This is a genomic window from Lacticaseibacillus jixiensis, assembly GCF_042847315.1.
Classification (GTDB): domain Bacteria; phylum Bacillota; class Bacilli; order Lactobacillales; family Lactobacillaceae; genus Lacticaseibacillus; species Lacticaseibacillus jixiensis.
This window is the reverse complement of sequence record NZ_BAAFPR010000008.1, coordinates 1-57671: the sequence shown is the minus strand read 5'-3', so window position 1 is coordinate 57671 and position 57671 is coordinate 1. Positions and strand designations below refer to the sequence as shown.

The window sequence follows — 57671 nt, the reverse complement described above, 5'->3', positions numbered from 1 at the left end:
CAGCATTTGGCCGATTTGCGTGTCGTAGTCGGAGAAGCGTTGAATATACAAACGCAGCAATTCGCCTTGGCCCACAGCAGCAATGGCTTGTTGTTCGGCAATGGCTGCCGGACGCTTGGTCAAATGCAGCTTGTCTAACCCCACCCCAATGGCACCGCTGGAAACCAGCACTACTTCTAAGCCTTGGTTGTTCAACGCCGCTAAAGTGTAAGCCAAGCGGTCGATCGTTTGTAAATTCACCTTGCCGTTATGGTGGATCAAGCTGCTGGTGCCGATTTTCACCACCACTCGGCGGCATTGTTGTAAGTTGCGAATCATCCGTATCCTCCTGCGCCACGCCTTAAACCAAAAGGCGCGGCATCGAATCGAGGCACCCATCGCTGGGCGGTACCATCCTCGTTCGAAGCCGCGCTTCACACTTTGACTATTGCTTATTCAACTCTGCTGCCCCGGTTAGGCTTCGTGCACGCTGGTGGGCTTTCAGTATTTGCCAACCTTCCTGTGAGGCACTACTTGGACCGGGTGATCTTGCCATCATTATGTTAGCTTCAAAGCGTTTTGTCAAGCACCGTATGCCAGCTTGTTGACCTGCTGGGCAATGGCTTTGATCTTGCTAAAATCTAACGTGTCTTGGTTGTGGCCATGGGTCATGATCACCAATATGTAACGATAACCGGCCTTGGTGGTAACAATGGCCGCGTCGTTGTTCACATCATCTAAGAAGCCGACTTTATCTTGCACGGTGGCTGAATCGCCTAATGCTTGCGGGATACCGTCGCGATACACTTGCTTGGCCATATCCGCTAACAGCCACGCGCGATTATCGGCGTTGGTGAAACTGCCAGTGCCTGCTGCCAAATGTGTCAACAAGTCCGCTAAGTGGTTGCTGGAAGTGGCGGCAACCTGGTTGTATTGAAACACATTATTCCACCCTTGAGCCGTCAGATACGCGTCAATAGCGCTATCGCCATATTCACTAAGCACATCTTCGCCAAAGTCATTGGCAGAATTGACGATCATATCATCGAAGCTGGCGCGCTCACTATTGGTGAAAACATGGTGCTTGCCAAATAAATATGCGGCAATAAACAACTTATAGGTGCTGGCTGAGGTGTTGATTTGCGCGCCATTCACGCTGGCTTGCAAACTGCCTTGGCTGTACACGGCATCGGCGGCGGCTTTGGTGCCTGCAGTCGGCGTCAGGTTCTTGTAGGTCACACTGACGGTACCGTCTTGGCCGACTTGCTGCAAATACGCTTGCAGGCGCTGTTGGATGCTGCTGCGCTTGGCAGCGATTTGCGCAGCAGATTGCTTGCTGGAAGCACTGATTGGTTGGCTGCTGCTGGTGCTAGCTGCAGTGCTGGCAGTTGCCGCAGCAGTTGGGGTTGGTGTTGGTGGTTGGGATTGCCACCAGCCGATGCCCACGCCAACGATCACCACCACAATGCCCACAAACAGCAGGCGATGATGGCGCGTTTTATGATGTCTCATCACGATTCCTCCGTCTCATGAATATATTAACTTTCTAATATTTAGAAATACAGCCTTGGGTGTAACGAATTCGTTACGAAAAGATGACGAATTCACGCCTTGTCAGAATTGGCGATAGTCACAAACTATTGCCAAGCCGTCAAGCAGCGTTGACAAACCGCCGCTAAACACCAAGAATAAGGGCAAACAAGCAGTGCCCAACTTAATCGTTCACCGCTATTGTTGGATCCAGTAAGGAGGAATCGTGATGGCAAATACATGCGCTTGGCAACCCGGCTCATCTCAACCAGTTAAGTCGCCGGTGACCATTGATCGGCGTTTTACCACCGGTGAACTGCCAGTGGCTGCTGATCGTTACACGTTGATTTGGGGCCGCTTTTGTCCTTGGGCCAGTCAATCGGCGATTATTATCGACCTACTGCACCTGCCGATCGCCAAAAGCGCGATCTATCCGTATCGCCGCGGGACATTAGACGATGATTGGGTGTTTGGCCCTACTGATGATCAAGTTGACCCAATCTTACAAATTGCTCGCGTGTCTCAAGCTTATCGCCAAGCGCTGCCGGATCTTACCGGTCGGCCCACGGTACCGGCATTGGTGGATCGCACCACTGGCGCCGTGGTCAACAATGATGCCAATGTATTGGTCAATGAACTCACCAGTCAATGGGGCGACACCACCCTTAGCCCTGCCGGTGTGCTTGAATTCAGCGCGTATTTGCTGAACCACATCAATCGCGCGCCTGGTGCGATTTTGGATGCCAAAAGCCAAGCGGATTACGACGCCAAAGCCCAGGCCTTCTTCGCTGACTTGGCCAAATTGGATCAACGCTTAAGCGATCACGCCTATATTTTCGGCGACCGCTTGTCTCAAGCGGATGTGCGCTTGTTCGTCACCTTAGTGCGCTTTGATCTGGTTTATTCACAACAAAACAAACTTAACTATCGCCGCTTACAAGATTACCCGCACCTGTGGGCCTACGCCAAGCGGTTGTATCAAATCCCAGCGTTTCATGACAACACGGATTTTGCCGCGATTTATGCCCACTTCTATCAAGTGTCGGATCTGCCAGTGACGACTTTTGAGCGGATGACGCCTTACAACGATCGTGCCGCGGCTTGGCAAGGCTGAAAAAATTTCTGCGAGAATAGTTGACAACTTGTCGGCTTTCGATTAAAGTATGATTAAATTAAGATGAGTAAAGCAATGACACGCAGGAGTAACCAATGGCTTTGGTATAGCGAGTCCCGAGTCGATGTAAACGGGATGCAGGGCCTTTGGTGAAGGTAGGCGTTGTCGCTATCGGTGTGTTGAGCATCGATTGGCTGCCACCATTAACAGGCCAACGGATAAGCTTTGCGCTGTCCGCAAAGGCTAAGCATTGCTTGGTAAAGACAAGGTGGTACCGCGCTATTGCGCCCTTCGGATCGATTCGAAGGGCGCTTTTTTTAGGCGTTGCGTCATTCTCATAATTTACTCATAAATTCCATTCTCACAGGAGGTCTCTCATGCAATCATTCCCATTATTCCCCGCATTCTCATCAGGTCAAACCTTGAACTTGTTGCACAACCATTCAGCAGGCGGTTTCTTCTTGAGCGGCAGTCTCACTGCAGAGACCTTAGTCGGCATTCGCGACGCCGGACTGTTATCCGCCAGCGAATACGCCAATCACCTGCGCCGGATGAAGATGATCACCGATACGCCATTGATCGCGGATCTGCAATCAGGCTTCGGCAATCCGATGAATACTTATTACGCCGCGCAAGAATTCGAACGCTCCGGTGCCGATTGCTTGTTGATCTCGGATCAAAAGTCCCCTGCCCACACCCAAGACGCCCCTGCCATCACCAATGATGAAGACTTCTTAGGCAAGGTGCACGCCGCATTAGACGCGCGCGAAGACGAACTGACTCAGGTATGGGCCTTAATGGAAGGCCTGCCCACTGAAGGCATCGAGAAAGTGCTGCGCAAATATGCATGGCTTGAGCGCTTGCCGCTGGGGGCCATCGTGGTGGCGCATTGGACCTTGCCGCAGCTGCAAGCGTTGGCGCTGACGCCGCATCGCCTGCCGCTGATCGCCACTTGGGACCCTGATGTTGCGGCGATTCCTGGAATCAACGGCTGGCTGGATACGGGCTATTTAGAGAATGCCGAAAGCGGCCTTGCCCGTGAATTGATCGCCGACTTGCCAACGCTGCTCACCCCAAGTGATAAGGAGGCAATGTAAAATGCTTAAATCTGCTCGAATGCGCGCCGCTTTTAATCAAATGGCCTTCTCAGACCAAATCATTCGCATGCTGGTGGCGCCTGATGCTTTAGCCGCCAAGATTGCCGAACACGCCGGCGCTGATGCGGTGTTTGCTGCCGGTTATGCCACCAGTGCCGCCAACTTGGCGATGCCTGATCGCGGCATCGCCGACTTCGGTGAAATGCTGGAAAAATGCCGCCAAATCGTCAACGCCGTGGACATCCCGGTGTTCGCCGACGCCGACACCGGCTACGGCGACTTGGCTAATGTGCGCCGCACTGTCGCCAATTATGAACAAATCGGCGCTGCTGGATTATTCTTGGAAGATCAAACTTGGCCCAAGCGCTGCGGCCACATGGACAACAAATCCGTCGAACCTACCGAAGTGCTGGAAGCCAAGATCCGCTGCGCCAAAGCCACCCGCAAACATGATGATTTCTTGATCATGTCCCGCACTGATGCCCGGGCGGTTTACGGCTTAGACGAAGCCATCGCCCGCTCCAAGCGCTACCAACAAGCCGGCGCCGACATGGTGTTCATTGAAGCGCCGCAGGACGTCAACGAATTGGCCAAGATCCATGAAGCTTTCCCAGACACGCCGCTGATGGCTAACATGATCGAAGGCGGCAAGACGCCGCTAACGGATTGGCAGCAATTGCACGACTTGGGTTTCCGCATCGTGGTATATCCTACCGCAATGACTTACGCTCAAGCTTATGCCAACGAGCAATTGGTCCAAACCTTGATCCAAGAAGGTACCACCAAGTCTTACGAAGACAAAATGATCACCTTCGACCGCTTCAACCACTTCGTTGGCTTAGACCAAGTCAACGCCCGCGAAGCCTTATATTCGCATGACCGCATGGCTGCGGAATTAGCCAGTCTTTATTCAGCACGCTAGTCATTGTCACAACGACGCCGTTTCTGATTCGAAATGAATCGGAAACGGCGTCGTTTTGGTGGTGTGGGCTGTTTAAAGCGGCTTATTGTCATTGGGAAAACCGCGTTGGACTGCGCTGCCCAACGTGATTGGGTAAGGTGTGGTTTCTTCGTCGAGCTGCGCTACCCAACGCGGCGTGATATAAGTCGTGACGCCGCCAAGGCAAAGAACGCCTTTGCGTCATCCCGCCTTATATCCACCGCTAAAAGCGGGCTGCTTCGCTTGGGGTTGTCGTCGAGCTCCGCAGCCCAACGCGGGTGCAATTAGCTACGTCCCCGCACTCGAGGCAAAGCGCGCCTCAAGCACGAGGACTAGGCTAATTGACCCGCTAAGAGCGGGCTGCTCCGCTTTGGGGTTGTCGTCGAGCTGCGTGGCGCAACGCGGGTGCAGTTAGCTACGCCATGGTGCTCGAGGCAAAGTACGCCTCAAACACCATGGCTAGGCTACCTGACCCGCTAAGTACGCGCCACTGCGCTTTGGGTATAAAAAAATCCCGACCATTGGCCGGGACGGGGCAAAATGAACCGGGGGGAACTTCTTGCCGGTGAACGTGAAACGGAAGATAAGGAAACTCCTGCGTTCACCGCTTCCATTATACAAATTAACCACCAAAAATGCACGTTTAATGTGTATTCGCTGCCAACGCCGGTAACAATGCTTTTAGATAATCGATAAACTGCAGATAATCACTAACGCGTACATTTTCATTGGGGCCATGTGCCGCTGAATTGGCGTTGCTGATGCCTACTGAAAGGATCGGCGCATGATTGATGGCGTAGAAATACGGCATCGGGCCAGAACCTGCTGAGTTGAGCTCAACCGCTACCCCATCAGGATAATGCTTGCGCGCCTGGGTTAACGCCGCTTGCACCAAAGGATGGTCAGGATCGCTGCGAAAGGCTGGTTCGCCTAAGATCCCCGAGATCTCGATGTCGCCAAAGCCATTAGCGGCTAAAGCTTTGCGGACCACTTCGATCGTATGTTCAACAGTTTGGCCAGGCACAATACGGAAATCAAGCTTAGCACTGGCTGTCGCTGGGACGATCATTTTGCCGGTACCAGGGCCTTCGTAACCGCTGCTTAAGCCGTTGATGGTGAAACTTGGTTCATTAACCAACGCCGCTGCCGGTTGATCTGTGATTGCTGGCCGCGTCAAGCCGGCATTCTTAGCAAAAGCTTCGTAGTCAAAGTCCGCTTCGGCCACAATTTGCCGCTGGGTATCCGTCAACGGGATCACACCATCATAGAAGCCTGGAATCGTAATCTGACCTTGGGCATTCTTCAATGACGCCAAGGCTTGAACCAAGTGCCAAGCAGGATTTTCGGTGATCGCACCTAAGCTGGAATGTAAGTCATGCGCAGCGTTCTTGGCGGTCAGCTGAAAAGCCACGCCGCCTTTAACGCCCAAAGTGAACTTCAAGCGGTCGCGTTCATCTTTGCCGCCGGACTCCCAAATGCAAAAGTCTGCCGCCAATAAGTCGCGGTACTTATCCAACAACACTGGCAAATTCGGGCTGCCTTGTTCTTCAGCACCTTCCACCAGAAACTTCAAATTCACCGGCAAAGCGTTGGCCGCGCGCAAATCAGCCACTGCAGCCAAACGAGCTGCCAACTCCCCTTTGTCATCATTGATCCCACGAGCAAACAACATGCCGTCATGTTGGGTCAACGTAAACGGATCGCTGTTCCACAAGTCCAGCGGTTCAGCAGGCTGAACGTCATAGTGGTTGTAGAACAACAGCGTGACGTCGCTTGGAATCTGCGCTGGGATCTCGGCATATACCGCCGGATTAGTGACTTCAGTGGTCAAGATCTGGACATTGGCAGCACCGATTTGGTTAAAATGGTCACGCAGAAATTCCGCCGTCGCTTGGATATCGTTGTCTTCATGCAACGAAACTGATTGTAACTTGAGATATTTGCTCAAAAAGTCTTCTTGTGGGAACATATTTCGCCTTTCTATTGTGGGATAAATCATCTTGATAATATCGAAATCTTAATCAAACGTCGAGCTACTGCCAGAAAATATGCGTGGCATACATCTGACGCTAATCTGCGTAATTTTGTCCGATTGTTTCAATGTGCGCTTGTGCATCCTGATACGAATTCAGTAGGCCAGGTGTTGCGTAGGCGCGCGGCGGCCGCAAGACGGTCAGGCCGTGAAACGTGTGCTGTCTAGGAAGACTCGCGTCGACGCAAGCGCAGCGCAGCTAGATGCGAGGCTTTCTCGACAGCACACGCGGCAACTTTTGAGATTTGCAAGGCGAGCCGCAGGCGAGTGCAAAGCTCAAAAGTTAGGTGGAAAACGCGCGCTCCTCAGCGCGGTTGGAACCGGCCGCACTGCCTGCGCCGTCTTGCGGCCGACGCACGCCGAAGCAGCACCTGACCGGGCTTTACGGACTGTGGTCTTCGTCGAGCTTCGCAAAGCAATGCGATTGCGTGTAAGTTATCCCGATCCAATGGCAAAGCCCGCCATCGGCTCAGGCTGCCTTACACACATCGCTAAATACGCTTTGCTGCGCTTTGGGTTACTTGAAGTATGCATTCTTATAATACGCATCGGCAAACAGCGTGTAATGGATACCGCCGACTTTTGGATTGATCAAACGATCGTTGGCGCTTTGGAACACCGGGATGTAGCCGGCAACGTTAACCACGCGCGCATTAGCCTTTTGTTCCAATGCCATGCGCTGAGCTGGAGTCTGGTTGGTGGTGGTGTCGACTTGTTTCATCAATGCGGTGTATTGGGCATCTTTGAAGCGGGAGAAGTTGGAAATGTTGGTTGCTTCTGCCGTCGCCAAGTAGTCAGATGCATCTTGGATATTGGAGTTCCAGCTCATCAACACCACATCGAAGTCGCCATCCAGTGAACGCTGGATCCGGGTTTGCTTCGGCACTGAAGTCACAGTAACGTGCAGTTGCGGCAATACTTTAGCCAATTGGCCTTGCACATATTCACCCACTTGTTTATCCACTTCGTTATCCGCGGTCAACAGCGTGAAGTTCAACTTGTCTTTGCCAATGGCTGCCAGCGCCTTCTTCAGATACGCTTTGGCCAGCTTTGGCGAATAGCTGATTTTCTGCGTGGCTTCAGCAGTGAAGTCTTTGCCAGTGGCAGGATCGCTGACTAACCCAGCCGGCGCGAAGGCCTTGGCTGGCTGCGAGCCGTCTTGCAGGACGTGCTTGGTTAGCGCTTGGCGATCCAAGGCGTAAGACACGGCGCGACGCAAGTCAACATTGTTCAAGTCAGCCTTTTTGGTGTTGAACTGCAAATAATTCATGTTGGCTGCCGGGGTCATGACCCGCGCTTTGTTGTGCAGGTTCTTGACGATCATTGAGCCGGAAATCGGCGCATCGTCAAGCTTGCCGGCGCCATACAAGTTGTTGGCGGTGCTGGCATCTTTGACGACGCGGACATGGACTTTGGCGATCTTGACGGATTTGGCGTCAAAATAATGCGGGTCTTTGACATAATCCCATTGATCACCGGTGCCATCGTAATCTTTCAGGCGATAGGCCCCATTAGAAACCGTGGTCGCAGCGGTTGTGCCGAAGTTCTTGCCATATTTGGCTACGGCGCGCTTGCTGGTTGGGTAATATTCGGTAAGTTGAGAATTGTAATATGGCACCGGCTGGGACAATTCGATCTTCAAGGTGTATTTATCAGGTGCTGATACACCAAGCTTAGTTGCAGGCATTTTACCAGTTAAGATGGCTTGGTAGTTCTTGATGTTTTCAAACTTGTAGGCAAATTCCGTCTTGGTCTTTGGATCAACGATGCGCTGGATGCTGTAGACGAAATCCTGGGCCGTGACCTTGTCACCATTAGAGAAATAATTATCATGGCGCAGCGGGATCGTGTAAGTCAACCCTCCATCAGTTGGCTTGACGACTTTGGTGGCCATGGCCGGCACGATCTTGCCGGAAGCCGACCGGGTGTAAATCGAGGTCATGATCTGCGACATCATGTTGCTGGACACATTGTCAACAGAATGCGCCGGATCCAAGGAGCTGGGTTCAGTGGATACCGCCACGTTTAACGTGCGATGTTTAGAAGCCGCGCTGGTATGGTTGGCGCAAGCGCCTAGTAAGCTGGCTGTGAGGATCAAGCTGGAAATTACGATCGTTTTTTTCATTGTGAACACCCCTTATTGAAAATATCAAAAAAACCGCCCAAACAAACATGGTTTGTTTAAGGACGGTTTCCCGCGGTGCCACCTTAATTCGATTGGAAACAAAAGCCCAGGCGGATAGATTCCACCTAGGCTCCAGCTTCGCGTCACACTTAGCCAAGAGCCAACACTCTTGCGGCAACTGACGTATGCCATCACGTTCTTTTGTACTCAGGCGCTGCCTTTTCGAAAAGACCCTCGGTGGTCCATTTAACTGCCTGCGTTCGACGACACTCCCAGCACCGGTCGCTCTCTGTGTGCGCACAACAATCTTGATCTCCACCTCATCGGTTTATCTGAACGGTTATTCGATTAACTAAAGCGTACGATAGATTTGCTTTATCGTCAAGGGGGTCGCCGCAAATTATTCTGCGGCTTGCGCTTTGCGGGATAACACCACTTGCAAAACGCCAGCGCCGATCAGCTGCAGCACCGACTTCACGATGATTTGCCCGACGATGGCTGCTGGTACTGCCGCCCAAGGCAATTGCCCAGAACCCAACGGACTCAACCCGATCACCACAAAAATCGCCGAGTCAAAACTGCCGCCGATCACGCCGGAAATCGCCACGCGCCAAGCCATGGATAACGGCAAACGCGAATAAACTTCGGTGTCCATACTTTCAGACACCAGAAAGCTCACTGCCGAAGCCGCCACGATCATCAAGGTGTCGCCTAACGCCGCAGACACCGCCGCCGAAATGATCAACGCCGTGGCAATGGTGTAATAAGTCCGGCGCTTGCCAAGGTGATTCTGCACGAGATCGCGCAACACAAAGGTCAAGCCAACAATAAACGTCCCTGCCGGCACCAAGAAGATGCCAAAAGCAATCGGCATAGTCGAAGCGGTGATCACGTTAGCCGCCACGATCGACACTAAATAAGCAATGACTCTAAGCATGGCGGGCCTCCTTTGCGGCTTCGTATTCCGCTAAGCCGGCAGCGCGCAGCTTGCAAGATGGACACTCGCCGCACCCTGCGCCTGGAATGCCGTTATAGCAAGTCAGCGTCTTTTCTTGAACGTAATCAAAAGCGCCGAGTTCATCGGCCAATTGCCAAGTTTGGGCTTTGGTGAACCACATTAACGGCGTGTCGATCACCAATTGCGTTTCCATCGCCAAGTTTAAGGTGACATTGAGGCTGGCAATGAAGTCATGGCGGCAATCCGGGTAACCGGAGAAATCGGTTTGCCCCACGCCGGTGACAATGTGGCTGGCGCCGATTTGTCGCGCCAAGATCCCAGCGAAACTCAAGAACACCAAGTTGCGCCCAGGTACAAAGGTATTGGGCAGATCGCCATCTTGGCCGGCCGCCACAGTGATGTCTTGGCGCGTCAAGGCACTAGGCGCCAGTTGGTTCAACAATGCCATGTCCAAGATATGATGCGGTACGTTCAAGTCTTTGGCAATGGCCTTGGCGCAATCGATTTCTCGCACATTCTTCTGGCCGTAATCGAAAGTCACCGCGGCCACTTCATCAAATTTCTTTTGCGCCCAGAACAAGCAAGTGGTGCTGTCTTGCCCGCCTGAAAATACAACTAATGCTTTGCTCATCGTCTGCCTCCTAGCGGTTATCGATTTTTTCCGGATACATGTCATGGTTGAGCAAGCGGTGCTCAGCCATTTGCGCATATTTGGTATCCGGGCGGCCATAGTTGACCCAAGGGTCGATGGAAATACCGCCGCGCGGGGTGAACTTGCCCCACACTTCGATATAGCGCGGATCCAGCAGTTTGATCAGATCATCCATGATGATATTCATGCAGTCTTCATGGAAGTCGCCGTGGTTGCGAAACGAGAACAAATACAGCTTCAAGGACTTGCTTTCGACGATTTTCTGGTCGGGGATGTAGGAAATATACACAGTGGCAAAGTCCGGCTGATGTGTCAGCGGGCAAAGACTAGTGAATTCTGGGCAGTTAAACTTAACGAAATAATCGCGCTGGGCATGACGGTTGCTCACCGCCTCCAGCATTTCTGGGGCGTAATCAGTGGGATATTTCACCGCTTGATTGCCTAACAGCGTCAATTGATCAGTGTCGGTACGTGGCATGAAGATTCTCCTTTTGACACAAACCGGCCGCAAAAAAAGGCCGTGCCTATCCAGGCACGACCAATGATTTCTGGGCATGTTTGCATAGTTTTTTTGAGAGGGTTGGTCTATGTGAACCTCTGTGCTTTGATTGTATGCTAGCCATCTTGCGGCGTCAAGGCGTGGTATGATTAAGAAAAACTCAGGAGGTGCGCGATGACTTATGATTTTACCACGGTGTTCAACCGGCGCGACCATGCGTCTTTAAAGTGGTCTGGGCCGCAAAGTGAGCTGCCGATGTGGATTGCTGATATGGATTATCAAACCGCGCCGGAAATTATCGCGGCCATGCAAGCCAAAGTCGCAACCGGCATTTTTGGTTATGAAACTGTGTCAGAAGATTATTATACGGCGGTAATGGACTGGTATCAAAGCCAACACCACGTCAGCTTGGCGCGCGAATGGCTGCTGTTTTCAAACGGCGTGATGCCGGCGTTGACGGCGATCATTCGCGAATTGACTAACGTAGGCGACAATGTCGTCTTGCAAGCGCCAGTGTACAATATGTTCGATGAAACCTTAGCCGCTACCGGCCGCCACGCAGTATCTGCCGACTTGGTATACGACGCTGCCACCCATCGCTATCACATCGACTTTGACACCCTTAAAGCGCAATTGGCTAAGCCTGCCACCACAGCGATGATCTTATGCAACCCGCACAACCCCATCGGCCGCATTTGGACGCGTGATGAACTTATCCAAATCGCCACGCTTTGCCAAGCCGCGCATGTCTTGTTGCTGGCTGACGAGATCCATGGCGACTTGGCGTTAGGCGATCACGCCTATATCAGCACCGCCAGCTTACCAGAGGCCTTACGCGCAAACATCATCACCTTGATTTCGCCTGGCAAAACGTTCAATTTGGCCGCGTTGCATGCCGGTACCGTGATTGTATACAATGCGACCTTGCGCAAGCGCGTGGCTGTTGCCTTGAAGCGTCATCACAGCGCCGAACCTAATTTACTCGCGCAAACCGGCACCATCGCCGCTTACACCAAAGGCGCCGCTTGGGTTGCGGCCTTGCGTGAAGCGTTGACGGCCAACTACCATACCACAGCCGCGGCAGTCGCTGACATCCCCGGCTTAGCCTTGGTGCCTAGTGACGCCACGTATCTGGCGTGGCTGGATGTTTCAGCACTCACCCATGACAGCAGTGCAATGACCGACTGGTTAAGCAATACGGTGCAGCTGCGGCTGAATCCTGGCGCTGAATACCATGGCAATGGCCATGATTTCTTGCGGCTGAACTTTGCCACCCCGCCAAGTTTATTAAACGACGGCTTAGCGCGGCTTAAGCAAGGTTTGGCAATGTATGCGGCAGCGCAGCATTAAACGATAGGTGCCTACAAATTTGCAACGCGGCTTGACAACATTAGAATTCCGTTGTAAATTAATGGCAATCACAAGTTAGGAAGTAATCTTATGCCAAGTCGTTCAACCACAGCTGCACGCCGATTTTTCTCCCGGTATTTCGGATAGTCATCCGAACGCCCGGGAAACTTTGTGGCGCGCGGATGACGAATCAGCATCCGCGTGCTAGGTTGAACCACTCCTCAAGTTATTTGGGGCAGACCCACACACCGGATGCCAGATGGCGATCCGGTGTTTTTGTGCTTCCAAATGAAGAAAGAAGGAACTCTTTTGCCTAATACCAAACCAGGTTTACTCAAAGATCTCAAACATACATACGATGGCCTCGGCGCCAACCCGATTCGGGTGTTTGATGCCGAAGCGTCAAAGATCCCCGGTGTCGTCAAGTTGTCGTTAGGCGAACCGGACTTCAACGTCCCAGAACATATCAAACAAGCAGCAATCGCCTCGATCAACGCCGATCAATCCCACTATGCGCCAACCCCAGGCTGGCCGGCCTTTCGCCAAGCGGTGGTCCACTTCTTAAAGGATCGCTACGAACTGGATTATGATCCAGATACCGAAGTCACCGTCACTGTCGGCGCCACTGAAGCTTTGCATTCATGCTTGGACATTGCCTTAAACCCAGGCGATAAGATCCTCATGCCAAGCCCGACATTCTCGTTGTATGACCAATTGGTGCGCATCAACGGCGCTGAACCAGTCTACATGAACACCGAAGCAACCGGCTTTGTGTTGACGCCGGAACAACTTGAAGCAGCCATTGCCGCCAACCACCCCAAGGCCATCTTGTTGAACTTCCCCTCTAACCCAACTGGTGTCACCTACAGCAAAGCCCAAGTCCAAGCCTTAGCTGCAGTCATTGCCAAAACAGACTTGATCGTGATTTCCGATGAGATCTACTCTGAATTAACTTATGGTGCCACGCATTACAGCTTCGCCAAGGCCTTGCCGGAACAAACCTTGTTGATTAACGGCGTGTCCAAGTCCCATGCCATGACCGGCTGGCGTATCGGCTTTGTTGCCGGTCCAGCGGATTTGATGAAAAAAGTTGTCTTAGCCCATGCGTTCAACGTCACCTGCCCGTCTAACCCGGCGATGGCCGGGGCCATTGAAGCCTTATCCACTGAAGCCGGCCGCGAAGATTCCTTGCAGATGAAAGCCGAATACATCAAGCGCCGCGACTACGTGGTCAAAGAAATGACCGCCATGGGCTTTGGCGTACCTAACCCCAACGGTGCCTTCTATGTCTTCGCCAAGATCCCTGAAGGCTACATTCAAGACGGCAACGAATTCTGTTACGACTTGCTGCGCAAAAACAAGCTTGCCTTGATCGCCGGCAACGGCTTTGGCCCAGGCGGTGAGAAGTATGTCCGCTTGTCATATGCTGCTTCAATGGCTGATTTGCAAGAAGCCATGAAGCGTTTGAAAGCTTATATCGAAGCAAACAAACCTGCCTAAGTGCGCAAAAGCGGCTGTGAAATCGCCAAAATGATTTCACAGCCGCTTTTTGTTTGCCTTGAGCCGTTACAATATCACAACGATTTTGCCGAAATTCGTCTTAGATTCAGCCAGCGCCTGCGCATCTGCAGTGTGTGCCAAATCAAAAATGCGGCTTGGTGCAACGTCGATGTGGTGCTTGGTGATCAATTCCAGCATTGCGTTAAACGCAGCGGCGTTCTTCTCGGCGCCGGATTCGAAATTGGTCAGCGACGCGCCAGACGGCAAGGCAAACGGGTCAAATTCCGGCACCGTCCATTGATCGCCTAAGCCGCCGGTGACACAACAATAGCCATGCGCATTAAGGTGAGTCAATGAGTCTTGCAAGGTACTGGTGCCAACCAGTTCAATGATTGCATCAACCTGCGCATCGGTTTGCAAGACGCCGCCTTGTTCCAATAGCGGCTCATCACAGCCAACCGCTTGCAGTTGGTCAAACTTAGCCGGGTTGCGGGTACTGCCATACACCTTGATGCTCGGCTGCAGCGCCTTGGCCAACTTAATGGCCGCCACTCCGACGCCGCTGGTGGCCCCGCGCACTAACAGCGACTGGGCAGCATCCGCATGCGCGTTCAACAGCGAACCATAGGCCGTGAAATAAGTTTCCGGCACCGCCGCCAATTCCGGCCAAGTAAGCGTTGTGTCGACCGGATAGATCTGATCATTGGGCAGCAAGCAATATTGCGCGTAACTGCCGTCATATGCCCGTCCCATGCCGCCCATGAAGCTGACCACGCGCTGGCCCACAGGCAAAGCAGTTGCATCGCTGGTTTCAGCAACCACGCCGACACATTCGATGCCTAAGATCCGTGGAAACTGTACACTAGGCGATTCGCCTTTTCTGGTGTAGATCTCGGAATGATTGATCCCAAACCCTTTGACTTTCACCAGCGTCCAGCCGGCTTTGACCTTTGGTGTGGGCACAGTTTTGAGCTGCAGGGCTTTGGGCCCGCCAGCATGTTCGATCACGATTGCTTGCATGAATAAGCTTCCCTTCTGATACCTTGATTATACCAAAATGGCGCCGCTGCAATCACTTTGATCGCAACGACGCCATTCCAAGATCAACTGCGGACTAAAGCATCAAAAGCGCTCAACGCCGCAGTTGCGCCACTGCCCATGGCGATGACAATTTGCTTGTAAGCTGAATCGGTACAATCCCCAGCGGCAAACACATTGGCCATGCTGGTGGCACCGCGCTTGTCGACTGCGATTTCGTGATGCGCATTCAACGTTAGCGTATCTTTGAGCCAATCGGTGTTGGGCACCAACCCGATTTGCACAAACACGCCGTCAACATCAAGCTGATGCGTGCTGCCATCGCCGCGGTCTGTATAAGTCAAACCGGTAACGCGCTTGGTACCATTGACTGCCGTGGTTTGGGCATTGGCGATTAAGGTGACATTCGCCAGCGATTGGGCTTTGGCCACTAACACCGCGTCAGCCGAGATTTGAGGCGCAAATTCCAACACCGTCACGTGCTTGGCAATACCGGCTAAGTCGATGGCCGCTTCGATTCCGGAATTTCCGCCGCCGACCACCGCCACGGCTTTGTCTTTGTACAATGGGCCGTCACAATGTGGGCAATAAGCCACGCCTTTGTTGCGCAGCTCTTGTTCGCCAGGCACGCCGAGGTTGCGCCAATGTGCGCCGGTGGCAACGATGACGGTTTTGGCTTGCAACGCCGATTCGCCATCCAAAGCAACCGACACCGGTGTGCCTTCATGCAGCGCGGTAACGGTGTGGCCGCTGATTTGGGTGACTTGGTATTTGGCCAGTTGGGCGGTGATGTTTTGCATCAGCGCTTCGCCTTGAATGTAGTCGGTGCCAGGCAAATTCTCGATCCCCACCGTTTCCAGCGGCTGGCCGCCAAGATGGTCGGCCACAATGGCTGTGGCCAAGCCTTTGCGCGCGGCATAAATCGCCGCAGCCCCGGCGGCTGGTCCGCCGCCAATGATCAACACATCAAAGACTTGTTGTTGCATCTGCTGAGCCACCGGTGCCGGGCCGGTTTGGCCGGCAACTTTGGCCAACAGTTCGTCTAAGCTGGCGCGGCCGTTATGCCATTCTTCACCATTCAAGAACACCGTTGGTACCGCCATAATGTCGCGGGCAACGGCTTCTTCTTGAAACATGCCGCCTTCGATCATGGTGTGTGACACATGCGGATTCAACACACTCATGATGTTTAACGCCTGCACCACATCGGGACAATTGTGGCACGACAAGCTGGCAAAAGTCTCAAACTGCAAATCCGAGTCGATGGCCGCAATGGCCGCTTGCTGCTGAGCAGTTACTTTAGGCGCATGCCCAGACACTTGCAACACCGCCAAGACAAAAGACTCAAACTCATGCCCCAACGGAATCCCGGCAAAAACGATTCCAGAAGCTGCAGCGCCTGCTTGATCCACAGTGAAACTTGGCTGGCGCTTTAAGTGCGCGTCAACAATCGACAACCGTTCATCTAAGCTGGTGATTTCATCCAGAAATTCACGCGTTTTGCGGCCGTTATCTGAAGCGCCTGCATCTAAGCCAAACACCACCGGCTGCTGCAAATACGCGCAATACGCCTTGAATTGTTGCTTGAGCTTAGCGTCTAACATCATAGCTTACCTACAAGATCCAAGCCAGGAGTCAGCGTTGCTTCCCCTTCCTTCCACTTGGCTGGGCAAACTTCACCAGGATGCGCCGCCACATATTGGCCGGCTTTGATCCGGTCGATGTATTCAACGGCATTGCGCCCGATGCCATCGGCGTTGACTTCCATGGACTGAACCACCCCGTCTTTGTCCAAGATGAATGTGCCGCGCTGAGCCAAACCTTGTTCTTCATCCAATACGTCAAACATCCGCGCCAATTGATGCGACGGATCGCCGATCATGGCGTATTCCAGCTTGCCCACATCTTCTGAAGCATCATGCCAAGCCTTGTGGACAAAATGCGTGTCTTCGGAAATGGAATAAACTTCCACGCCGAGCTTCTGCAAGGTCGCATATTGATCTTGCAAGTCTGCTAACTCAGTCGGACAAACAAACGAGAAGTCCGCCGGATAAAACATCAACACACTCCAATGGCCTTTGATGTCTTCATCGGTGATGGTCACAAACTCGCCTTGACGATACGCCTGTGCAGAAAATGGTTCGATTGCTTTGCCAACTAAACTCATATAGATCATCCTCCTTATGTTTTAACACCTTTAGTGTACATTAGAATGATTCTAAAATAAAGCCTTGTATTTCTAAAAATGCGTATTCCAGTTCGTGTACAATTCAATCTTTGTAAGCGGGTTCAACAGCTGTTGCTGCCGGAGCGGGGCTGCTGCGCGGCGTGGGGCAAGCGTCGGCGCAGGCGGTGCGGCCGGCTCCAACCGCGCTGAAGGACGCGCGTTTTACGCCTAACTTTTGAGCTTTGCGCTCGCCTGCGGCTCACCTTGCAAATCTCAAAAGTTGCCGCGATCAGCACAGTAAGCCTTGCACAGCCCGCAAGTCTCACTGTACTGATCGTTTCACGGCCTGACCGACGCTTGCCCCACACCACTCCGCATCCCCGCTCCTCCATTATTCGTATTAGCTGACAAACTGGCAGATGATCCGGTCAAAGTGAATAACTAGCGGCAACGAACCAATCAACCGCACAGTATTTCACCGTTACTCGCCAGACGACCTCATTGCCAGTTCCATGATGATCCAGATTTCCAATGCCATATTTGATTGATACCGCAAGAAAAAGCGACTCATCATATTGACGAATCGCTTACCTAAAACAAACGTTATCCTGATCCACTAAATTTCAGTCCAATAAATGCGTACGAGTTTCCTCTAGCTGCTTGATTGCGCGAGCTCTTAGCTGACACGAATATGGTAGGACAGGTGGTGCGTAGGCGCGTGGTGCGGCAAGCCGGTCAGGCCGTGAAACGAGCAGTATTGTAAGACAAGCGGGCTGTGCTTGGCTTACGATGCTGCTCGCGGCAAGTTTCAAGACCCGCGCTGAGCAATGCGATGCGGGGCTTGAAACTTAGGCGGAAAACGCGCGTTTCTCAGCGCGGTTGCAGCCGGCCGCACCGCCTGCGCCGGCTTGCCGCACCACGCGCCGAAGCAGCACCTGTCCGGCCCCAACACATAACAAAAGGCCGCCACGTATGCTGCGCGGCGGCCTCAACTGTAGTCTTCGTCGAGCTGCGTGGCGCAACGTGGCGAGATATAAGTCGTGACGCCACTTGGGCAAAGATCGCCCAAATGTCATCCCGCCTTATATCCACCGCTAAGTGCGCGCCACTGCGCTCTGGGTTCTTCGTCGAGCTCCGCAAAGCAGCGCGGGTGCAATTAGCTACGCCCCCGCACTCGCGGCATAGTGCGCCGCAAGCACGAGGGCTAGGCTAATTGACCCGCTAAGTGCGCTTTGCTGCGCTCTGGGTTATTTGCGTGGTGTCAACCCTGCACACAAGAACTCCACTGCGTCATGGGTGACTTGTTCAGTATCAACTGGCTGATCGTCCATGATCACATTGGGGATCATGTAACCGATCAACACACTGGTGCAATAGCGCATGATGCGCATGGAATCCCAGCACACTAACTCGCCTTGCTCTTGGTATTTTTTAAAGATCGCATCAAAGGAGTCGTGCAGCGCCGCGGCCAATTGGTCGGTGAGCTGCACTAAGAGTTTAGGATTCTTGCCAATTTCTTGAATGAAGATCTTCATCTCCGGCCGGTTGGCCATCACGAACTTGATGCGATCGCGCACCGCATATTCCAACAAGTCCTTGAAATGCGGATAGCGCTGCATCGCCAGTTGCGTCACGAACTGCCCAGCAGCCACTGGGATCACTTGGTGTAAGAATGGGCCTAAGATCGCCGACAACAAGCCTTCCTTGGTGCGGAAACGCTTGAAGATCGTGCCTTCGGAGACACCGGCTTTTTGCGCGATGTCTGCGGTCGACGTGCCATCATAACCTTGCTCGGCAAATAACGCCAAGCTGGCGTTGAGCACCGCCTGCTGCTTGCGCGAGAAACCTTTATCAGCTTCGATCGATTGGCTCCATACACTTTGCAGTTCCTGTCCCATGTTGTCTCCAGCTTCCTGAATAATTGTTGATATTAGCATAGCACATCTTCTTGGCGGCGGTAGATTTTTAGCGTTTTTTTAACCAAAATCAGACCAGCGCCTCTGCATATTCAGGGGTTTCAGCCAGGTGCTTGTTGGCTGTGGCCAACATCAAGCGAATCCGGTTAAGCTGGTTGACCACAGACGTACCAGGATCGTAGTCGATGGCGGCAATGTTGGCGCCTGGATACTGCCGGCGCAATTCCTTGATCATCCCTTTGCCGACAATATGGTTTGGCAAGCAGCCGAATGGTTGCATGCAGATGATGTTTGGCACACCGGACTTCAACAATTCGATCATTTCACCAGTTAAGAACCAGCCTTCACCGGTTTGGTTGCCTAAGCTCAAGATCTTCGAGGCGTCATCGGCCACTTGGTCGATCGCTTCGATGCCATCAAAGCGCTTGGAGGCAGTCAAAGCCTTTTGCATTGGCTTCTCGCACCAGCGGATCAAGCCCATGGCAAATTCGGCAAAATACTTCGCCGAAGCCTTAGCGCCTAAGTGCTTGTAGCGATACAGCTGGTTGTACAAACTGTAGTTCATAAAGCCCACGATGTCTGGTACCACCGCTTCGGCGCCTTCTTTTTCAAGCAAGCGCACGACATTGTTGTTGGCAATTGGCGAATACTTCACCAAGATCTCGCCAACGACGCCGACTTTAGGCTTGACCACGTTATTTAACGGCACGGTGTCAAAGTCTTTGACGATTTGGGCGACGTTCTTCTTGAACTCGTTAAACGAGCCTTTCTCAACCGATGGGCGAACCAATTCCAGCCATTGTTCATGCATCTTGTCGATTTCACCAGGGGTCTTTTCATAAGGTCTAGTGCGATAAACGACACGTTCGAACAAATCGCCATACAAGAAGGCAATGGCCACGCGCTTTAACAGCGGAATGGTGTACTTAAAGCCTGGCGTTTCTTCAACGCCTTGGTTGCCCAGGCTCAACGAAACCACTGGCACTTGACCAAAGCCTGCGTCTTTCAACGCTTTTCTGATCAGTGGGATATAGTTGGTGGCCCGGCAGCCGCCGCCAGTTTGGGTCATCATCACCGCCGTCTTGTTGACGTCGTATTTGCCAGACTGGAAGGCTTCGACCATTTGGCCAATGGAGATGATGGCCGGGTAGCAAGCGTCGTTGTTGACGTACTTCTGGCCGACATCGATACTCTTGCGGTCGTCCATTGGCAAGTTGACCACGTTGTAGCCGCTGGCGCGCAAGGCCACGTCGACTAAGCCGTGTTGATGGATCGGCGACATCATCGGCAACAACAAGGTGTAGCCTTGTTCCTTCATGTCTTGGGTGTAGTTGACCGGCACTGGATCGGCTGCCAGCTTTTCTGGCATGATCTGGCGCTTGGTGCGTTCTGCCACCGCGGCTTTAAGACTGCGCAAGCGAATGCGGATGGCGCCCATGTTGGTGCCTTCATCGATTTTCAAGCTGGTGTACAAGCGGTTGTATTGGTTCATGATCTCTTCGATTTGATCAGAATCGATGGCATCGATCCCGCAACCAAAAGAGTTCAATTGGACAAATTCCAACTGCGGGGTCTTGGCTGCGATCCGGGCTGCTGCATACAGCCGAGAATGGTAAGTCCACTGGTTGACCACACGCAGGCCTTTGACGTCGCCAAGATGAGCGATGGAGTCTTCAGTCAGCACATGAAAGCCTTCTGCAGTGATCAATTGGGAAATACCATGGTTAACTTCTGGATCCAAATGATACGGGCGGCCGGCTAAGACAATGCCGTGTTCGCCAGTTTGCATCAGCATGCGCAAGGTGTCTTCGCCGCGGTTTCTGATTTGCAGCTTGAAGTGTTCGAGTTCTTTGTAGCCGGCAGCCAAAGCGTCTTCGATTTCTTTCTTGGAGATATCAAGATCTTTGAAGCATTCGTACAAAGACTCAGCGCAAGCTTTCTCATCAGCCAAGTTCAAATAAGGGTCGCGATAGTCGATGGAGCCGTTGGTGATTTCATCAACGTTGTTCTTGATCACAGCAGGATAAGACTGAACGATTGGGCAGTTGAAGTGGTTGGCTTGATCCTTGTCTTCTTCGACTTCATAAACCACCGCTGGGTAGAAAATGCGCTTGTAACCTTTATCGATCAAAGCCTGGATATGGCCATGGACCTGCTTGGCTGGGTAGCAAACCGTGTCAGACGGAATAGTTTCCATGCCTTTTTCGTATTGATCCTTGTTGCCTTTGGGACTAAGTTCGGCGCGGAAGCCTAACTTGGTGAAGAACGTCTGCCACAATGGGTAGTTCTCATACATGTTCAGCACCCGCGGGATGCCGATCACGCCGCGTGTGGCCAGCTTCTTGCGCAATGGGCGATAAGAAAACAGCAGCTTGTATTTTTCTTCAACCAGGTTGGTTTTGCCGTTGTCTTTAGGCATGTGCTGGCGCAAGCCGCGCGCTTCGCCTTTTTCACAGCGGTTGCCGGTGACAAACCGGCGGCCGTCGTTAAACACGGTGATGGTCAAGGCGCAGTTGTTTTCGCAACCGCCACAGTGCATGTATTCTTTGGTGAAGGTCAAGTCGTCCATTTGATCAACCGACAACAGCGTCGTTTGGTCGCCTTCTTGATAGGCGTCTTCAGCGATCAATGCCGCCCCATAAGCGCCCATTAACCCGGCAATGTTAGGCCGGATCACTTCGACGCCGGCGATTTTTTCAAAGGCGCGCAAAACAGCTTCGTTATAGAAAGTCCCGCCTTGGCATACGATATGGTGACCCATGTCTTCCGGCTTGCGCATCTTGATCACCTTAAACAACGCGTTCTTGATGATCGATACAGAAAGTCCCGCGGCGATGTCGCCGATGCTGGCGCCTTCCTTCTGCACTTGTTTGACTTTGGAGTTCATAAACACCGTGCAGCGTGAACCAAGGTCACTCGGGTGCTTGGCCAACAGCGCCGCTTGGGCGAAGTCTTTGATATCGTAGTTCAACCCAGTGGCAAAAGTCTCCAAAAACGACCCGCAACCGCTGGAACAAGCTTCGTTAAGCTTGATGGTAGACAAGGCATCATTGCGAATGGTCATGGCTTTCATGTCTTGGCCGCCAATGTCCAAGATGAAATCAACATCAGGCTGGAAGTAGTGCGCCGCGCGGTAATGCGCCACAGTTTCCACTTCGCCGATATCGACCATCAAGGCATTCTTGATCAAATGCTCACCATAGCCGGTAACCGCCGTTTTGCCGATAGTCACGCCTTCAGGCAGCTTTGAATTCATGTCGCGCAGGATCTGCTTGGTTTTCTCCAAGGGATCGCCATCGTTGGAATCATAATACGTATAAAGCAGCTTGTTGTCATCAGACATCAAAGCCACTTTAGTCGTGGTGGATCCGGCATCGATCCCTAAGAAGGCCACACCTTGATAAGTCGCCAAGTCCCGCGATTCCACCCGCGCTTGGGCGTGACGCTTGCGGAATTCTTGCAGTTCGTTGTCGTCTTTAAACAATGGTGCCAGGCTGTGCGCCGGGTGCATCCCGGAATCGTCACCATGTTCCAACAAGTCCACCAACGCCACTAAAGTCGTCTTAGGCTGATCCACCGCATACAAACATGCGCCTTTAGCCACGAACAATTGCGGGTCTTCTGGGAAGATCACTTGTTCTGGCGTGAGATGCAGCGTGTCGATGAAATGCGCCCGCAATTGATCCATGAAATACAGCGGGCCGCCTAAGAAAGCGACATTGCCGCGGATCTTGTGCCCGGCTGCCAAGCCGGAAATGGTTTGATTAACCACCGCTTGAAAAATGCTGGCGGCGATGTCTTCTTTATGCGCCCCATCGTTGATCAGCGGCTGCACATCGGTTTTGGCAAACACCCCACAGCGACTGGCGATGGGATAAATCGTCTTGGCCCCTTTGGCCAGTTCGTTGAGCCCATCGGCATCGGTGTTCAACAGCGTCGCCATTTGATCAATGAACGCACCGGTCCCACCGGCACAAGAACCGTTCATCCGTTGTTCCAAGCTGGCACCAAAGAAGGTGATCTTGGCATCTTCCCCGCCTAATTCGATGGACACGTCAGTTTGCGGGATCAGTTCTTCAACCGTCTTGGTGCAGGCGATCACTTCTTGCACAAATTTTAATTGTAATAAATTGGCCAAGCCCATCCCGCCTGAACCCGTGATGGTTAAGGCTAAAGGCGTATTTGGCCCCAGTTCCTCAATGGCTTCATCTAGCACGCGTCGGCTTGCAGCTTTGACATCCGAATAGTGCCGCTCGTATCGCGCGAAGCGGGTGTGATGCTGTGCATCCATAACGACTAACTTCACCGTTGTTGAGCCAACATCGATCCCACCATACAGCGTCTCTTCTTGCATACTTTCACCTCAAATTAGATAGTAACCACTTACTTGACGATCAGTATACACGTGATTCATCAAAAAAGCACAAAAAAAGGTCAGATTGTCACAACTTAACAAAATTGTTCGCCGCCATATGTAAGATATTACCAATGATTCATGAATCAGCTGCCGGAAACTGCCAGTATCACGCGCAAGGTGATGCCAAATTGAATGCTGCCATCGACCGTGGCGAGGCTGAAACAAATCATCCAATGTTGAGCGTCATTTTATATAAGTCGTTAATAATGGGTGGCGCGAAGTCAAGCGATGTACTACAATCCGACATCGGTTTGTTAACTCACCAAAACTGCCATACTGAATTTAGATCAATCGGTATCTAGATTGTGCTAGCTTTATTATGGATTGCGCTACACCCTATCCAGATTCAAATATTGTAGGCCAGGGGTTGCGTAGGCGCGCGGGGCCAGCGTCGGTCAGGCCGTGAAACGTGTGACAACAGGAAGACTCGCATCGCAGCAAAGCGCAGCGATGCAAGATGTGAGGCTTCCTGCTGTCACACGCGGCAAGTTTAAAGACCGCGTTGAGCGCAGCGATGCGGGCTTTAAACTTAGGCGTAAAACGCGCACTTTGCGGTTGAAGCCGGCCGCACCGCCTGCGCCGACGCTGGCCCCGCGCGCCGAAGCAACCCCTGGCCGGAGCTTACGCCTGTGGTCTTCGTCGAGCTGCGTGGCGCAACGCGGCGTGATATAAGTCGTGACGTCAATTGGGCAAAGTACGCCCAACCGCCATCCCGCCTTATATCCACCGCTAAGTGCGCGCCACTTCGCTCTGGTTTTCGTCGAGCTGCGTGGCGCAACGCGGGTGCGGTTAGCTACGCCATCGAACTCGAGGCAAAGAACGCCTCAAGTTCGATAGCTAGGCTACCCGACCCGCTAAGTGCGCGCCACTTCGCTCTGGTTTTTCGTCGAGCTGCGCAAAGCAACGCGGGTACAATTTGCTACGCCCTCGTACTCGGGGCAAAGTACGCCCCAAGCACGAGGGCTAGGCTAATTGACCCGCTAAATACGCTTTGCTTCGCTCTGGGGTTTTTTCGTCGACATTTGCCTGTTTGTAGACGTACAATATAGGAAACGCTGTCATTCATTCTGCGGAGGCGCCTATGGAAACTCAAGAAGCTCGCTCACTCATTGACCAAGCCATCGCTGCTATCGACACCGTCGTTCAAGGCAGTCGCCAAACGATTGCCTTAACCGTCGCGTGTTTGTTGGCAGGCGGGCATGTTTTATTCGAAGACGTCCCAGGTGTCGGCAAAACGACTTTGGCGCGAACGTTGGCCAAAGTCTTTGCCGGCCAGTTTGCGCGCATCCAGTTCACCCCGGATCTTTTGCCATCAGATATCACCGGCGTCAACATCTACAACCGTCAAACCAACGCCTTTGAATTCCGGCCTGGGCCGGTGTTCACCAATTTCTTATTAGCCGATGAAATCAATCGCGCCACCCCGCGCACCCAAGCGGCGCTGCTGGAAGCCATGGGTGAAGCGGCGGTCACCACCGATGGCGTCACCCGCCAATTAGGCGACCACTTCTTTGTCATGGCCACGCAGAACCCGCAAGCTTATGCTGGCACCTATCCCCTGCCAGAAGCGCAACTGGACCGCTTCATGATGACTTTAAGCCTCGGCTATCCCAGCGCAGCAGTGGAAGTCAATCTCTTGGCCAACCATCAATTGCCTCAAGTCAGCGAAGCCATCACCCAAACCCAGCTTGAAGCCATGACTGCTTTGGTCCAGCAAGTCCATGTTTCACAACGCTTATTGGAATATGTGGTCGCCTTAGCCAATGCCACCAGAAACGATCCGCGCATTCAACTTGGTATTTCACCGCGCGCCAGTCTCGCTTGGGTCGCCGCAGCCCGTGCTTGGGCGGTAGTGGCCGGGCGAGATTATGTGGTGGTCGACGACTTGCAATACCTTGCCCAAGCGGTGTTGCAGCACCGCTTGGTCTTGCAACCTGCCGGCAGCGAATCTGCCGCCAGCTGCTTGACTGATTTGATTGGCAAACTGCCGGTGCCGCTGTCTGGTGACCACTCATGAACGCCCGCTCCTGGCTGCATAACATCGGCACCTGCATTGTGGCAGTGGTGGCAGTGGGCTATGGGGCCATTTTTAACACAACCACCAGCTGGTTGGTTGCGGACTTGGCGTTGGTGCTGGTTGGCGTCAGCGTCATCTCTTTGTTATGGCCGCTGTCACGCTTGCGAGTCGCGGCGGTCGACCACCGAGTGGCGGCTTACTCGCCGATCACCTTCAAACTCACGCCAGCCGCGCCGGTGTTTGGCTTGGTCATCACCGCAAATGGCCAAACCATTCCCTTAAATCGCAAACGCCGCGGTGTATTTAAAGCCGGCTTGCCGCGCGGCGTTCATGAACAGATCCCGCTGATCGCCCGGGCTTATGCACCGCTTGGCTTGTTCACCAAAGTCCATCAGCTGCGCTTAAAGCAGCCCTTAGTCGTTGGGCCACAGCCGCAACAACGCTTGGCCCATGACATCCAACAAGCCTTAGCCGCGCATCAACAAGCCCAAGCCATGGCCCAAACTGCCAATGGTGACTTCGATCAATTGCGGCCTTATCGCGTTGGTGATCCGCTGAACACGATCAACTGGAAACTCACCGCCGCCCAAGGGACGATGTTGCGGCAAACTTTCCGCGATCCGCTTGATACCACCTGGTGGGGCGCTTGCTATGGTCAAGCTGATCCAGCCTTTGAACGGCGCTTGGGGGTGTTCACCACCTTGCGTCACAGCCAACTGTGGCCGCAAAGTTTCTACTTAGGTGAAACGGTGCAGCCGCATTTGACCTGGGCTGAGCTGGCCGCATATAAGCCAGTCGCGACTCCAGCGGTGCTGCCTTTGCCGCCTGGCGTGGGCCTGATGGTGTTTGCTGGCGCCGCGCCGGACTATCAAAGCTTGCAGGATCAATATCCGCGCCATCCGCTGTTGGTCGTGCGCATTACAAATGATGAGTTCACCTTGGACCTAGGCGGTGATGCGCATGGCTGATTATCGCAAAACATTGGGTTTCACGCTGGTAGGCGGCGGCTTAGCGGCCTTGTTTATTAACGTCTTCTCATTAGTCAATGCCAGCAACGCCACTGTTGCGTTGTATACGATTGTTGTCGCCATGGCGCTGTTAGCCGGCGTGAGCCAACTGTTGGCTTGGCCTTGGCGTTTATTGGCGGGCTTATTGGCAACGCTTGGGGCCTTGTGGTGGGTGGCCCCGCTGCGCCAAGCCCCTGGGCCGATTTGGTTGTATCGCCTGGTATTGCGGTGTTATCAACAAATATTAGGCTTCATCCAAAGCGGTCAAATGGACATGGCCAACACCTTAAGCAATGTGCTGGCAGTGCTGCTTGTGGTTTGCGTGGTGTATATGGTTCACCAGCCGCACTTGCCATTGTTTGCGGCAATGCTTGTCGGCAGTTATTTGGCGGTGGTGCATGTGCTCAATCAAACCACGCTAACCGGCCAATTTTGTTTGTTTGCTGGGCTGGTATTGTTTGCCCAGCTGGTCAAACATTGGCATCGCCGCACCATGGCGTCTTTTGCGTTGTGTTGTGCGTTGATTGGCGGGGTGTATTATGCCACGCTTAATGGCAACTTGACCAACGCGCAATTGATCCAGCACACGCTGGGTTTGCGCACTTGGCTGAATAATCAAGGCTTCTTTGCCCGCATCGATGCTTACGTCAACGGCCCGGCGCGCACGGGCTTTAGTGAAAATGATGAAACCCTAGGCGGCCCGGTGCATGACGACCCAACGCCGGTGCTCACCGTCAGGGCCAAGACGCGGCAATACTTGCGCGTGCAGTTTAAATCCAATTACACCGGCAGCGGCTGGGATAACACGATGCAAGGCGAGTATTATTTCACCGAGAACCCAATCGTCGATCCCTATGCCCGCACCCAAGTCCCAGGTCCTGCCCAAAATGTCACGATCACCCGGGCCAAGGATTTTAACTATCTGACTTTGCCTTATGGTCAAGTGACCATCACCGATCCAGACGTCGCCTTGCATTACAACCCGGACACCGGCCAAATCATGAGCGGCGATATCATCAAGCAAAGCTTGCACATGAAAGTCGTGCCCCAACAGCCCACCGCCGCGCAATTGCGCATGGCCGGCGGCGTGCCCACCAGAGGCACTCGCGAAGTGGCGCTGCCGAAGCTGCCGCAGCGCGTCGTTGATTTAGCCAAACGCCTCACCCAGAAGCAGCCGACGCAATACGATAAAGTTAAAGCCGTCGAGCAGTATCTGGCCACTGATTCAGCGTTCACTTATTCCAAATCCGACACGCCGCGCACGCCTGATGGCCACGATTATGTTGATTACTTCTTGTTTGATTCGCAAGTCGGCTATTGTGACAATTTCTCCAGCGCCATGGTGGTGCTATTGCGCGCCGTAGGAATCTCAGCACGCTGGGCCAAAGGCTTTGCGCCAGGTCATGCCGGCAAAACAACCAACGGCCGCACCACTTATACGATCACCAATTCAGACGCGCATTCATGGCCGGAAGTGTATTTCGGCGAATATGGCTGGTTGCGCTTTGAGCCAACGCCAGGCTTTGCCACCACAACCACCAGGCGCCAAACCACCCAAGCCAGTGCCAGCTCCAGCGCCCAAAGCAGCGCTGCCAGCTCCAGTACCGCTTCAAGCTCCAGCAGCCGCCGCCAAACAGCAGCCGCTGATCAAACAGCTGCCACCTCAGCACCGCACCCTTGGCGCTGGGTGATTGGCCTAGGCCTGATGACGCTGGTTTTGCTATTGAGCCCGCGCTTGATCCTGCTGCCAGCCTTAACTTGGCGCAAGCTTAAACCAAGACATTACCGCTGGCTGTTGTGGTACTTGCAACACACTTTGCTTGCTCGCCACCACGATCAAACCTTGCGCAATTATGCGCCGCAAGTTGATGCGGCCTTGGATCTGCCAGGTACCTTCGCTGCGGTCACGACTGCCTATGAGCGTGAAAGCTTCGGCAACCACCCTAAGGCGTTGGCTGCCGGCGTTGAAGCGTTCCGCCAAGTCGTCAAAGCGCTGATCTTGCGCAAACACAGTGCTTGGTTAGGCGTGTTGCGGCAATGCCGTCGCAAGCACCATTAACCGCCTGACTGCGCCAGCAAGCGTTTTATGCCAAGTGACACAAACACCCAGCTGCCTAAAATCTTGGCTACTGGGTGTTTGTGTCACTTGGCGTTGTTTGCTGGTTCACGCGGGATCGGCAGGCTTGCGGCCAAAAGCACCAAGCGCCGTGAATTGCGGCGTTTGATAGCCGGCCTCCTGCTCTTGGCGCACCGCTTGCAAAGCCGCTTGATTCAAGAAGTTCTCAGGTTGATTGAAATGCGGGGAAAACAACGTGTCCAACCCCACCAAGTCATCGATCGTGTTGTTGTTTTGAATGGCTAAGGATAAGGTGTTGGCTGATTGCGCCACTTCATGTTCGCTTAACAGCTGCGCGCCTAACAGCCGCCGCGACAAGCGATCATACACCAGCGTCACCGTCAGTGCTTGCGGATCCGGCATGAAAGCCGGACGCACAAGGCCTTGCCAAGTAATGGCTTGCGGGCGCAGGCCAACAACTTTCTGGGCGTTAGTTAAAGTCAAGCCGGTGGTGACCACGCATAAGCCAAACAGCAGCATCCCCGAGCTGGCTTGGGTCCCAAAGTCGCGGCGATGTTCGCCGCAAGCATTCAACCCGGCGAGATAGCCTTGGCGCAAAGCGGCACTGGCCAGCGGCACATACGCCGTTTGACCGGTGGGATTAAACAAGCTGGTGCGGCAATCGCCGGCAGCATAAACATCCGGCATACTCGTTTGGCCATAGGCATTGACCACTAAGGCACCGTGCCGGTCACAAGTCAGCTGGTTAGCCACCAATTCGGTGGTTGGGGTAAAGCCGGTGGTGGCCACCGTCGGGTCATATTCAGTGAGGCCTTTTTTAGTACGAATGCCGACGCAGTTGGCGGTTTCTTCAAAAGCGCGGACTTGGGTGTTCAAATGCAGCACCACCCCGTGTTGCGCCAAGCGGTCGGCAACTGTTGCGGCATTGGCGGCGTCTAAGTAATTGCCCAGCAATTGCTTGCCGGATTCATAAATCGTGACGTTATGGCCAGTTTGCGCATAGCTTTCAGCCAGTTCTACGCCGACGTAGCCGCCGCCGATCAAGGCGATACTTGCGGCTGCTTGTGCCGAGTCAACCAGCGCTGCAGCTTGTTTTTCGTCTTTGCATAACATCACATGCTGTCCGGCGTTATTGGGCAAGGTGTGCTTGGCACCAGTGGCCATGATCAAGCGGTCATAATGCAGCACTTGCTTATCTTGGCTGGTTAAATCGCTGACATAAACCCGCCGCGCCGCCACATTGATACGGGTGACGGCGTGTTGCATCAATACAGTGGCACCAAGCTTGCGCAAGTCATCAGGCGTTTGATGATGCAGCTTGGCTAAGTCATGCACGGCTTGTTTGAGATATAACGCAATGCCGCACGCCAGAAACGTGATGTCGGCGTGGCGTTCGATGACCGTCACGTGATGTTCTGGATGAGCGTGCAAGATTGCCTGTGCCGCTGCCGCCCCAGCATGGGTGCAGCCAATGATCACGATTTCCATATTACCGCCTCCGCTACCCCTCACTTTATAATTAAAGCGTTACCACGTCAACAACAGGCTGAGCCATCAAGCAGCTTTAGCCAATGATTTCAGTGACGCTGAGCATGATGTTTCGGCCTGATTTAGGCGCGATCAGGCGCTAAGGCTTTAACCGATATGCCGCCATGCCCGATCGGTAAGGATCCGCGCCGCTGCTAAGCCCAACGGCAGCGCAACCACCATCATCGCTGCGCGCACCATCCAGCTGGCGCCAACGCCTAGGCTGTTTAAGCCCAAGTTAAACATCGCACGGTACATATACAAGCCCGGCACCATGATCACGATCGCTGGTACCGTTAAGGAGATCCGCGGATAATGCAGCCGTTTGTTCAGCGGACTGGCCAGCAGTCCTGCCACCAAAGCCCCGATAAACGCCGCCACCGCAGCGGGCACGGCGATATCCACCAATTCCAAGCGCACGGTATTGGCAACTGCTCCTAATACCCCGGCGATCGCCGACATGCGCACCGGTGAATTGAACATCAAAGAGAAGCCGAACACCCCACACCAGCTGGCTGCCAAGCGCAACAGGCACAACACAAGCGGCGACAGTCCTAACGGCACGAAATTCTGCGGCTGCAAGTTCACAACCAGCGCCACGACCCAACCTGTCAGCGTCGCGACAACGATCACCATGATCGCAAAAGTCCCGCGCTCTAAGCCTGAGCGCATGTCTTGCTTGGCGATATCCAAGCCGCTGGTGATGAACGGAAAACCTGGGATCACAAACAACATCGCGCCGATATAGCCGGCTTCATGCGCTTGGGCGATCGGCCATATCAGCTGCATCCCTCGAAAGACCAATAAGTACACGATACAAGACGCCGCCACCGACACGGCAGTGCTGGCGATCACCGTCGTTTTGTGCTGACCCATCAGCCGCCGCACATAATTGCCGACCCCAGCGCCGCAGAAGCAGCACACCATTTCGATTGGCCCGCCGCCTAACAAGAAAATAAAGGCTGCACACGCCAAAGCCGAAGCCAGCCCCGCTTGCACCGCGGTAAAATTACCAGGCCGATTGGCAATTTCATCCAAACGGGTATGGATCACATGCGCCGAAAGCGTCAGACACTGGCTGGCAAAAGCATTCACAAAGGCTTCCATTGCGGTCAGTTTGGCGGTGTTGACGCCACTGGCTGGCAAGCTCAAGGTCTGCGAATAATGATGACCTTTCTCAAAGCAAGTATAAGACAAGCTGGTAAAGCCCACATCGGCGGCACAAGTCAATTTCAGATCCCGCGCAATGGTATCCATCGCCGCGCGTACCCGCCACGCCCCGGTACCGCAGCTAAGCATCATGATACCCACGCGGCCCACCAAGGCGGCGCGCACCGTTAAGTCGGCGTCAGCGATCGCCACATCATCTGGCGCTAAATTATGCCAGCGGATCCTCATATGGTGATGGTGCGATGGGCGCATCGGTTCTGGCCGATGCTCTTGTTCACTTGCGCTCATTAATCAGTTTCCCCTTTCAAATGGTCCACAGTGCTTTGGCTTCTGCTCTTGTACACTAGCTTACGCCGTTTTCTGAAATTCGTCTAATTCAGCGTCCTCAGCCACATCAATATTGAAGCTTGGCAGATGATCAGCGCATCCGCACGTATTCATAATTCACGACTCCAGTCGGCATGATCGCCAAACGTGTGACGTGATCACTGAGCAAATATGCGCTCCCATCTTGAAAAAAGCCAGCCGCTGGTACTGATTCGCACATCAAGTAACGCTCTGCCTTTTGCACCAAAGCCAAGCGTTTGGCAGGTGCGCTGCCGGCGTGTTCGATGGCGGCAGCCATTTGATCAAACTTCGCGTTGGTATAGCCGCTGATGTTCAAACGGCTGCCGGTTTGATAAAACGCCAACAGATTCAGCGGATCGCTGTCACTTGGCGTCCAAGTGGAGAATACCAATTCAAACTTTCCTGCTGATTCTAACGCCACGCGCTGCGCCAAGGTGACGCGCTCAAGCTTGATATGCAAGCCTGGTAAATTATGCTCCAATTGACCTTTCAAGAAATTGCCAGCAAGGACAGCTGTGTCATTGTCGGCGATGTTCAACGTCAGGTTCAAGTGGTTGACCCCCATTTGCTGCTTGGCGCGTTGCCAAGCGGCAGTGGCTTTGGCCAAATTATAAGGCAATAACTGACCGGTGGCGCTGCGATAGCCGCGGCCATTGGCCATGTGCACCAAGCCGGTAGGGATCAAGCCATTCAGCGGCGTTGCGCCGTCTTGCAGCTGTGATTGCGTGAAAGCATGCTTGTCATAGGCTTGGGCGATGGCTTTGCGCAACCAGCCATTGGTCGTCGGACCAGTAACAGTATTGAAGAATAACAAGGCTTCCGTCGTGGTGGCAGTGGTTCTCAAACGCCGATTGCCTTTGAATCGCGGGACTTGTTGCGGCGATAAGGCTGCATAATCGTATTTGCCTTTTGCAAATTTAGCCGCCGCTTGATTGGGATCTCGTTCTTGGGTGAAGTCGATGGCTTTGACTTGCACGCGGGCTTGATGATAGTACGTCGGATTGCGCACATAGCGCCAGTTGTGGTCACTTGGTCCAGACCATCCGTTCAAGCGGTAAGGCCCGTTCACCAAGATATGCGTGGCGCTTGATCCGTAGTCTTTGCCCCACCGCTGGGCAAAAGTTGAATTGATCGGCAACAGCGGCGTGTCGGCTAAGATCTCTTTGAGATACGGATTGGCTTGGACCAAACTCACCTGCAGCCGCGTTTTTGACAAGGCTTTCACCCCCAGCGTCTGCGGGCTTAACTTGCCGGTACGTACCGCTTCGCCGTTTTTGATAAAGTCGATCCGCGACGCATTGCGCGATTTCGTCTGTGGTGCCGCCAGCCGCCGCCAGGCATAAACGAAATCTTGTGCGCTGACGCGCTGCCCATTGCTCCAGTGATAAGGCCGCAAGGTGAAAATGTACGTCTTCCGATCTGCAGACACTTGCGGATCAGACTCGGCGATGGCATTGACCACTTGGCCTTTGGCGCCTTTGGCATATAAGCCAACGATCAGCGCGCCAATGGTTTGACTGGCGGTTTTGGAACTGTAGGTCGTTGAATCCAATGTTTCCACTGCACCGCTAGCGGCAATGCGCAAATTGGCGGCGGTGGTATCAACTTGACTGGCTTGCCTGTGCAAGACAATGGTGAGACCAACCATCACCGCCACACCGAAGGCAACGCCTGCTTCTAAGACATGATAAGCTTTCATATATTGCGTTACCTCCAATATTTTTATGAAATATTCTATGATTAGCTTAGTCCATGACCTATCATTAAGAAAGAAATATTTAGCTGGAGGTGGCACGATGTTTGATTGGGGCAATTGGATCATTGAAACGGTGATCGCGGTTTTCTTCATCTCCGGCTTCGTCATTTTCTACAATTCACGCCTCGTCGTCTTATGGGACATTGTGCGCAATCAGCGCCTTGGCGAACACCTGGCATCAACGATCTTTATTTTCGGCATGGTCGGTTTCTGCTTGTTGGCCGCTTATTGGAATCCCAACAACGCGACGGCTTACTTGAACTGGGCTTTATATATCTTGTTTGTTCCTTTGGTCGATGCCAACATCACCCCACCCGAATTCTTGGTTCGCTCGGCTGGCATCCTGGCTTTCTGGTTCTACACCAATTCGGTACGCGGCCAATTCTTCGTCTTGTCGCTGGTTTCGGTCATCGTGATCCTCACGATCATGTATCGCTTTGGCACCATGATCCATACCCATTTGTTGTTGAATATGGAAGTTGCAGCGTGGATCAGCGTCGCTTTTTGGATCACGCAAACGCAATTGACCACCGTGGCCAGTGTCATGGGTTCGGTGATGTTTGTGCTGATGAACTTATTTACCAACTTGTATTGGTCCAGTGAACGGCTCGCCGCCTTAGAGCGCAACCGCCTGGAGCAGCAAGTCAACTCCGACGCTTTGACTCACGCCGGTTCATTCTTTGCCTTCAAAGCCGCTTCGACCAAAGCCTTAGCCCAAGCCCAACATGACCACACGGCGTTGACTTTGGTGATGTTTGATATCGATCACTTCAAGCAAGTCAATGACACTTATGGTCACGCCGCTGGCAACACCGTCTTGCAAGGCGTCGCCGAAATCGTGCAGCAAGCCGTCTCCGTGCGCTTGTATCGCACCGGCGGCGAAGAGTTCAACTTGATCTTCACCAAAGCTGACCCCAATATCGCCAAAACGATGCAAACCTTGCACCAAGCTGTGGGCAACGCCACTTTCAACTATGCCGGCACAGCGATTCACGTCACGCTGTCAATGGGCATCACAACGCTGAAACATGCCGATGTAAGCTTTGAAGACGTCTATGAGCGCGCCGATGCCAACTTGTATCTGTCCAAGCGCAGCGGCCGCAACTGCATCACCGTGGATGGCCAACAACTCACCTAACGTCAAAACGCCGCTGCATTGCAAGTCTTCACTTGCGCTGCAGCGGCGTTTGAATATCTGAACAAAGTCGTTCAGCCTTGATGATACACGGTGCTGTGGCCGTGACCATGGACCACGTCTTTAACAATGTCTTGGCCTGGATGCACCAGCTTATGGGTATCGCGAAATTCGATACGCATCTTGGTGTGATTGCGCAAATCGGTTAACACTTGCTGATACTGCTTGGGGTCATGCGCCATTTCCAGCAAATCGTAGCTGTAATGCAGCTTCTCGCCGCTGCGATGCGCCTGCATGAAGAAGCCGTAGCAATCGTAGTAGTGATTATCCACGATCATCAAGTGATATTGCCATTGATATTTACGCAGAAAATACTTATCAAAATTTTCGATCAATTGTCGTGATTCTGCCAACATGTGCAGACCTCCTATCTTGCTGACGCGCTTGGTTTCTTCAAGCTGCGCCACCCAACGCGGCGTGGTATAAGTCGTGACGCCACTTGGGCCCAAACCGCCCAAATGTCATCCCGCCTTATATCCACCGCTAAGTACGGGCTGCTCCGCTTTGGTTTACCCTTGGTGGCCACCGACTAATCCCGAACGAGAAATCGCAGTGCCGCCGTTGGTTTTGCTATAGCCGCGGGTGATGGCTTTGTAGCCGAAGCGGTCACGGATCTTATCGATGCTTTGCTCTAAGCGCATCTGCGCTTCCATGGCGCTGGGGTCTTCAAACAAGTCCAGCTGCAGCATACTTTGCTTGCTGACCCGATTAGCGCGCACGCCGACATTGCGAATCGCGTTGCCGGCCCATTTTTTGTGCAATAAATAACGTGTTGCAGCGATCAAATCATCGGTACGGTTAGTCGGCGAGATCTTCAGCTGGGCTCCCCAATGCGTCTTGCCGTGTGCATCAGGTTCGGCAAACCCTAGCGAAATGCCGATGACTTCCGCCACCACCTTGTGCTTGCGCAAGCGCGTCGCCACTTGATCGGCGATTTCCGACAGCACCGTTTCCAGATCCGCCATCGTTGTGTAATCGCGCATCAGCACCTGACTGTTGCCGTAGCCTTTATTTTGCTCGCGCGGCACATAGCGCTTGGCCAGTTGCGAATAGTCGATGCCCCACGCGTGAAAATACAGCGCATCGCCCATCACGCCAAAGCGCTCATGCAGCTTGCGCCGATCGTAATGTGCCAAGTCCCCAATTGAATGGATCCCCATGCGCGTTAATTTGTCGGCAGTTCTGGCGCCAATAGACCAGAAGTCCGTCAAATTATCGATCGGCCACAACTTCTTGGCCACGTCAGCGTAGCCCCAATACGCCTGCCATGGCGCGGCATATTTCGCCTCATTATCCAACGCCAGCTTCGCCAACAAAGGATTAGGTCCCATTCCTACTGTCGTAAAAATGCCTGTTGCATCAAACACGCGCTGGCGGATGGTGGCGGCGATCGCGGCGTTATCGCCGAACAGCTTGTGCGAAGCCGTTACATCGATGAACGATTCATCAATCGAATATACATACCAATGCTGATCGTCGGTGAACTGACGATAGATCTCGTTGATGCGATAATTCATCTTGATGTAATCCGACATATGCGGCGCCACCACTTGAATATCCATGTCAGGCTGCAGTTCGAACTTGCGCGTGCCTAATTTCACGCCATAATCCCGCTTGGTGTCAGGCGAAGCCGCCAAGATCAAGCCGCCTTGCGATTCTTCCCGCGACAATACCGCATTCTTAGCCGCCAACGGGTACTCGCCGCGGCGGATCGCTTCAACACTGGCATAGAAAGATTTGCAATCGATACACATGATATCGGCCACCGGCAGTCGCGCCGGGTCGTCTAACGGTGTTACCATTTGCGTTCACCACCTTAGGGTTATTATACGAACAAACGTTCTATTTTGGCAAGGGGTAACTTTGCCATCCAGCTTTTTTCGGCAAAACGTGACGGATCATTCGGGTAATAATCAAAATATTAATATTGCCAGTGCCGGACGGTGATCAAAGTTTTGCCTATTGGGTCCCAAGATTCAATCAGATTTGTGTTCAAACACGAACATTATTTTTATTTTGCACAAGGCATTTGACTTTTACCCGAACTTCCTCTATATTAGCTCGTGGTGCGAAAACCGCGTGCCATTCTCAACTGATTGTTCGTGTTTACGAAAGGACGACGAATATGCAAATTTTTGACTATGAAGACATCCAACTGATCCCCAACAAGTGCATCGTGCGCTCACGCAAGGAAGTCGACACGACTGTTGCCTTCGGTGGCCGCACGTTCAAGCTGCCTGTCGTCCCGGCAAACATGCAGACGATCATTGACGAACCGCTGGCTGAGTGGTTAGCCGCCAACGACTATTTCTACGTGATGCACCGCTTCAACCCGGAACGCCGGCGCGATTTCGTGGCAGATATGCACGCCAAAGGGCTGTTCGCCTCGATTTCCGTTGGCGTCAAGGCCGAAGAGTTCGCCTTCATCAAAGAACTCGCCGGCGCGCAATTGGTGCCTGAATATATCACCATCGACATCGCCCACGGCCACTCACAAGTCGTCATCGATATGATCCAACACATCAAGAAATACTTGCCAGACAGCTTCGTAATCGCCGGCAACGTTGGTACCCCAGAAGGTGTTCGCGAATTGGAAAATGCCGGCGCTGACGCCACCAAAGTTGGCATCGGCCCAGGCAAAGTCTGCATCACCAAGCTTAAAACCGGCTTTGGTACCGGCGGCTGGCAGCTGGCAGCTTTGCGCTGGTGCGCCAAAGCAGCCAGCAAGCCGATCATTACCGACGGCGGCATCCGCAACAACGGCGACATCGCCAAGTCGCTGCGCTTTGGCGCAACCATGTGCATGATCGGCAGCTTGTTTGCCGGCCATTATGAAACCCCAGGCAAGAAAGTCGAAGTCGATGGCGAGCAATTCCAAGAATACTACGGCTCTGCTTCTGAATATCAAAAAGGCGCCCACCACAACGTCGAAGGCAAAAAGATCTTATTGCCGATCAAAGGCCACATCCAAGACACTTTGACCGAGATGCAAGAAGACCTCCAATCTGCCGTTTCCTACGCCGGCGGCCGCAACTTGGCAGCCTTGCGCAAAGTTGATTACGTGATCGTGAAGAACTCGATCTTTAACGGCGATCAATATTAACCAGAGCGGAGTGGCGCGCTCTTAGCGGGTCGGGTAGCCTAGCTATTGTACTTGGGACCGCACTTTGTCCCGAGTACAATAGCGTAGCTAGCCGCACCCGCGTTGCGCCACGCAGCTCGACGACTAACCAGAGCGAAGCAAAGCGAATTTAGCGGGTCAATTAGCCTAGCCCTCGTGCTTGTGGCGCACTTTTAACGATGCTTTGTATTACCAGATGAAAATCACCAGTCAGTCCTCCTCAGGGCTGGCTTTTTTCACATACAAATGGTAAGCTAGAAGTGTTGATACTAATATTATGTAAGTAAAATACTTTTGGAGGATCTATGGCGAAGAAATCTAAAATTGCTAAAGCACAAAAAATCGCAGCCACAGTGGCGAAGTACGCTGATCTGCGTGCAGAATATAAGGCAAACGGCAACTATGCCGCTTTGGCCGCATTGCCAAAGAATGCCAGCCCGGTGCGCATGCACAACCGCGACAGCCTCGACGGCCGGCCACATGCCTACATGCGCAAGTTCGCATTGTCCCGCTTGAACTTCCGCAAGCTGGCTCACGACGGCCAGATTCCAGGCGTCCGTAAAGCTTCCTGGTAAACTAAAACAAGCCCAACCCGAAAAATTTTTCGGGTTGGGCTTGTTTTAGTTTATGCGGTAAGTGAACTTGCTGCCAACACTAATGTTGGGTTTCGTCGTCGGTGTCAAATACAAGGCGTTCTCCAGCGGCTGCTCTGGAATCGGCGTGAAGAACAGCGACACATGGCCGATCGTTTGTAAGTTGCGGTTGGCAAGCACCCCAACACGCGCAATTTGATACGTTTGGTCATCAATTTGCAGCTGGTCGTCAGCGTGCAGCGTCAATTGAACTTGGGCCGACTCGTCTTGAAAATGCTGGATCACGGCCACGTCACGCAACGATTCTGTGGCGTCGTCACCAAACAAGATCACCAACGGATCTTCAGGGGTCAATGCGGCATCACCGATCGCGGTGATAGTTGAGACAATTTCCATGGGTAGCCTCCTAGTCGTTTTATCTCATGATACCATGATTGCCGCAACGTATCCGGTTTCAGGCATGGTATAATAGACCTAATATTTTCAGGAGGCAGTGTGTATGAAAGAGATCGTATTACTCGGCGGTTATACCCGCCATGGCGGCAAAGGGATCTATCGCGCAGAATTCGACTCAGATGCCGGACAACTCAGCAAACCGCAACCGCTGATCACCAGCTTGACCAGTCCCACTTACTTAGCTGTATCTAAAGCCAACTTTGCCTATGCAGTATCTGCAGGCGATGGTGTTGGCGGCTTGGCGACTATCGACTTAAACCGCGAACCAGCTGTGGTGATCGATCAAACGCTTGCGCCAGGCGGCTCACCGGCGCATGTGTCTATCGATGAAGAACGGCAATTGGTTTTTGCCAGCTTCTATCATGACGGCCGCGCTAACGTCTACAAGATCCAAGCTGATCACACCTTAAAGCCGGTCACTCGCGCCGTCCACGGCGGCAGCGGCCCGCGCCCGGAACAAGACAGTTCGCACGTGCATTACGCCGCCCTCACGCCAGACAAGCGCTTGGTGTTAGTCGACTTAGGCAATGACACGCTGACCACTTATCCAGTTGAAGACAGCGGCGTCTTAGGCAAGGCCACGACTTTGCATCTGCCTGCCGGCTATGGCCCGCGCCATTTGGCTTTCTCCCCAACAGACCCCACCTTGGCTTACTTAGTGGGCGAATTGTCCAGCCAAATCAGCGTCTTGCATTACCAAGACGGCGAGTTTACCTTAGGCGATACCCGCGCAACGATTCCTGCCGACTGGACTGCGCACAACGGCGCCGCTGCCATCCGTATCTCGTCTGATGGCAAATTCGTTTATGTCTCCAACCGCGGCTATGACTCACTGGCTGTGTTTGCCATTCGCGAAGGCGGCAAGCACCTTGAATTGGTTCAACAGATCCCGGTACAAGGCGAGTTCCCGCGTGATTTCAACTTTGATCTTACCGAGAAATACTTATTAGTCGTCAACCAAAACACCAACAACGGCACCTTATATCGCCGCGATGCCGACAGCGGCAAGTTGACTTGGCTGCAAGCCGACATCGAAACCCCAGAAGCTGTCAATGTCACCTTCTTGCCGGCAGAATAATCACCCAATAGCAAGCGCCAACGCGACAAAATGCCGCGTTGGCGCTTTTTGACACGGTTATTTGGCGTGGCGGGCGCGCAATCCCTTGATCAAGCCGATGATCATCAGCGTCAATGGAACGATCATGATCACCGCCAGACAAGCCAGCATCAGCCAAATCAACAACTCGTCATCGCTAAAATAAGCTGCCGTTTGTGGCAAGCGGACCAGAATACAAGCTGCAATCAATACCAGCCCGACCAGATAGAACGCCAAGGCGTAACCCAGAAAGTGGGGTTTCCTGCGGACTTTGTTGAATACAATCGTTGCAATCACCAACACCGCCCCTAACACGGCCAAGCTCCAAGTACCGGTAAAGTGCACCCGCAGCGGCGTTTGCAAGTCCGGATAGCCGAACTCGATCAAACCTATCGCCGCGCTGCAAACCAACACCACCGCTGCAACTTGCAGCCATTGGTGTTTGGCAAAGGCAATACTGCTCAATCCCCAAGTGAACATGAGATAGAAGCCGCTTACCAGCACCATGCCGATGGCGATTTGGCCCAAGTCGACAGGTTCATTAGGAAAAAGCAAAGTCGGCAGCACCAAGATGATCAAGCCTACTAAGCCGCTGCCAAGCGCTGAGCGGACAATCTGCTTAGGCGAGTTCGGTGTCGCAGCCAAGATCTCACGCACAATGGTCAGCGGATCTGCCCCGAAGTAGTCTGCCGCGCTGGTGCCATTGGTTTGGGCATCGATCAAGTCGTTGAGCAGATCCAGTAAGTTCTGTTCGACTTGGATGGGATCTTTGAGCTTGCTGCGTAATCTGGTATAAACCATGATCCGCCCGTAGAAATCAGCATTGGGTTGCGTCAAAACCGCTGCGCGTTGCTCAATTGCTTGTTGCAATGCATTCTTATCCATGATTTCAGTCCTCCGACTGGATGATCCGGGCCACGTTTTGCGTCAATGCCTGCCAATCTTGCAGGAAATCCTGGCGCGCTTGTTCACCGGTGGCGGTGAGATGATAGTATTTGCGTTTGGGCCCATCTGGCGAGTCTTGCATGCGGCTGGTCAGCAGGCCTTTCTTCTCCATTGTCATCAACAACGGATAAATGGTGCCTTTAGGGATCTCAGCAAAGCCGAAAGTGCTCAGCCGCTGGGTGATCGCGTAGCCATATGATGGCTCGCTATTCAGCAGCATCAACAAGCAGCCTTGCAGCACGCCTTTGCGCAACTGACTGATGTTGTTGACTTGGGTCGTGATCTTCACCTCCACTAGTTTGCTTTCCATAGTAGATGATACTGCTTTCATAACTAGTAGGCAAGACAAACTAGTGGTATCCCCGAAATGTTTTTACGCACAAAAAAAAGCGCTGCTAGGCACGTTCCCTAGCAGCGCTAAATTTGGTGGCCCCTGCGTCCACAATCACTCAGCCGCTTCTTAACACGACAAATACACGATCAGGCCTTCACCCATCGTGGAATTTGTCGCAACAGGCTATGTTTCCTTGTATCTGTTGGGTTTCGTCGAGCTGCGTGACGCAGCAACACAGACCTAAGTCGTTGTTATACCAGTCAACCAATCACTATCCCAATTCCAATACAGGAGGACAGGCGTTGCGTAGGCGCGCGGGGCAAGCATCGGTCAGGCCGTGAAACGATCAGCGTCGTGAGACAAGCGGTTTGTGCTTGGCTCGCAACGCTAATCGCGGCAAGAATTTAGACGTGCAGGTGAGCAAAGCGAGCGCACGGCTAAATTCTTAGGTGGAAAACGCGCGTTCTTCTGCGCGGTTGGAACCGGCCGCACCGCCTGCGCCGATGCTTGCCCCGCGCGCCGAAGCAACGCCTGTCCGGACCGCCACGACTACGGTCTTCGTCTGATTGCGCAACCCAACAAAAAAGCTCCGCACCGCTGAAGAAGCGGTGCAGAGCCTTTTGTAAAATTACGATCAGATCTTAAGGAAGCGCCGCATGGAAACGACAGAACCTAACGCCCCGATCACGATACCGACTACGGCCAAAGCCAAGTCCAGCCAGAACAGGAACGGCATGTTCGGATACAAAGAATAACCGTTGGCAGCCGTCGTCAAGTCCGCATGTGAGTAAACCAATGAATAGCCTACATCGACCACGACCATCGGGATGACGGCCCCAAGCAACCCGGTCCATGCCCCTTCTAAGAGGAATGGCCAGCGAATATAGCCGTTGGTGGCCCCGACCAGCCGCATCACGCCGATTTCATCAGCCCGCGACAAGATCGTGATCCGAATCGTGTTAGAAATCAGGAACACCGCCACAAACAGCAACAGTGCCGTGAACCCAATACCCCAACGCTGAATGGTATCGACTGTCTTAAACAGTTTCTTGGCAGTGGTACCACCGTAAGAAGCTTCCGAAACATGATCGAGTTTTTCGGCTTTCTTGGCCACAGCAATCGTAGCTTTAGGATCTTTGGTGTCGACTAAGAACACATTGTTCAACGGATTCTTGTCGCCAGAGAACATGTTCCACTGTTGGCCATAACTGCCAACGATGGTATCAAGTTCCTTCTTGGCCGAGCGGTACTTGACCGTTTTGACTTGCGACATGTCCTTGAGCTTATTTTTCAAAGCGGCTTCTTGCTTGGCAGTGGTGCCGCGTTCGACATAAACCCGCACCCGCACGTCGTTTTCCACTTGATGCGAGATCCGGTTGACGTTGAGCAGCAACGCCATGAAAATGCCGACTAAAAGCAAGGTAACTGTCACTGCAGAAACTGCCGCTACAGACATCCAGCCATTGCGACGCAAGGACTTCCAAGAGTCTTTCAAGTGGCGCTTGAATACATTAGGCTTCACTTTGATAACTCCCTTCCTTGTCGTCACGGATGATCCGACCACCGGCGATTTCTAAGACCCGGTGTGTGTGTTCATCCACCATTTGTTGGTTATGCGTCGCCATGATCACCGTCGTGCCATTAGCATGGACCTTCTCCAGGATCTCCATGATCCCTTCGGCAGTTTCCGGATCAAGGTTACCAGTTGGTTCATCGGCGATGACGATCTTTGGCTTGTTAACGATGGCCCGCGCAATGGAAACCCGCTGTTGTTCCCCACCAGACAATTCAGACGGGAAGCGGCGAATCTTCTGTTCCAAACCAACTAAGCGCAAGACTTCTTGCACCCGCGGGCGAATGTCTTTGTCAGGCGTTTCGATGACTTGCATCGCATAAGCGACGTTCTCGTATACCGTCAAGCGCGGCAATAACTTGAAATCCTGGAACACGATGCCCAGCTGCCGGCGCATGAACGGCACTTCAGCCGGCTTCATGGTCGCGAAATCATAGTCATTGATCACAATGGTCCCTTCAGTAGGAATCAATTCATGATACAGCATCTTGATAAAAGTGGACTTACCGGCCCCACTAGGCCCGATCACATAGACGAATTCACCGGGTTCAACGGTAATATTCAAGTCTTTCATCGCGATGACGCCATTATTGTACTTCATCATCACGTTCTTCATTTGAATCATGCTTGTGTCTCCTTACAGCATTGACGTTGGCACCCAATGATGCCTTGCGCTACCCAGTATAACAGCCGTATACAACAAGACGATTGCAGTCACATTACAAAATCACACCGCGCATTCATTCGCGTTTTCACAACGGGTCAATTCGGGTTCTCGGTGGATAGCTGCCATTGCAAATAAGCGTAGATAAACGGGTTCAAATCCCCGTCCATCACGGCTTGGCCATTGCCCGTTTCGTAATTGGAGCGGTGGTCTTTAACCATGGTATACGGGTGGAAAACATACGAGCGGATCTGCGAGCCAAACGCCACATCCAGCTGCTGGCCTTTGATGGCGGCAGCTTCTTGGGCTTTCTTCTCTTGTTCGCGGGTGTATAACTTCGCCTTCAACATCCCCATCGCCGTGGCTTTGTTCTGAAATTGCGAACGCTGCGCTTGGCTGGATACGACGATGCCGGTAGGGATATGGATCAAGCGCACCGCCGAACTGGTTTTGTTGATATGCTGACCACCGGCACCACTGGAGCGAAAGACTTCCATTTTGATGTCTTCGGGACGAATATCGATGTCGATGGAGTTGTCCAATTCAGGCATCACATCCACTGAAGCAAACGACGTATGGCGCCGCCCTGCCGAGTCAAAAGGCGAGATCCGCACTAAACGGTGAACGCCTTTTTCACTGCGCAGCATGCCATAAGCATTCTCGCCTTCGATCAACAAGGTCACCGACTTGATGCCGGCCTCATCGCCGGCCAAGTAATCAGCCACTTCGACTTTGTAGCCGTTCTGATCAGCCCAGCGTTGATACATCCGCAACAACATGCTGCCCCAGTCTTGGGATTCCGTGCCGCCAGCGCCAGGATGGATTTCCAAGATCGCGTTGTTGGCGTCATATTTCCCGTTCAACAGCAGCGCCATTTCGTAGGTGTTCATGTGTTCTTGCAAGGCTGCCAAGTCGTGTTCAAACTCCGCTTGCATGTCGGCATCTGGTTCTTCTTGTAACAATTCCAGCGACACGTCAAGGTCATCGAGCTTATTGGCCAAGGCGTAGAAGTTGTCGTGCTTGGTTTTCAACACGTTGTTGGCATTGATCACCTTCTGCGCGGCTTCTTGGTCATTCCAGAAATCCGGTTCCGCCATGCGGCCTTCATTCTCAGAGATGCGTTCGTTCAGCGCATCGAGGTCAAAGAGACCCCCTGAACTGATTTATTTTGGTACGTAATTGCGCAAGCAAGTTGCGCGCTTCTGCTAATTCCATGAAAAATTCTCCTTTAAAAAATGCTCGTGATGGCTGACTGGCCGGGCAAGGGTTGCTGCGCGGCGTGGGAAAAGCGGCGGCGCAGGCAGTGCGGCCGGCTTCAACCGCGCTGAAAAACGCGCGTTTTACGCCTAAGAATCGAGCCAGGCGCTCGCTGCGCTCACCTGCCTGTCTCGATTCTTGCCGCGATCAGCCCAGAAAGCCAAGCAAAGCCCGCTTGTCTTACTGGGCTGATCGTTTCACGGCCTGACCGTCGCTTTCCCCACGCCACTTCGCAACCCTTACCCTACTTTAGCCGTAATAAGTTAGAATTTTGTCAGATCAATATTCAATCAACATCCATCACGTTTCGAAATACACTCCGAAGGAACCGGTGCCTGGTGGCCGCAGTGCGCGGAGGTCAGATGGCGTCAGGGGTGTCGTTGTTCTTAGCACCGGAGCGCAACGCGCGCAGGCGCTTAGAACAAGGCGCGCAGGCGAGATCCACTCGACATACGCAGCGCAGCGGAGATGTCGCGTTAGCTCGCCTGCCGCCCACCCCGTTCCACGCCATCTGACCGGAGCGCAATGCGGCCACCAGACACCGGTTCCGGCCCGCTTTGGTTTGTAACAGGCAAAAGGTCGAGCGCTGGCCCGACCTTTTGTGATTAGCGGCGGATGTTTTGACGGATCTCGGCTTTCATGAACAGACGGGTCACGTCTTCATCCATGTGCGCGATCATTTCTTCAAACATTCGGTAGGCTTCTTCTTGATATTCGACCAACGGGTTCATTTGGCCGTAACCGCGCAACCCAACGGATTGACGCAGTTGGTCTAAGACATCGATATGGTCGGTCCACAAGGAATCGACGACCCGCAAGATCACGACTTTCTCAAATTCAAGCATCTGCGCACTATCACCTAACTGCTTTAACTTCTGTTCGTAGTTGGCTTCGGCGAGTTCTTCGATGTGCTTGATCAAGCCGTCTTGCGTTGGCTGACGGCCAAACAAGGCTTCTTTGGAAATGGTTTCTGGGCTGACCATGTTGTTGGTGACGTAATCGTAAATCGCATCCAGCTCCCACTTGTCGCGGTCGCCTTGGGTGTGCAATTGCACGATGCGGGTGATGCAGCGATCGATCATCGCCATCAAAACAGGCTTAAGTGTTTCATCTTCATTGATGACTTGTTGACGCTGCTTGTAAATGACTTCGCGCTGTTCACGCATGACATCATCATATTGCAAGGTGTTCTTACGGGTATCGTAGTTGTTACCTTCGACCCGCTTTTGCGCAGATTCAACCGAACGCGAAATCATCCGCGACTTGATCACTTGTTCGTCGTCTTCCAGCTTGAAGCGATCCAGCATGGCCTTGATGCGATCAGAACCGAAGCGCTTCATCAAATCGTCTTCCAACGACAGATAGAATTGCGTCGAACCCGGATCACCTTGGCGACCGGAACGGCCCCGCAACTGGTTGTCGATCCGTCGAGATTCATGACGTTCAGTCCCAATAACGGCCAAGCCGCCGACTTCTTTGACGCCAGGGCCGAGTTTGATATCAGTCCCCCGCCCAGCCATGTTAGTGGCAATGGTCACGGCACCGCGTTGGCCGGCATTCATAACGATCTCGGCTTCACGCGCATGGTTCTTGGCGTTCAAGACGGAATGCGGAATGCCTTCTTCATCAAGCATCTTGGATAAGCGTTCGGAAGATTCGATCGCAACGGTACCAACCAAGATCGGTTGGCCCTTGGCGTGGCGCTTTTTGATGTCTTCAGTGACGGCTTTGAACTTGGATTCCAAAGTCGGATACAAGATATCTGGTGCGTCGACCCGGGCGATCGGGCGGTTAGTTGGAATCGACAACACGTTCATATTGTAGATTTCGCGGAATTCTTCTTCTTCAGTCTTAGCCGTACCAGTCATCCCAGCCAGCTTGTTGTACATCCGGAAGAAGTTCTGATAGGTGATGGTCGCCATGGTTTGGTTCTCATCTTGGATCTCGACGCCTTCTTTGGCTTCGATGGCTTGATGCAAGCCGTCGGAGAAGCGCCGGCCTTCCATGGCCCGGCCGGTGAAGGAATCAACGATCAAGACTTCACCGTCTTTGACCATGTAGTCGATATCTTTGAGCATGATGTAATTGGCCCGCAGCGCCTGATCCATATGGTGGGTCAAGGCGGTGTTTTCGGTGTCATACAAGTTCTTCAAGCCAAAAGTCTTCTCGGCTTTGCGGATCCCTTGTTCCGTCAAGCTGATGGTCTTAGTCGGCCAGTCGATCTTGTAATCATCGTCTTCTTTAAGGGTCTTAACGAAGCGGTCAGCGCGGATATATAACCCGTTAGACTTCTCGGCGCCGCCTGAAATGATCAAAGGCGTCCGCGCTTCATCGATTAAAATAGAGTCAACTTCATCGACGATGGCGTAGTTTAATTCGCGCTGCACCATTTGCTGCTTATAAACAACCATGTTGTCACGCAGGTAATCAAACCCAAGCTCCGCGTTAGTCGAGTAAGTAATGTCGGCGTTATACGCTTCACGCTTCTCGTCGCTGGACTTGTCGTGAGTGTTTAAGCCCACCGAAAGGCCCATCCAGTTGTACAATTCGCCCATTTCTGTGGCGTCACGCGCAGACAGGTATTCGTTGACGGTGACCACATGGACCCCGTGGCCTGCCAAGGCGTTCAAGTACACTGGCATGGTAGCGGTCAAGGTTTTCCCTTCACCAGTTTTCATTTCGGCGATGTTGCCTTCATGTAAGGTGATCCCACCAATAATCTGCACCCGAAATGGGAACAGCCCAAGGACCCGCTTGGCCCCTTCGCGAACTGCTGCGAAGGCTTCAGGCAGGATATCATCCAGAGTTTCGCCGTTTTGCAGGCGTTGTTTGAACGCCGGCGTTTTAGCTTGTAATTCTTCGTCGCTTAATGCGGCCATTTCTTGTTCATGCGCGATGACTTTATCGGCGATCTTGCCGATGCGGTTAACCTCGCGTTTATCGTTTTCGACCCATTTTCTAAGTGGATTTGCCATTGATTAATTTCCCTTCTGTCAAAAAATGTACACGTACTGACAGTATCGTATCTATTCTAGCATTGATCAGCCCAATTGGAAACCTGACGACACGTTTGTCATATAATTCACATGTTACGCCAACAAGCGCCTGCCATGATAATTATCTCATCGATCCATCACAGTCATGTCACCACCGCTTAATTCTGTCTCAAGCGGCAGTCCGGCAAATACTGGTATCATAACATGTCGCTATCACCCGATTCTGCGACGGATCGGGGGTGATACTTTTGAATGACATCTTTTCTGCGCTTGTTGGGCCACTTGTGGTTGAGTTACTCGCGGTCGCTTTCGACCACTGGCTAGCAAAGCACCACAACCACAAGGATTAGCGACACCCTAGTTTTGTTTCAGGAAGAGGATACGCTCTAGCAGGCGCCCTCTTTTTTTGACGCAAAAAAACCGCACGTCTAGCAGGCCGTGCGGCTCGGTGATATTTTGAACAACATCTTTTCTGACATGATTGTACAATAATCCCCGATGTGCCGCAAGCGCTGCTTGCAGGACATTCGAGTCCTTCGTTGCCCATCCAAAAGGCCGCGCATCTGCGCGGCCTCCTTAATTATTCGTCAGTTTCGATCAAGCCATAGCGGCCGTCGCGGCGCTTGTAGACAATGCTGGTACCGCTGGTTTCGGCATCTTCAAAGATGAAGAAGTTGTGGCCCAACATGTCCATTTGCAACACGGCTTCTTGAGAATCCATCGGCTTCAAGGAGACGCGCTTAGTGCGAACCACTTGCAATGGATCTTCATCCACAGACTCAGCGTCTTCAGGCGCCACTTGGATCGGTTCCAGGCCCTTCTCACGCGACTTGCGATTGATCTTGGTCTTGTACTTGCGGACTTGCCGTTCCAGCTTATCAGTCACCAAGTCAACGCTGGCATACAGATCAGGGCTGGTTTCTTCGGCACGCAAGGTCAGATACGACAGCGGGATGGTCACTTCGACCTTCGCCGTCTTGTCGGGGTAAACTTTCAGATTCACATGCGCGATCGCTTGCACTGAGTTATCGAAAAACTTATTGAGCTTGCTGATCCGTTTCTCGACGTAAGCTCGAATCGCATCAGTAACCTCGATATTTTCGCCACGAACGTTGTATGTTAGCATGACACTTCTCCCCTTTCATCCGTATCACGATCGCCGTGATACGTGGACGGAGGGGCTTTGGCAGCCCTTCCATCTCCTTGACTTTATTATAGCCGAAACCGCCGTCAGACACAAACCATAATTCGTGAAAAGTTTACTAAACTATTAGCGAATTAATGTCCGACTGATGATTTTCCCACTAAAACCGCCGGCGCGCAACGCGTCTGCGGCGTGATACAACGTGCGCCCGGTGGTGTACAAATCATCTAATAAGCATATCGTGTGTACCTTGCCAGATTCCACCTCAGCCGCCAAGCTAAAACTCTGCGGCGTTTGCATGCGCCCGGCGCGATCTTTCTTGGCTTGCGGCAGCACAGTGTCGGCTTTGTGCAGCCAATGCTTCAACGGCAAATGGCCAAACAAGCCGGCCACCGGATCAAAGCCGCGCACGGCGTAATGTTTGGCTTCAGTGGGGATCGGTACCAAAACCATCCCGCGCTGAGTTAATTGCAGCTGCGGGCTGAATGCTTCATGCAAACGCCAATCGCCTAGGCCTTTGTATTGTTGAATGAACGCCTTCATTGCGGCGTTATACGTAAACACCGCTTGATTGTGCAGCAACGTTTCGCCCATTTGCACCCAGCGCTGACAATCATGACAAAGCGTTGGGGAATCAGCCCGACCACAGCCTGGGCAAGCTTGAGCTTGATCAATGGCTTCAAATTGGCGCAAACAAGTCGCGCACAGCCGCGGCAGCAGCAATGCGTGAGTTGTCAATAGCTGGGCCAGTTGCCATTGCATCACGATCGGCTGTTGGCATAACAAACATTTCACGGTTAGCCCTCCATTGCATTCAGCAGCTTGATTTCGCGAATCGCCAATTGGATACTGCGAGTGTAATGCCGCGCCACATACACCACCGGATCATCCGGTGAACTTGCCGCACGCCCGGCTCGGCCGGCCATTTGAATCAGCGCCGCTTGGCCGAAACGTGGCGAATCTGCAGCCAATACCACCACGGCACAATGCGGGATCGTCACGCCACGCTCTAAGATCGTGGTAGCCACTAACACTTGCAACTCACCGGCACGAAACGCCGCAACTTTCTCGGCGCGCTGGGGATCATTGGCATGCACGCCGGCCACTGCCACGCCAAGCACGTCAGTTAATGTTTTGGTCAACGCCGCCAGCCATGAAATATCTGGTACGAATACCAACACCTGGTAGTCGCCGACCCACTGGTTAAGCTGGGTGCGGATTTTGCCAGTTAGGCGCTGAGGCGGCGTGGCCAATTGTACTTGCGGCACCGGCAGCGGATAGCCATGAAAGCGCCGCGGCAAGACGCTGTGGCCCAAACGGCGCAAAGCTTGAGGCGGCGTGGCACTCAGCCACACTTTCGCACCGCGGGCTGCAGCGTTGACAGCATGGGCCAAGGCTTGATCATGAGCAAAAGGAAACGCGTCGACTTCATCAACGACTAACAGATCAAACGCCTGATAATATCGCAACAATTGATGCGTGGTGCATACCACCAACGGACAATCTTGCGTCGGCCAAGGCGCGCCGCCATAGCGCACGGCCATGGCGGTGTGGGCAAAAGCCGCTTGCAAGCGCGGCGCCAACTCCCGCACCACATCCACTCTAGGGGCTGCCACTGCCACCCGCTGGCCTTGGGCAAGCACTGACGCGATGGCGGCAAAAAGCATCTCGGTTTTGCCAGCGCCAGTCACCGCCCACAACAAATAATCTTGTCCTGCAGCCACTGCCGCAACCAAGCGCGCTGACGCTTGGGCCTGCGCTTTAGTCAGTTGGCCTGACCAAGTCATCGCCGTTGGTGCCACAGGCGGTGCGGCGAAGCGATACAGCCAATCACCGCTGGTCACGCGCCCTAAATTAATGCACGCCGGACAATATCGCTCACCATTAGGCAGCGCGATTAATTGCGCATTACCGCAGCGCTGACAATGCCCTTGCGCATCCACAGCAGCCACGCGCTGTGCTAAACTTAAGTCACTAGTCACATCTGCTTGAAGCAACTGCATCCCCGCATACCGCATAAGGAGCCTCCCATGACCTATCGTACGATCAAACAAGCCGGCCAACATGAACTGATCATCAAGAAGTCGTGCTTCATCACCCAACTGCAACCCATCCAAAGCGTTGACGACGCCCAAGCCTTCATCGCTGCGGTCAAGAAAACGCACTATAAAGCCAACCACAACGTCTCCGCATATTTATTAGGCGATGATGATCACATCCAACGCGCCACCGATGACGGCGAACCTTCTGGTACCGCCGGCGTGCCGATGCTCACCAGCCTGCAGCAGCTGCAATTGCATGATGTGGTCGCCGTGACCACGCGCTATTTTGGCGGGATCAAGCTTGGCGCCGGCGGCTTGATCCGCGCTTATGCCGATTCAGTGGTCGAAGCCGTGCATGCTGTCGGCATCATCCAGCGCGTGCCGATGCAAGCTGTCACCATTCACATCACCTATGCGCAACTAGGCGCGGTGCAGCACTGGCTGGATGAACAAGCAATCACCCCGTCAAATATTGTATACGCGGAGAATGTTACGGTTTACTGCGCAGTCGACGAAACTTTTCTGCCAACGCTGCAACAGGCACTGACTGACTTGTTGGCTGGACAAGTGACGATTGAAATCGGCGACGCGATTGCTGGGTGGCAGGATGTGGAATAAGCAAGTGTCAATCGGCAGCGTCACTTGCCACTAAGCAACGTCAAACAGCGCCGCCTAACGATTCAAGTGCAGAATCGTTGGGTGGCGCTGCTGTTGTTTTATTAAAGCCGTAAAACGTCCAGCTGGCATTTCCGCTGAGGACACAGGCCATATTTTCAGATATTACCTGTATCCTCAACCGAAATGCGGCCCAATATTACTGTTTGTGCTGCGCATATTGGTCCTCAACTTGCGCCTTTTGCGCTTGCCACCAGTCACGATGCATGCGATACCAATCGATTGTCGCCTGCAATCTTGCTTCAAAATCAGTAAAGTGCGGTTGCCAGCCCAGCTCAGTTTGCAGTTTTGTCGCATCAATGGCGTAACGCAAATCGTGCCCCGGTCGGTCGGCGACTTGTTCATAAGCAGTTGCTGGCTTGCCCATTAGTTGCAAGATCATACCCAGCACCGTGCGGTTATCGTGTTCGCCGTTAGCACCGATCAAATACGTCTCACCAATTTTTCCTTTGGTCAAGATCATCCATACTGCCGCTGAGTGGTCTTGGACATGGATCCAGTCGCGCACATTCTTGCCTTGCCCATAAAGTTTCGGCATGCGGCCAGTCAAGATATTGGTGATTTGCCGCGGGATGAATTTCTCAATATGCTGATACGGCCCATAATTGTTTGAGCAATTCGAAATCGTCGCCTGCACCCCAAACGACCGCGTCCAACCTTGCACCAGCATGTCAGAGGCGGCTTTAGTCGCCGCATAAGGACTCGAGGGATGATACCGCGACGCCGTGGTGAACGCCTCACCGGCACCAGTCGCCGCATCGCGCAGCGGCAAATCGCCATACACCTCATCTGTTGACACATGATGGAAGCGCACATCGTACTTGCGCGCCGCCTCCAGCAGCGTGTAAGTGCCAACCACATTCGCCTGCAGAAACGGTGTTGGATCTTGCAACGCATTATCATTGTGTGACTCTGCGGCAAAATGCACACAGGCATCGGCTTTGGCCATCAGCTGATCCACCAAGGCCGCATCACAAATGTCGCCAACAACCAATTGCACCTTGTCGCCTAACACATCCGCCAAGTTGGCCCGATTGCCGGCATAAGTCAGCTTGTCTAAAACTACCACCTGCACTGCCGGGTGCTGCTGATGAACATAATGCACAAAATTGGCACCGATAAATCCTGCACCACCTGTGACTAACAGCTTCACGATCAAATCCTCCTAGTTTACCTGCGCCGGGGTCAACGTGTCGGTTTCAAGATAATTCACACCCAAAGCCTTCAGCCGCTTGGCCACTGCCACATCGTTAACATGATACACATGCACCGCGATCCCGCTGGCTTGCATCAGTGCAATGATGCCAGGCGTAACATCCTCACTGGCTATTGAAAACAATGCATGCGGATATTGCTGCAAGGCTTGCAAAGTCACTTCCGGCGAGACACTTGGCGAATACAGCCACGTCACTTTCGCGTCTGGATAACGCTGCATGAACTGCCGCCGCACCGCAGCGTTGCTTAACACGAAAAATGATGACGCATATAACCCGTTGGCTTTCAGCTGGGCCACGACGCGATCAGTAAATTGAAGATCCTGCCAATTGCCTTTGCTGCCATCCAAGTTCACAAATAAGTGATCTGCCGCTGCCGTCGCTAAAGCCGCAGCTAAAGTTGGCACTTTGTTGGTCGTGCTTTTGCCATTTGGCCCTTTTAACGCCACGGCTTGGATCTGGCTTAACGTCAGCTGGCTTACCTTGCCAGTGCCAGTCGTGGTGCGATCAATGGTTTGATCATGCATCAAGACCTCATGATGGTCAGCAGTTTCTTGTACATCCAATTCCACCAAACCAAACCCGGCTTTGCCTGCCGCATTGATCGCCGCCAGCGAATTCTCTGGCGCATCAGTGTGCACGCCGCGATGAGCAGATAAGGCAAAGCCGGGTTGGGGCGCTTGATCGATGATTTTTGCAGCCGCAGCATTCAAGTACCCCAGCCAACGATCAGCCGCATCATACACTGAATAATAAATCGTGCCATTAAGGTGGCGATATTTCCCCGCGGTATGATAGGTCAACCCCAGCTTGGCAGAGGTGTGGCGGCCAAAGAAACTTTGCCACAGCGAATAGGCATGCACGATCTTGAGATAATGCGTATCGGCTAACCAAGCGCCTTGTGGTCCGGCGGCAGCCTTGGTCGCCAAGGTGTTGACATAACCATGCCATTTGCCTTGTGCATCATACACCGAAACATACTGCGCGCCTGACAGCGCATGATATTCCCCGGTGACGTGATAAGTCAGCGGGGTGATCGACTTGCTTTGGCCTTGATAGAAACTGCGCCACAGCGGGTAGCTGCTATCAACGACAGTGACATAACGATTGGCTTTCAACCATGCGCCTTGGCTGCCTTGGCCTTTAATCACAGCAGCTTGATTAAGATAGCCGCACCAGCGGCGCTTAGCGTCATACAGCGACAAATAAGTACTGCCGTTAGCGGCATAATAGATCCCTGTGGCATGATAAGTTTGTTGATAATTCTGGGTGGTGCTGCCAAAGCGGCTGCCAAAGAAGCTGCGCCAGAAAGGATAGCCGCGCTTGGTGGTGGTCACATATTGATCAGTTTTGTGCCACAAGCCTTGAACCCCTGGTGCGGATTTTGTCGCCTTGGCGTTTGAATAACCAAACCACTTGCCTTGCGTATTGTACAGCGAATAGTAAGTGTTGCCGTTTTGGTGAACATAACGCCCTTTCGCCAAGAAAGTTCGGTGAAGCAGCTTTTTGGTCGCACCACGCTTTTGCCAATAAAAACTCGACCACGTGGTGTAATTTCCGCTGACGATCGTGACATAGCGGCCATCTGCATGATATGCCCCTTGCGCCGGCTTACCTGCGCCTGTCCCGATCAGCAACAACAACATCAAGCAGCCGCAAAGCCATAGTTTATCCCATCTTTTATGCACGATGTCCCCCTGTATTCCGTCTTTGATTCTATCACATCCCCTGAGTTCACCGACACAAAAAGCTCGCCTTAGCGACGAGCTTCTTTGTGGATCATTTCTGCTGCTTGGGTTGCAATTCGGCGGCTAACTTCAACAAGTAAGCACGCAATTGATCCTTCACTTCAGGATGGGTCAAGCCATATTCAATGGTGGTTTTCACAAAGCCAAACTTATTGCCGACATCAAAGCGCTGGCCGGTAAACTCATGGGCAAATACGCGCTGGGTCCGATTCAACGTATCGATTGCATCGGTAAGCTGGATCTCGCCGCCAAGGCCAGGCTTTTGTTGGTCCAACACATCAAAGATCTCTGGTGTCAATAAATAGCGGCCGATGATGGCCAAATCTGATGGCGCTTCGTCGATTGACGGCTTTTCAACAAACTTCTTGACGTTAAACAAACCTGGTGCGATCTCCGATTCCGGATCGATCACGCCATAAGCCGAAACATCGGTGTGCGGTACCTTCTTAACAGCCAGAATCGATGCATGGGTTTGATCATAAGCATTGATCAATTGTTTGGTCAATGGTACCTTATCTTTCATCAAGTCGTCGCCTAGCATCACCACAAACGGCTCATCGGCAATGAACGACTTAGCCAAGCGTACGGCATCCCCTAAGCCTTTGGGATAAGGTTGACGCACAAAGAATAAATTCACCCCGATATCAGTGGTTTGATGAACCAGGTCAAGCAGCTTGGTTTTGCCTTTAGCTTCAAGATTCTGTTCAAGTTCTGGGGCCGAATCAAAGTGATCTTCGATAGAACGCTTGGACTTGCCTTCCACGATCAGAATGTCTTCGATGCCGCTGGCTTTAGCTTCTTCTACGATAAACTGGATCGTTGGCTTATCAACGATCGGTAACATTTCCTTAGCCAATGCTTTGGTCGCAGGCAGGAAGCGAGTCCCTAATCCTGCGGCGGGAATAACTGCTTTACGTACTTTCAACGTCAGGCCTCCTTGAATGAATGCCTTAAGTGTACCCGAAAAAGCACGAACAATAAAGCAGCGCTTCCAGGTGAGCGAATTCGGCTCATTCGATCATGGCGCTATGCTATACTTAATCTAACTGAAGTATCTTGAGGAGGCACCATCGTGACACAAACCTTGGCCATCATTATTCCTTGCCACAATGAGGAAGAGAACGTGCCGATTTTCTACCAAGCCGTTCAACGCACATTCGCCGACTTGCCTGATTATCGCCCAATCTTCTGGTACATCAATGACGGCTCTGTTGACCGCACCTTAGCTGAGATCAAACAGCTGCAGCTGACTGACCCTGATGTGCATTATATCGATTTCTCCCGCGGCTTCGGCAAAGAAGCCGGCATGTATGCCGGCTTGCAACATGCCAAAGCCGATTTATACACGATCATGGACGCCGATTTGCAAGATCCCCCGGAAATGCTTAAAGAAATGCTGGCCGGGATCCGCGAAGGCTATGAAATGGTCGGGGCTGCGCGCATGGATCGCACCGGCGAGCCGGTATTGCGCAGTTTCTTCTCCAATATGTTCTACAAGGTGATGAAACGGATCTCACAAGCCGATATCGTCCCTGGCGCACGCGACTTTCGGGTGATGACGCCTAAATATGTCAACGCCGTGTTATCCCTGAGCGAACACAACCGCTTCTCCAAAGGGATCTTTGGCTGGATCGGGTTCAAGTCCAAATATCTGCCTTATCAGAATGTCGAACGTCAACATGGCACAACGTCTTGGAGTTTCACCAGTCTTTTTCGCTATTCGCTGGATGGCATCATTGACTTCTCAGATGCCCCGCTGGCCTTCGTTTCTTGGGTTGGAATCACCAGCTTTGTCGTGGCCTTATTGGCTTTGATCTTCATCATTGTCCGTGCGGCGATCTTCGGTGATCCCACACCAGGTTGGCCGTCAATGGTGTCGATCTTCTTGATGATCGGCGGCTTGCAGTTGTTTGCCACCGGAATCTTGGGGCGCTATATTGGCAAGATCTACTTGGAAGTCAAGAATCGACCGATTTATATCGCAAATGAGATCAAATAAATTAAAACAATCCAGCAAGGCCAAAAGGTGGTCTTGCTGGATTGTTTGTTTAGTGTCAGCCAGCTTTAGCTGATTGCTGATTGATTTTGCCAACGTTTCATTAACTGCGTATAAGCTTGTACCGGATGAAACAACCACCTGGTCAGCCAAGAAACTGGCGGCGTCACACACAGCAAGACGATCACGACCGCGATAAGCAAGTTTGCCATGATCACACTGGGAATATATTGCGCAATGAATCGATCCAGATGCAGCACATCATTCACCAGGCGAATGAGCGGAATATGAAAAACATAAACTTGTAATGTTTTCGCCCCTATCCACACGAATGGCCCTTTGCCAACTGGCATCACCGCCGCGATCGCCATGATGATGACGATCACGCCAGTTTGAAAGATCAGCCGCATCACTGGACCATAACGCACGTATAAGTCCCCCATTTTGACGTAAGGCAGCCGACAAGTGAGCAAGCCCCAAGTCGACCCTAAATGCTCATATAAAGCCCACACCAGCACTGCCGTAACCACCAGTACAACACCGCCGAGCAGCGGCAGATACTTCGCATGCAGTTGTTCGGTCAACCATTGGGGATCAAATAAGTAGCCGAGATAGAAATATGGCAAGAACCCAATAAACCGTGCCGAAACCAAGGCGTCGCCAATAAACGGAAGATACGGCCCCAACAATGAAATTAAACCAACACCAATCAACACCCAACGATGATCGAACCGATCGACTAGTACTGCCCCTAATTCAAACCAGAACATCGCGAATAAATACCACGGGACACCAGATTCGGATAACAGTGAAAAAGCCGGCACTTGCGCCGGTGCCACGAGCCATTGCGCACCAAACAAGATCACTTTAGCAATCAGATAGTAACCAAGTAATTCAAATATCTTATTGAAGCGTCTTTGTTGAATATTGTGTTTTGCAAATAAGCCCGAGAGGAAAATAAAGGCCGGCATATGAAAGACGTAGATCCAATAGTCCAGTTGTGCTGTTCCGCCGCCGCTTGAGGCAACTCGATCTAGTAAGTGGCCGAACACGACCAAAACAATTAGCACTAACCTCATCCAATCCCAGCGATAGACCCGACTCATACGGCATCCTCCATTTATTACGTGTATTTTCTCATTGTACCCCCATATGTCAACACATTCTAAAAAAGCACAGGCTATCGCCAATATCTGGTAACCAAGCAAATTAACGCAAATTTATGACATCAATCCAGTTAACAAACATCACCCTGCCATCAACATGCATTAACTCATTCGTAAGCACCTAATAACAGACCGCCTATCCCTCTCAATTGCCAAGCGGTATCATGACCTCATCATAAGAATGGTGAGGTATTTATATGGACGAAGATCAACCCGAGATTGTTCGTATCAAGTTGGACG

At 52.7% G+C, this 57671-nt stretch carries 45 protein-coding genes (1 of these 45 running past the window's edge); 14 read left to right on the top strand and 31 right to left on the bottom strand.

The genetic code is table 11. The features are described 5' to 3' along the window. Together proB and ACGG90_RS06870 are read right to left on the bottom strand one after the other, a co-directional pair. Positions 1 to 318: the start of a glutamate 5-kinase gene (proB, locus tag ACGG90_RS06875; protein ID WP_390407531.1), read on the bottom strand. The gene continues 498 nt to the left of window position 1, outside the view; the window shows 318 of its 816 coding nt (coding positions 1-318); its start codon is at positions 316 to 318; the stop codon falls past the left edge of the window. A gap of 243 nt (positions 319 to 561) precedes the next feature. Then, positions 562 to 1491: a serine hydrolase gene (locus tag ACGG90_RS06870; RefSeq protein ID WP_390407530.1), complete on the bottom strand. Its 930-nt coding sequence runs from the start codon at positions 1489 to 1491 to the stop codon at positions 562 to 564. Positions 1492 to 1738: 247 nt separating this feature from the next. Here ACGG90_RS06870 and ACGG90_RS06865 point away from each other — a divergent pair, with 247 nt between their 5' ends. The 3 genes from ACGG90_RS06865 (at position 1739) to ACGG90_RS06855 (ending at position 4642) form a co-directional block, all read left to right on the top strand. After that, a complete protein-coding gene (locus ACGG90_RS06865) occupies positions 1739 to 2623 on the top strand; it encodes a glutathione S-transferase C-terminal domain-containing protein (protein WP_390407527.1) in 885 nt (294 codons plus the stop codon). A gap of 377 nt (positions 2624 to 3000) precedes the next feature. Continuing rightward, positions 3001 to 3720, top strand: coding sequence for an isocitrate lyase/phosphoenolpyruvate mutase family protein (locus ACGG90_RS06860; RefSeq protein WP_390407526.1), 720 nt, complete (start codon positions 3001 to 3003; stop codon positions 3718 to 3720). 1 nt (position 3721) lies between these two features. Beyond that, positions 3722 to 4642 (top strand): isocitrate lyase/PEP mutase family protein, encoded by a 921-nt coding sequence (locus ACGG90_RS06855; protein WP_390407523.1) that lies wholly within the window; start codon positions 3722 to 3724, stop codon positions 4640 to 4642. A 661-nt stretch (positions 4643 to 5303) separates the two neighbouring features. Here the strand turns inward: ACGG90_RS06855 and ACGG90_RS06850 are convergent. The 5 genes from ACGG90_RS06850 to queF all read right to left on the bottom strand — a co-directional run bounded on the left by ACGG90_RS06850 (position 5304) and on the right by queF (position 10905). Next, positions 5304 to 6629, bottom strand: coding sequence for a M20/M25/M40 family metallo-hydrolase (locus tag ACGG90_RS06850; RefSeq protein ID WP_390407521.1), 1326 nt, complete (start codon positions 6627 to 6629; stop codon positions 5304 to 5306). Positions 6630 to 7209: 580 nt separating this feature from the next. Beyond that, on the bottom strand, positions 7210 to 8817 hold the full coding sequence (locus ACGG90_RS06845) for a peptide ABC transporter substrate-binding protein (protein WP_390407519.1): 1608 nt from the start codon (positions 8815 to 8817) through the stop codon (positions 7210 to 7212). 400 nt (positions 8818 to 9217) lie between these two features. Then, complete coding sequence (locus ACGG90_RS06840) at positions 9218 to 9754, bottom strand: VUT family protein (RefSeq protein WP_390407515.1); 537 nt, start codon at positions 9752 to 9754, stop codon at positions 9218 to 9220. Beyond that, positions 9747 to 10406 (bottom strand): 7-cyano-7-deazaguanine synthase QueC, encoded by a 660-nt coding sequence (queC, locus tag ACGG90_RS06835; RefSeq protein WP_390407512.1) that lies wholly within the window; start codon positions 10404 to 10406, stop codon positions 9747 to 9749. The genes ACGG90_RS06840 and queC overlap by 8 nt, the downstream gene beginning before the upstream one ends. Positions 10407 to 10416: 10 nt before the next feature. Next, positions 10417 to 10905: a preQ(1) synthase gene (queF, locus tag ACGG90_RS06830; protein ID WP_390407509.1), complete on the bottom strand. Its 489-nt coding sequence runs from the start codon at positions 10903 to 10905 to the stop codon at positions 10417 to 10419. A gap of 195 nt (positions 10906 to 11100) precedes the next feature. On the opposite strand from queF, the gene ACGG90_RS06825 reads away from it, so the two are divergent. Both ACGG90_RS06825 and ACGG90_RS06820 read left to right on the top strand, forming a co-directional pair. Further along, complete coding sequence (locus ACGG90_RS06825) at positions 11101 to 12276, top strand: MalY/PatB family protein (RefSeq protein ID WP_390407506.1); 1176 nt, start codon at positions 11101 to 11103, stop codon at positions 12274 to 12276. Positions 12277 to 12585: 309 nt separating this feature from the next. Beyond that, complete coding sequence (locus tag ACGG90_RS06820; RefSeq protein ID WP_390407504.1) at positions 12586 to 13776, top strand: aminotransferase class I/II-fold pyridoxal phosphate-dependent enzyme; 1191 nt, start codon at positions 12586 to 12588, stop codon at positions 13774 to 13776. Between the two features lie 66 nt (positions 13777 to 13842). Here ACGG90_RS06820 and ACGG90_RS06815 read toward each other — a convergent pair whose 3' ends face one another. The 5 genes from ACGG90_RS06815 to ACGG90_RS06795 form a co-directional block, all read right to left on the bottom strand. Continuing rightward, a complete protein-coding gene (locus tag ACGG90_RS06815) occupies positions 13843 to 14796 on the bottom strand; it encodes an alcohol dehydrogenase catalytic domain-containing protein (RefSeq protein WP_390407502.1) in 954 nt (317 codons plus the stop codon). Positions 14797 to 14879: 83 nt separating this feature from the next. Next, positions 14880 to 16421: an alkyl hydroperoxide reductase subunit F gene (gene ahpF, locus ACGG90_RS06810; RefSeq protein WP_390407499.1), complete on the bottom strand. Its 1542-nt coding sequence runs from the start codon at positions 16419 to 16421 to the stop codon at positions 14880 to 14882. Next, positions 16418 to 16981, bottom strand: coding sequence for an alkyl hydroperoxide reductase subunit C (gene ahpC / locus ACGG90_RS06805; protein WP_390407496.1), 564 nt, complete (start codon positions 16979 to 16981; stop codon positions 16418 to 16420). The genes ahpF and ahpC overlap by 4 nt, the downstream gene beginning before the upstream one ends. Positions 16982 to 18228: 1247 nt before the next feature. Continuing rightward, a complete protein-coding gene (locus ACGG90_RS06800) occupies positions 18229 to 18879 on the bottom strand; it encodes a TetR/AcrR family transcriptional regulator (protein WP_390407494.1) in 651 nt (216 codons plus the stop codon). An 88-nt stretch (positions 18880 to 18967) separates the two neighbouring features. Next, positions 18968 to 23251, bottom strand: coding sequence for an acyl-CoA dehydratase activase-related protein (locus tag ACGG90_RS06795; protein WP_390407491.1), 4284 nt, complete (start codon positions 23249 to 23251; stop codon positions 18968 to 18970). Positions 23252 to 24395: 1144 nt separating this feature from the next. On the opposite strand from ACGG90_RS06795, the gene ACGG90_RS06790 reads away from it, so the two are divergent. Genes ACGG90_RS06790 through ACGG90_RS06780 form a run of 3 tightly spaced genes read left to right on the top strand, consistent with a single transcriptional unit; the run spans position 24396 to position 28397 of the window. After that, positions 24396 to 25331 (top strand): AAA family ATPase, encoded by a 936-nt coding sequence (locus ACGG90_RS06790; RefSeq protein ID WP_390407489.1) that lies wholly within the window; start codon positions 24396 to 24398, stop codon positions 25329 to 25331. Continuing rightward, on the top strand, positions 25328 to 26299 hold the full coding sequence (locus tag ACGG90_RS06785) for a DUF58 domain-containing protein (protein ID WP_390407486.1): 972 nt from the start codon (positions 25328 to 25330) through the stop codon (positions 26297 to 26299). Before ACGG90_RS06790 ends, ACGG90_RS06785 begins: the two co-directional genes overlap by 4 nt. Next, a complete protein-coding gene (locus ACGG90_RS06780; protein ID WP_390407484.1) occupies positions 26292 to 28397 on the top strand; it encodes a transglutaminase-like domain-containing protein in 2106 nt (701 codons plus the stop codon). The genes ACGG90_RS06785 and ACGG90_RS06780 overlap by 8 nt, the downstream gene beginning before the upstream one ends. Positions 28398 to 28502: 105 nt before the next feature. Here ACGG90_RS06780 and ACGG90_RS06775 read toward each other — a convergent pair whose 3' ends face one another. The 3 genes from ACGG90_RS06775 to ACGG90_RS06765 all read right to left on the bottom strand — a co-directional run bounded on the left by ACGG90_RS06775 (position 28503) and on the right by ACGG90_RS06765 (position 33159). Continuing rightward, positions 28503 to 29903 carry an NAD(P)/FAD-dependent oxidoreductase gene (locus ACGG90_RS06775; RefSeq protein WP_390407481.1) on the bottom strand — a complete coding sequence of 467 codons (1401 nt, stop codon included), beginning with the start codon at positions 29901 to 29903 and terminating at the stop codon, positions 28503 to 28505. Positions 29904 to 30050: 147 nt separating this feature from the next. Beyond that, entirely contained in the window at positions 30051 to 31400 is a 1350-nt protein-coding gene (locus tag ACGG90_RS06770) for a threonine/serine exporter family protein (RefSeq protein ID WP_390407479.1), read from the bottom strand. Positions 31401 to 31530: 130 nt separating this feature from the next. Next, positions 31531 to 33159 (bottom strand): peptide ABC transporter substrate-binding protein, encoded by a 1629-nt coding sequence (locus ACGG90_RS06765; protein ID WP_390407476.1) that lies wholly within the window; start codon positions 33157 to 33159, stop codon positions 31531 to 31533. 97 nt (positions 33160 to 33256) lie between these two features. Here ACGG90_RS06765 and ACGG90_RS06760 point away from each other — a divergent pair, with 97 nt between their 5' ends. Continuing rightward, a complete protein-coding gene (locus ACGG90_RS06760) occupies positions 33257 to 34354 on the top strand; it encodes a GGDEF domain-containing protein (protein ID WP_390407473.1) in 1098 nt (365 codons plus the stop codon). A 71-nt stretch (positions 34355 to 34425) separates the two neighbouring features. Here ACGG90_RS06760 and ACGG90_RS06755 read toward each other — a convergent pair whose 3' ends face one another. Continuing rightward, complete coding sequence (locus ACGG90_RS06755; protein WP_390407472.1) at positions 34426 to 34767, bottom strand: hypothetical protein; 342 nt, start codon at positions 34765 to 34767, stop codon at positions 34426 to 34428. A 153-nt stretch (positions 34768 to 34920) separates the two neighbouring features. Further along, entirely contained in the window at positions 34921 to 36213 is a 1293-nt protein-coding gene (locus tag ACGG90_RS06750) for a Y-family DNA polymerase (RefSeq protein ID WP_390407469.1), read from the bottom strand. A gap of 323 nt (positions 36214 to 36536) precedes the next feature. Between ACGG90_RS06750 and ACGG90_RS06745 the strand changes: the two genes are divergently transcribed. Together ACGG90_RS06745 and rpsN are read left to right on the top strand one after the other, a co-directional pair. Beyond that, positions 36537 to 37514: a GMP reductase gene (locus tag ACGG90_RS06745; RefSeq protein ID WP_390407466.1), complete on the top strand. Its 978-nt coding sequence runs from the start codon at positions 36537 to 36539 to the stop codon at positions 37512 to 37514. 323 nt (positions 37515 to 37837) lie between these two features. Further along, on the top strand, positions 37838 to 38107 hold the full coding sequence (gene rpsN, locus ACGG90_RS06740; RefSeq protein WP_390407463.1) for a 30S ribosomal protein S14: 270 nt from the start codon (positions 37838 to 37840) through the stop codon (positions 38105 to 38107). A gap of 45 nt (positions 38108 to 38152) precedes the next feature. Here the strand turns inward: rpsN and ACGG90_RS06735 are convergent, their stop codons facing one another. Beyond that, positions 38153 to 38521, bottom strand: coding sequence for a PTS glucitol/sorbitol transporter subunit IIA (locus ACGG90_RS06735; protein ID WP_390407460.1), 369 nt, complete (start codon positions 38519 to 38521; stop codon positions 38153 to 38155). Between the two features lie 103 nt (positions 38522 to 38624). Here ACGG90_RS06735 and ACGG90_RS06730 point away from each other — a divergent pair, with 103 nt between their 5' ends. Then, a complete protein-coding gene (locus tag ACGG90_RS06730; protein WP_390407457.1) occupies positions 38625 to 39659 on the top strand; it encodes a lactonase family protein in 1035 nt (344 codons plus the stop codon). A 57-nt stretch (positions 39660 to 39716) separates the two neighbouring features. On the opposite strand, the gene ACGG90_RS06725 is transcribed toward ACGG90_RS06730, so the two are convergent. From ACGG90_RS06725 to ACGG90_RS06685, 9 genes are all read right to left on the bottom strand, one after another. Beyond that, a complete protein-coding gene (locus tag ACGG90_RS06725; RefSeq protein WP_390407454.1) occupies positions 39717 to 40562 on the bottom strand; it encodes a hypothetical protein in 846 nt (281 codons plus the stop codon). Positions 40563 to 40566: 4 nt separating this feature from the next. After that, on the bottom strand, positions 40567 to 40905 hold the full coding sequence (locus ACGG90_RS06720) for a PadR family transcriptional regulator (protein WP_390407803.1): 339 nt from the start codon (positions 40903 to 40905) through the stop codon (positions 40567 to 40569). 685 nt (positions 40906 to 41590) lie between these two features. After that, complete coding sequence (ftsX, locus tag ACGG90_RS06715) at positions 41591 to 42478, bottom strand: permease-like cell division protein FtsX (RefSeq protein ID WP_390407451.1); 888 nt, start codon at positions 42476 to 42478, stop codon at positions 41591 to 41593. Further along, positions 42468 to 43154 (bottom strand): cell division ATP-binding protein FtsE, encoded by a 687-nt coding sequence (ftsE, locus tag ACGG90_RS06710; RefSeq protein WP_390407449.1) that lies wholly within the window; start codon positions 43152 to 43154, stop codon positions 42468 to 42470. Before ftsE ends, ftsX begins: the two co-directional genes overlap by 11 nt. Positions 43155 to 43291: 137 nt before the next feature. Further along, positions 43292 to 44408, bottom strand: a protein-coding gene (gene prfB, locus ACGG90_RS06705) for a peptide chain release factor 2 (protein WP_390407447.1) whose coding sequence is annotated in 2 segments (ribosomal slippage) — positions 43292 to 44335 and positions 44337 to 44408 — 1116 coding nt in all. Because the reading frame shifts where the segments join, the coding sequence is not laid out codon by codon here. Between the two features lie 647 nt (positions 44409 to 45055). Further along, a complete protein-coding gene (secA, locus tag ACGG90_RS06700) occupies positions 45056 to 47425 on the bottom strand; it encodes a preprotein translocase subunit SecA (protein ID WP_390407444.1) in 2370 nt (789 codons plus the stop codon). Positions 47426 to 48026: 601 nt separating this feature from the next. Beyond that, positions 48027 to 48572, bottom strand: a complete 546-nt coding sequence (gene hpf / locus ACGG90_RS06695; protein WP_390407441.1) for a ribosome hibernation-promoting factor, HPF/YfiA family — start codon at positions 48570 to 48572, stop codon at positions 48027 to 48029. A gap of 144 nt (positions 48573 to 48716) precedes the next feature. Continuing rightward, positions 48717 to 49385: a ComF family protein gene (locus tag ACGG90_RS06690; protein WP_390407438.1), complete on the bottom strand. Its 669-nt coding sequence runs from the start codon at positions 49383 to 49385 to the stop codon at positions 48717 to 48719. 2 nt (positions 49386 to 49387) lie between these two features. Then, positions 49388 to 50608, bottom strand: coding sequence for a helicase-related protein (locus ACGG90_RS06685; protein WP_390407435.1), 1221 nt, complete (start codon positions 50606 to 50608; stop codon positions 49388 to 49390). Between the two features lie 12 nt (positions 50609 to 50620). Here ACGG90_RS06685 and ACGG90_RS06680 point away from each other — a divergent pair, with 12 nt between their 5' ends. Further along, a complete protein-coding gene (locus ACGG90_RS06680; RefSeq protein ID WP_390407432.1) occupies positions 50621 to 51250 on the top strand; it encodes a YigZ family protein in 630 nt (209 codons plus the stop codon). A 196-nt stretch (positions 51251 to 51446) separates the two neighbouring features. Here the strand turns inward: ACGG90_RS06680 and rfbB are convergent, their stop codons facing one another. The 3 genes from rfbB to galU form a co-directional block, all read right to left on the bottom strand. Next, a complete protein-coding gene (gene rfbB, locus ACGG90_RS06675; RefSeq protein ID WP_390407430.1) occupies positions 51447 to 52460 on the bottom strand; it encodes a dTDP-glucose 4,6-dehydratase in 1014 nt (337 codons plus the stop codon). 12 nt (positions 52461 to 52472) lie between these two features. Next, complete coding sequence (locus ACGG90_RS06670; protein ID WP_390407427.1) at positions 52473 to 54209, bottom strand: glycerophosphodiester phosphodiesterase; 1737 nt, start codon at positions 54207 to 54209, stop codon at positions 52473 to 52475. 91 nt (positions 54210 to 54300) lie between these two features. Continuing rightward, entirely contained in the window at positions 54301 to 55194 is an 894-nt protein-coding gene (galU, locus tag ACGG90_RS06665; RefSeq protein ID WP_390407424.1) for a UTP--glucose-1-phosphate uridylyltransferase GalU, read from the bottom strand. Between the two features lie 147 nt (positions 55195 to 55341). On the opposite strand from galU, the gene ACGG90_RS06660 reads away from it, so the two are divergent. Beyond that, entirely contained in the window at positions 55342 to 56268 is a 927-nt protein-coding gene (locus ACGG90_RS06660) for a glycosyltransferase family 2 protein (RefSeq protein ID WP_390407421.1), read from the top strand. 65 nt (positions 56269 to 56333) lie between these two features. On the opposite strand, the gene ACGG90_RS06655 is transcribed toward ACGG90_RS06660, so the two are convergent. Beyond that, positions 56334 to 57371 (bottom strand): acyltransferase family protein, encoded by a 1038-nt coding sequence (locus ACGG90_RS06655; RefSeq protein ID WP_390407419.1) that lies wholly within the window; start codon positions 57369 to 57371, stop codon positions 56334 to 56336. Positions 57372 to 57671 lie beyond the last annotated feature (300 nt).

Excerpts from the sequence above, each read along its gene's own strand:
- ACGG90_RS06845 (WP_390407519.1), bottom strand. The coding sequence starts at position 8,817 with ATGAAAAAAACGATCGTAATTTCCAGCTTGATCCTCACAGCCAGCTTA.
- ACGG90_RS06865 (WP_390407527.1), top strand. The coding sequence starts at position 1,739 with ATGGCAAATACATGCGCTTGGCAACCCGGCTCATCTCAACCAGTTAAG.
- ACGG90_RS06745 (WP_390407466.1), top strand. The coding sequence starts at position 36,537 with ATGCAAATTTTTGACTATGAAGACATCCAACTGATCCCCAACAAGTGC.
- ACGG90_RS06785 (WP_390407486.1), top strand. The coding sequence starts at position 25,328 with ATGAACGCCCGCTCCTGGCTGCATAACATCGGCACCTGCATTGTGGCA.
- ACGG90_RS06815 (WP_390407502.1), bottom strand. The coding sequence starts at position 14,796 with ATGCAAGCAATCGTGATCGAACATGCTGGCGGGCCCAAAGCCCTGCAG.
- ACGG90_RS06770 (WP_390407479.1), bottom strand. The coding sequence starts at position 31,400 with ATGAGCGCAAGTGAACAAGAGCATCGGCCAGAACCGATGCGCCCATCG.
- ACGG90_RS06685 (WP_390407435.1), bottom strand. The coding sequence starts at position 50,608 with ATGCGGTATGCGGGGATGCAGTTGCTTCAAGCAGATGTGACTAGTGAC.
- ACGG90_RS06860 (WP_390407526.1), top strand. The coding sequence starts at position 3,001 with ATGCAATCATTCCCATTATTCCCCGCATTCTCATCAGGTCAAACCTTG.
- ACGG90_RS06850 (WP_390407521.1), bottom strand. The coding sequence starts at position 6,629 with ATGTTCCCACAAGAAGACTTTTTGAGCAAATATCTCAAGTTACAATCA.
- ACGG90_RS06755 (WP_390407472.1), bottom strand. The coding sequence starts at position 34,767 with ATGTTGGCAGAATCACGACAATTGATCGAAAATTTTGATAAGTATTTT.
- ACGG90_RS06795 (WP_390407491.1), bottom strand. The coding sequence starts at position 23,251 with ATGCAAGAAGAGACGCTGTATGGTGGGATCGATGTTGGCTCAACAACG.
- ACGG90_RS06825 (WP_390407506.1), top strand. The coding sequence starts at position 11,101 with ATGACTTATGATTTTACCACGGTGTTCAACCGGCGCGACCATGCGTCT.
- ACGG90_RS06750 (WP_390407469.1), bottom strand. The coding sequence starts at position 36,213 with ATGGTAACACCGTTAGACGACCCGGCGCGACTGCCGGTGGCCGATATC.
- ACGG90_RS06735 (WP_390407460.1), bottom strand. The coding sequence starts at position 38,521 with ATGGAAATTGTCTCAACTATCACCGCGATCGGTGATGCCGCATTGACC.
- ACGG90_RS06775 (WP_390407481.1), bottom strand. The coding sequence starts at position 29,903 with ATGGAAATCGTGATCATTGGCTGCACCCATGCTGGGGCGGCAGCGGCA.
- ahpF (WP_390407499.1), bottom strand. The coding sequence starts at position 16,421 with ATGATGTTAGACGCTAAGCTCAAGCAACAATTCAAGGCGTATTGCGCG.
- queF (WP_390407509.1), bottom strand. The coding sequence starts at position 10,905 with ATGCCACGTACCGACACTGATCAATTGACGCTGTTAGGCAATCAAGCG.
- ACGG90_RS06800 (WP_390407494.1), bottom strand. The coding sequence starts at position 18,879 with ATGGGACAGGAACTGCAAAGTGTATGGAGCCAATCGATCGAAGCTGAT.
- ACGG90_RS06870 (WP_390407530.1), bottom strand. The coding sequence starts at position 1,491 with ATGAGACATCATAAAACGCGCCATCATCGCCTGCTGTTTGTGGGCATT.
- ACGG90_RS06725 (WP_390407454.1), bottom strand. The coding sequence starts at position 40,562 with ATGGATAAGAATGCATTGCAACAAGCAATTGAGCAACGCGCAGCGGTT.
- rpsN (WP_390407463.1), top strand. The coding sequence starts at position 37,838 with ATGGCGAAGAAATCTAAAATTGCTAAAGCACAAAAAATCGCAGCCACA.
- hpf (WP_390407441.1), bottom strand. The coding sequence starts at position 48,572 with ATGCTAACATACAACGTTCGTGGCGAAAATATCGAGGTTACTGATGCG.
- ACGG90_RS06780 (WP_390407484.1), top strand. The coding sequence starts at position 26,292 with ATGGCTGATTATCGCAAAACATTGGGTTTCACGCTGGTAGGCGGCGGC.
- ACGG90_RS06765 (WP_390407476.1), bottom strand. The coding sequence starts at position 33,159 with ATGAAAGCTTATCATGTCTTAGAAGCAGGCGTTGCCTTCGGTGTGGCG.
- secA (WP_390407444.1), bottom strand. The coding sequence starts at position 47,425 with ATGGCAAATCCACTTAGAAAATGGGTCGAAAACGATAAACGCGAGGTT.
- ACGG90_RS06855 (WP_390407523.1), top strand. The coding sequence starts at position 3,722 with ATGCTTAAATCTGCTCGAATGCGCGCCGCTTTTAATCAAATGGCCTTC.
- ACGG90_RS06730 (WP_390407457.1), top strand. The coding sequence starts at position 38,625 with ATGAAAGAGATCGTATTACTCGGCGGTTATACCCGCCATGGCGGCAAA.
- ACGG90_RS06655 (WP_390407419.1), bottom strand. The coding sequence starts at position 57,371 with ATGAGTCGGGTCTATCGCTGGGATTGGATGAGGTTAGTGCTAATTGTT.
- ACGG90_RS06790 (WP_390407489.1), top strand. The coding sequence starts at position 24,396 with ATGGAAACTCAAGAAGCTCGCTCACTCATTGACCAAGCCATCGCTGCT.
- ACGG90_RS06680 (WP_390407432.1), top strand. The coding sequence starts at position 50,621 with ATGACCTATCGTACGATCAAACAAGCCGGCCAACATGAACTGATCATC.
- ACGG90_RS06840 (WP_390407515.1), bottom strand. The coding sequence starts at position 9,754 with ATGCTTAGAGTCATTGCTTATTTAGTGTCGATCGTGGCGGCTAACGTG.
- ftsE (WP_390407449.1), bottom strand. The coding sequence starts at position 43,154 with ATGATTCAAATGAAGAACGTGATGATGAAGTACAATAATGGCGTCATC.
- ACGG90_RS06760 (WP_390407473.1), top strand. The coding sequence starts at position 33,257 with ATGTTTGATTGGGGCAATTGGATCATTGAAACGGTGATCGCGGTTTTC.
- ahpC (WP_390407496.1), bottom strand. The coding sequence starts at position 16,981 with ATGAGTTTAGTTGGCAAAGCAATCGAACCATTTTCTGCACAGGCGTAT.
- queC (WP_390407512.1), bottom strand. The coding sequence starts at position 10,406 with ATGAGCAAAGCATTAGTTGTATTTTCAGGCGGGCAAGACAGCACCACT.